Origin of the sequence: Nocardia coffeae (assembly GCF_019890715.1) — a bacterium.
GTDB classification, from domain to species: domain Bacteria; phylum Actinomycetota; class Actinomycetes; order Mycobacteriales; family Mycobacteriaceae; genus Nocardia; species Nocardia jiangxiensis.
In genome coordinates this window covers 1-57,671 of record NZ_JAINZY010000018.1, presented here as the reverse complement: position 1 = coordinate 57,671, position 57,671 = coordinate 1, and the positions used below count along the sequence as shown (strand labels likewise).

The window sequence follows — 57,671 nt, the reverse complement described above, 5'->3', positions numbered from 1 at the left end:
CCCTGTGCCGGGCCCGGGCGAGTTCGGCTGTCTCAGCGACGTCGCGGATGGCCTCGCGCGACGTCTTGATTTGTCCACTACTTCCTGAAGGGAAAAGCGGCATGCTGTCGCCGTTCGACGACTATCCAGTGCACCAGACGCTCGAGCCGCTCCGGCGGCCGGGCACAACCGACCGCAACTACTACGACCGTTACTACTTCAATGTGCACACCCCCAGCAGCTCGGGCCCGTTCCTCGCCATGGGATTCGGCGTGTACCCCAACCGCGGCGTGGTCGACGGATACATCGCCGTGCTCGCAGACGGAACCCACTACGTCACCCGGGCCAGCCGGACCCTCGATGCGGACCGCGCGCGGATGGAGGTCGGACCGCTGCGCATCGAGGTCATCGAAGGCCTGCGCCGACTGCGCGTGGTCTGCGAGCCGAGCAGCGGAGATATTGCTGCCGACCTCGTGTGGAACAGCACGATACCGGCGCATCTGGAGCCCCGGCACACGCTGGAGCGAGGCAGCCGGACGATCATGGATATGTGCCGGTTCACCCAGACCGGCACGTGGGAAGGCACGCTCGTGGTCGACGGGCACACCTACGAGGTAGACCCGCAGACCTATCTGGGCATGCGGGACCACTCCTGGGGCGTTCGCCCGCTCGGCGAGCCCGAGAGCGGCGGCATCGACAGTTCCGTCCCACCATTGGGCGGCTATTGGAGTTCGGCTGCTATTCGGCTCGCCGATCGCACCATCCTGTTCAGCGCACAGGAGGACATCCGCGGCGTGCGGAGCTACGGGGGCACGGTCGCTGTCTATACGGACCCGTCTGTTCCTGACGAGGACCTGGGCCAGGGCGAGCACGCCTGGACCTTCGTGCCCGGGACCCGGCAGCTGTCCGGGGGTACCCTGACCTTTCCGGATTCGGCCGGAAAAGTCAGTCGGATCGTGGTCGAGCCACTGCTACCCTTCGTGCTCAGCCTCGGCACCGGCTACGGCGGCGAGGCGGTGCCGCAGCCCGGGCTGGTGTCGTGGCGACACGGCATGTACCTCGGCGAACTGAGTGTGGAGACACCCAAGTGGGTCATGGCCGAGATTCCTCCGGAGGCGCTGTTCAATTCGACCATCGAAAACGTGTGCCGGTTCACCACCAACACCGGTGAGGTCGGCTACGGCACAGTGAACCTCGTTATCGCCGGGGCCAACGAGCGCTACGGCTTCACCGGGTTTACCGACGGTGCGGTCTGAAGCCGGTATCGCCTCGTCGGGCGGTCTGCTTCCTTGTCTGACCAGGGAACTTTCGAGGGGCGTCACCAACCGGACGGGTCTTCGGCACCACGCTTGGCTCGACGGCTGGGTGGTTGTCAGGGCTGGAGAAGGGTTTTGATGGCGCGTCGTTGGTCCATGGCGGCGTAGCCCTCGGCCGCTTGGTCGAGAGGGAGGGTGAGGTCGAAGACTTTGCCGGGGTCGATCTCGCCGCGGGTGATGCGGTCGATGAGGTCGGGCAGGAATCGGCGTACGGGTGCGGGTCCGCCGTGGAGGTGGGTGTGGCTGTAGAACAGCTCCGAGCCGGGGAGCGAAACCCCGTGTGCGACACCGACGTAGCCGATATGGCCGCCGGCGCGGGTGGAGCGGATGGCTTGCATCATCGATTCCTGGGTGCCGACGGCTTCGATCACCGAGTGCGCGCCGAGCCCGCTGGTTAGTTCCTTGATCTGTTCGACACCGTCGTCGCCACGTTCGGTGACGATATCGGTGGCGCCGAACTCGAGTGCGAGTTTCTGGCGGGCCTCGTGGCGGGAGAAGATGATGATGCGTTCCGCGCCGAGTTGACGGGCGGCCATGACCGCGAGCAGCCCGACCGCGCCGTCACCGACCACCGCGATGGTTTTGCCGGGTGTGACGTCCGCGGCGACCGCGCCGAACCATCCTGTGCCGAGCACGTCGGAGGCCGCCAGCAGGCTGGGCAGCATCGCGGGGTCGGGGGTTTCCGGCGTGGCGACCAGGGTGCCGTCGGCGAGCGGGACACGCAGGTATTGGGCTTGGGCGCCGTTCGCGCCGACGTATTCACGGTGTACGCAGCTGGTTTGGTAGCCCGCCCGGCAGATCTCGCAGGTGTTGTCGGAGGCGAAGAACGATCCGATGACAGTCTGGCCGGGTGTGATGCCGGTAACTTCGGAGCCGACTTCCTCGACGACGCCGACGTACTCATGCCCCATCGGAGTCGGCCGTTCCACAGGGTTGATGCCGCGGTAGTCCCATAGGTCCGACCCACATACGCAGGTGGCGGACATGCGAATGATCGCATCGGTAGGTTGTTCGAGCGCCGGGTCGTCGCGGTCTTCGTACCGGACGTCGCCGGGTGCGTGCAGGACAGCGCCGTACATGATGTTGTGCTCCTTCAGGTGAGGTCGTGAGCTGTGAGGGTTGGGAGAGCGGCTCGGTGCACGCCCGCCGTGAGCTGGTCAGCGGGCGGTGTAGCCGCCGTCCACGGGCAGTGCAACACCGACGACGAAGCTGGCCCCAGGGCTGCACAGCCACAGGACGGCGGCGGCCATCTCTTCGGGACGCCCGAGCCGGGCGATCGGTTGGTCGGCGGTGGCCTGGTCGCGGTCCAGGTCGCCGGATTCGATCATCTGGGTGACCATCGGTGTCTCGATTGTGCCCGGACAGATCGCGTTGATGCGGATACCGCGGGGGGCGTATTCCAATGCGGCGCTGCGAGTCAGTCCGATCACGCCGTGTTTGGACGCGTGATAGGCGGCCCGACCAGGCAGTCCGACCAGTCCGCCCAGTGACGAGCAGTTGACGATAGTGCCCGAACCCTGCACACGCATCTGGGCGAGTTCGTGTTTCATGCTGGCCCAGATGCCGCGCAGGTTGATCGCGTTGACGCGGTCGAAGACCTCTGCAGGCTCGTCGGCGGCATCGGTCGTCGGGGATTGGATGCCTGCGTTGTTGTAGGCCAGGTCGAGACTGCCGAACGTCTGCACGGTTTTCGTGACTGCGTCGGCGATCTGGTCCTCGTCAGCGACGTCGCAGCGCACCGCCAGCACGCGGTGACCGGTGTCGGACAGCTCACGCTCGGCGGCCTGCAATTCCTCTGCATTGATGTCGGCCAAGGTCACCGCGGCGCCGGCCTCGGCGAAGGCACGCGCTGTCGCCAAACCCATGCCTGAACCGGCGCCGGTGACGAATGCGACGCTTCCGGTGAAGTCGTATATCGGATTCACCGTGACTTGCCTCCTTTTGGTCGAAGAATTCTTCGGTGTCAGTCGCCGAAGACTTGCTTGGCGACGGTCATCGCGCTCATACCGTTGGGCCAGCCGGTGTAGAAGGCCAGTTGGGTGATCGCTTCTTTCAGCTCGGTTTCGGTGACGCCGTTGCGGCGGGCGAAGTCGAGGTGGAAGGTGAGCTGATCGGTCTTGCCCATCGCGGTGAGCGCCGCGACGGTGATGAGGCTGCGATCACGCTTGGACAGGCCCTCGCGTTCCCACACCTCGTCGAACAGGACCTTGTCGGTGTAATGGACCAGGCCGGGCGCGAAGTCGCCGAACGCGCGCTGCCCGCCGGTCCAGCCGGTGTTCTGCTCTCGAGTCATTGCTGCTTCCTAATCGGTTGGTAGGGAAAGGGTTTCGGGCTGTGGGTCGAGCTGCAGGGTTGCGGTGACCGCTGCGTCGGCGAGCATCGGGCGCAGGTACCTGTCGCCGTAGCGGGGGTATTTGGTGCGGTAGGCGGTATCGATTGCCGCGCGCACGCTGGGGCTGGGTTGGACGAAATGGACGTCCCGATCGATGCCATCGGTGCGAATGCGGCCGTCGGGTTGCTCGAGGGCGTGTCGGTACCAGGCGCCGTCGGTGCCCCGGTAGGAGCGCACGTACAGGTTGCCACCAGCGGCGACGATCCAGATCGGGACGAACGCTCGCAGCGTCCCGTCGCTACGGCGGGTACTGATCCGGATTTCTTCGGTGCCGCCCCAGTGGTCGAGATCTCCTGTCGTCCATCTGGTTTCGGTCATGCATTCTCCTTGGTCGAGGGCAGGAACAGGGCCAGGACCGTGGTGGCGGCCAAGACCACCGCGGCGATGAGCAGGCTGGTGTGCACGCCGCGGACGAAGCTGTCGGGGTGCGCGAGCAGTCCGCCGAACACGGCTACCGCCAGGGCGCCGCCGACCTGGCGGCTGGTGTTGAACACTCCGGCCGCTACCCCGGCCTGATGCGCGGGCACGGAATCGAGGAGGGCCGCTGTCGCCGGTGGCGCCACGCTCGGCCCGCCGAGCCCAACCAGCATCATCAACCCTGCCAGCACCCACACCGGGATCGATGCCGGAGCCAGGCCGATGGCGGCTAGACCGAGGGCCATCAGTGTCAGACCGGCGATGATGATCGGTTTGCGGGGGAATCTGGCCGAGAACGGAGTCAATACGGCGCCGATGACCATCATGGGAACGAACACCAGTCCGGTTTGCAACGCGGTGAGCCCGCGGTGCTGTTGCAGGAACAGGCTGATCACGAATGGCAGCCCGTAGTAGCCGACCATGAAGGCGAACCCGGTGATCACGGTAATCACGACCGTCCGGGAGGCGAACAACCCCTGCGGCAGCATTGGATTCGCCACCCGGTGGTGGGAGAGGACGAAGCCGACCGCCGCGACGGCGGCCAGCGCGAACGCTACGATTACCGTCGCCGAACCGAATCCGGTGGAACCGGCCTGGATCGTTGCGAAGGTCAGCGCCGCCATTGCCACCACGCCGGTGGCCTGTCCGATCGGATCGAACGAGACAGCCCGTCGCGGGCTGGGCTGGGTGCGGGCGGTGAGCCACAACGCCACCGCACCGACAGGCAGATTCAGGAAAAAGATCAGCCGCCAATCGACCATGGTGAGCACGCCGCCCATCACCGGGCCCGCCGAGGAGGCCACCGCCCCGCCCATCGCCCACAGCGCGACTGCCCGCGATCGCGCCGAAGGATCGGGGAATGCTTGGCGGATGAGCGACATCGAGGCGGGCATGATCGCTGCGGCCGCCGCTCCTTGCGCGAAGCGGGCAGCCACCAGCAGCGGCAAGCTCGGGGCGAGACCACACCCGACCGAGGCCAGGACAAATACCACCAGGCCGGTCCCGAACGAACGCCGTGCACCGGCGCGGTCGCTCCACGATCCTGCCGTCAGCAGCAATGTGGCAAACATTAGCGTGTAGCCGTCGACAACCCACTGCAGCCCGACCAGACCTCCGCCCAGATCAGTGCGGATCGAGGGCAGCGTCACGTTCACCACAACCGCGTCCAGGGTGACGACGAAGAACCCGAGCACTGCGGCTGCCAGCGCCGAACCGGCATGGCGATCAGCGGATCCGGGACCGGCCACGGTGTTCGGCTCCGAGGCTGTCCTCGGGCGGGCACGGAGAGGGGAAACGTTCACGGCTCCAGGAAACCCCGGCTCACGCCTCGGTGACAGGTCGCGTTATGGGGGGTAGTAACTCGACCTCCCATAACGCCGTACTCCCCGTACGGTTGAGGTCGTGGATAACCGAGCTGAGATCAGAGACTTCCTGGCAACCCGCCGGGCCAAGCTCACCCCAGAGCAGGTCGGGTTGCCCGCTGGAGGTCGTCGCCGTGTGCCCGGGCTGCGGCGCGAGGAAGTCGCGGTTCTGGCCGGAGTCAGCACCGACTGGTATATACGCCTGGAAAAGGGCCACATCAGCGGGGTGTCCGACGACGTCCTGGATGCCGTTGCCCGCGCGTTGCAGCTCACCGATGCCGAACGCGAGCACCTGTTCAACCTCGCCCGCACCGCCAAACCCGCCCGCACGCCCCGCCGCCGCGCCAAAGCTCAGATCCCGGCCAGCGTGCAACGTGTCCTCGATTCGATGACCGGCACTGCCGCGTTCGTGCGCAACGGCCGCCTGGACATCCTCGCGAGCAACCAGCTCGGCCGCGCCCTCTACGCCCCCGTGCTCGACAACCCCGACCACCGCGGCAACATCGCGCGCTTCGACTTCCTCGACCCCCGCGCCGGGGACTACTACCCCGACTTCGATGGCGCCCTGGCGGTTGCGGTCGCATTGCTGCGTGCCGAAGCTGGCCGCAACCCTGACGATCCGGATCTCACCGCGCTGGTCGGCGAGTTGGCCACCCACAGCGAATCCTTCCGCACCCGCTGGGCCGCCCACGACGTTCGCATCCACCGCGGCGGGGTCAAGACCTTCCACCATCCAGTCGTTGGCTATATCGAACTGGCCTACGACTCGATGGAACTCGTCGCCGCGCCCGGCCTGGTCCTGACCGCCTACACCGCCGAGCCCGCCACACCATCGGCCGACGCCCTCGCCCTGCTGGCCACCTGGGCCGCCACCGAACACCAAGCCACCGAGAAGACCACCCACGAGCAGCCGAACTGAATCAAACCGTAGTGCTGCGATCGAACTCGACAAGGAGAGTCGTACATGGAACTGACCGCCCCCGCCTCCACCGCCAAGGGCCCCGAGACCCTCTTCACCGGTGATGTCTACATCAACCCCATCAAAAAACTCGCCGAGCCGTCCCGGCTGGTTGCCAGCATCGTGCGCTTCACCCCTGGTGCCCGCACCCACTGGCACTCCCACGCCCTCGGTCAAACCCTGCACTGCACCGACGGTTCCGGGCTCGTGGTCAACCGCGACGGCACCGTCATCCGCCTCACCTCCGGCGACACCGTGTGGACCCCACCCGGCGAAGAACACTGGCACGGCGCCGGCATCGACTGCATGATGAGCCACATCGCCATGCTCGAAGGCACCGACACCGGTGATGGCACCACCTGGCTCGAACCCGTCACCGACGAGCAATACCAGCACGCAAACCGGGCAATAGGGTAACTGCAGTCGAGCCTAGGCCCTTCATGACGGACCCGGCCCGATAGCGTTCGTGCCGGGAATCCGTGTAGCACCGCGGCGGCGGTGTCGGCGGTCGGGCCTGGTCGGGCGTCGCGGGCGAGGAGTTGCCGCAGTAAGGCGTGGGGCTGGTTGATAATGCGAGTCCGGTTGGCGGACGGGTTGTTTCGCCGTTCATCCAGCATCCGCAACGTATCGGTGTAGAAACCGCCCGCGCGTCAACCAGGGGCTTCGTGCTGGGATCAACGGGAAGATCGAACCCGAACTGCTTTTGAGCTGCGGTTTGCCCTGTGACTGGAAAGGATCGGGCCTCACTACATCAGCTGGTTGCCGGCGCCGATCTGCAGGGCCGCACCAGTGATGAACCGCCCCTCGTCGCCGGCAAGGTAGACAACCGTGTCGGCGACGTCCTCAGGTTCTTGCATCCCATCCGGCAGGGCGGTGGCGGTGACCTGGTTGAACAGCCAGATTTCGTGGTCGTCGACACCGCTTGCGCGGAGCCGTTCCGGGTCGGGCGCCCGACCCATGTCGGTGCGGACCCCGTTCGGGTGAATCGTATTGACCCGGATGTTGTGGCGGGCGACCTCGACCGCCAATGTCCGGCACAGGCCGACGACACCGTGCTTGGCCGCGCCGTATCCGCCGGACTGCGGATATCCGCGGTAGCCGGCTGCTGAGCTGGTGATGATGATCGAACCGCCGTTACCACACGAGATCATGTGTGGCACAGATGCTTTCACCGTCTTCCATACGCCATTGAGGTTGACGTCGATGCAAATGTTCCATTGTTCCTCCGTGAGCTCCCACATGCGCCCGCCGGACATCGTGCCCGCGTTGGCAACGACGACGTCGAGTCGTCCAAAGCGTGCGACACCCTCGTCGACCACCTTCTGCACGGCTGGATAATCGCGAACGTCGGCACGTCCGACAACGATCCGGCGCCCCGTTCTCTCGACGAGGTGCCGAGTTTCTTCGAGTTGCTCGGGTGTTGCGGGTCGGGGATGGCCTCCTGGGAGCGGTCCCGCGATATCGAGCGCGATGATGTCGGCGCCTTCTTCGGCCAGCCGGACGCAGTGTGCGCGTCCCTGGCCGCGGGCGGCGCCCGTGATGAATGCGACCCTGCCGTCCAGACGTCCCATTGTCGATATGCCTTCCTGCAGGTGCGCTACAGCACCCGCCATCCAGTGAGTAGCGAATATTGTCCTTACGAGTGGAAGACTGGCGAGCTATCTCGGATTACGCTGCGGCACAGTGCTACTCGGGATACCACTGCTCCGCTCGGATGTTTGCCAGCTGACGGATCATGGATCTCCCGATCCTGGTCGCTGCTATGGCACGTAGTGACGCGTTGGGTTGATAGATATAACTAATTCTAGCCGCTCATCTCTTTGGCACCGTGATGTTCGTCAGCGCCTCATACGGTCAGCGGCGCCTCGCGGCGCAGCACGGCTGCCTGTGCGTTGAAGAAGAAGCCGCCGGGAGTGAGCAGGGCCGAGGCCGCTCCGTCGACTTGCCTGCTTCCAGCGTCGCCACGCAACTGCACGACGGCCTCTCGAACGTGCCCTGAGCCTTGGGAACCGCCCTCGGACAGACTGCCGCCGTGCGGATTCACCGGTACCCGCCCGCGCAGCAAAATTCGACCTTGTTTTCTGTCCCAGTTCTCCCGGAGAAAATCACCCGCCTCGCCGTCCGCGCAGAATCCGTAGGACTCGAAGGCTCGCAGGGTGATGATCGAGAAGCCGTCGTAGGGGAGGAAGACGTCCACATCGTCGATCCACAGATCGCTGCGCGCACGCAGGGCCGCCGCGGTCACCTGCTGTCCGGTCTTCCGCAGGTCGGCTGTCAGATGTTCCTCGGGGTGCGCGGTCATTCCCATTGCCAGCGCGTGCACCAGTACCGGGACGGTCGGCAGGTCCGCCGCCACCTCCGCTGAGGTGAGAACGAAGGCGTCCGCACCGTCGATCGGGACGTCCATGTCGTAGAGGCAGAGCGGCTCCCGGATCATCCGCGCGGACAAATAGTCCTCGCGGCTCATCGGGGTGCGCATAACCGCGCCGGGATTGTCCGCGGCATTGCGGCGGTTGTTGAGCGGGATCAAGGACAGGTCTTCACGGGTGCGGCCGAATTCGGCGAGATACCGGGCCGCCCACGCGGCATAGCCGGTGGACCCGAACATTCCCCATGGTTCGGCATCGGTGTGCCCATCGCCGGTCGCCGCGCGGCCATCGGGGAGTCCCAGCGCTGCGCGCGCACGGAATGGGGCGGGTGAGAGCCGGTACATCGAGTGGTAGACCACCACTGCTCGGCAAGTGCCCGCCGCCACCGCGTGTACGGCGCTCATCAGCCCGTTCACGATCGGCGGTCGACAGGGGGCCCAAAATGTGACCTGCGGCAGCCCTAGGGCCGAGACCACAGTCGCCGGATCGACACCACCCGTGATGACGCCGCCGCCGACGACACCGTCGATCGCCTCCCGAGGCAGCCCGGAGTCCCGGATTGCCTCAACAACGGCATCGGTGACCATCGCCAGTTCGGTCGTATCCCGATCGCGCGCGTACGGTGAGCGGCCGATTCCGCTGATTGCGACCGTGTCCTTGAGCGTGGTCATTGCACCACCGCCCGGAAAGCGGGCCACGGCGCACCGTCGCGTTCGATCCATGCCAGCTCGACCGCTTGACCGATCCGCTGGTGCTCGATCGGTGTGTCCACCAGCGTTGCCGCAACGCGCAGTCCGGGTTGCTCGGCGAGTTCGATCGCGGCCAGTGGCCACGGCGGTGAGTACGGAACGCCCGGCGGTCCCTGATGGAGCAGGGTGAGCACATGAATGTGGCCGTGCCCGCTCACCTCCTTTGGCGCGACGGTGGCTGACCAGCAGGACGGGCAGCGCGAGCGCAGCGGCGTGTGCCAAACTCCGCATTCCTCACAGTGACCTGCGAGCAGTCGGTGTTCGAGCAGCCCGGCATAGTAGGGGGTGTTCACCTGGTCGAGCCGAATCCTCGGGTACGCCTCGAACACAGCACCGGGTTCCGACTCGCCGGCTTCTGCAGCGGTATGCATATTTCAGACCCCCATCCGCTCGAGAAGCCTGTGGTGCGTCGCGGTCGGACCACCGAGAAGGTTCTGCGCGGCACGGGCGCGACGGAAGTATAGATGCGCCGGGTGTTCCCAGGTGAAGCCGATACCGCCGTGGACCTGGATCGTCTCCGCGGCGATATGTCCGAATGCTTCCGAGGCGGTGATATAGGCCGCGACCGCCGCCGATGAGGAATCCTCCCAGTCCGCGGCGACCGCAGCGCACGCCGCCTCGGTGGCCGCGTCCGCCAATTCCGCCCGCACGAGCATGTCGGCGAGTTTGTGTTTGATCGCCTGGAACGAGCCGATCGGCCGGCCGAATTGGATTCGTTCCTTGGCGTAGGTCACCGACATGTCCAGGCATCGGCGCATACCGCCGACCTGCTCGGCGGCCAGCGCAAGCCCGCCGAGATCGACGACGCGCCTGAGGCTTTCGGCGGCCGTGCCCGCAGTTCCGATGAGGACCGCGGGCGTGTCCACCATGAGCACCTCGCCGAGCGGCCGGGTGCCGTCCAGAGTTTCGAGGCCACGAACCGTCAGCCCGGCGGCGCCCCGCTCAACGGCATACAGACTGGGCCCCTCGGGCGCTTGCGCTGCCACCAGGAGAAGATTCGCTGCGCGAGCGTGGGGGACGAACGACTTGGTTCCACTGATTCGCCAGCGTCCTCCGACGTCGGGCATCGCGGTGGTGCCACAAGAGTCGGGATCCCATATACCTGCCTCCTCGGCAAGCGCGAGTGTCGCGATCGTGGTGCCACCTCCGATCCCGGGAAGATAGCGGGCACACGCCTCTTCGTCGCCCGAGAGGAGCAGCGACTGCGCTGCGAACACGACGGAGGAGACGAACGGTGAGCACAGCAAGGCGGCGCCCATCTCCTCCAGGACCACGCGCAGTTCCGGGAAGCCGAAGCCGTCGCCGCCGAAGCGGTCGGGGATGGCAAGTTGCAGCAGACCGAGCTGATCGGCCATCCGGGACCACACCTGAGGGTCGTAACCGAGCCTGTCAGGATCCTCCGCGATCTTACGGACCGCTTCCTCCCCGGAGTTGTCGGCGAGGAAATCGCGCACCATGGCGCGCAGGTCGGCAAGTTCGTCGGCCCCTGCGGTGTTGGCGCCGGCGTAGTCGTTCGTTGCGTCAACAGTCATCGGGCGCCCTCCTTCGGCAGGCCCAGCACTCGCTCGGCCAGGATGTTCTTCATGATTTCTTCGGTGCCGCCGAGGATTCGCAGTGCCGGTGCGCCGAGCAGCAGATCCGTCCACGCGAAGGTGCCCCACTCGCCGGTGTCGGCGATGATCCTGGGCCCGAGGGCATCGGCGGCGAACTGCGATCCGCGGATCAGGTTTCGAGCGAGTGCGAGTTTGGAGATCGATCCCTCGGGGCCCGGCGCGCTACCCGCGCGGAGATTGCGGGCAGCACGTTCGTTGAGCGATTTGGCCGCGTACAAGCTCGCGAGCAGCGATGCGAGATCCCGACGCAGTGCCGTGTCGTCACTCCGTGAGACGCTTTGTAACAGCGCGGTGAGCCGCTCGGCGGTGAGCGCTGCGGCCGCCGCGCCGCCACTTTCTCCGCCGACTGTCGCCCGTTCATTCATCAGTGTGGTGAGGGCAACCTTCCAGCCCTCACCGACGGCGCCGAGTCGCTGCGTGTCGGGAATTCTGACGTCGGTCAGGAAGACCTCGTTGAATTCGGCGCCGCCCGTCATCTGACGGAGCGGGCGGATCTCCACGCCTGGGGTGTCGAGATCCAGTAGGAAGGCAGTGATGCCACGGTGTTTGGGTGCGTCCGGGTCGGTGCGGCACAGCAGTTCACCCACCTGGGCATGCTGGGCAACCGAGGTCCATACCTTCTGCCCGTTGATCACCCAGTCGTCGCCGTCGCGAACTGCGCGAGTGGTGACGCCCGCCAGATCGGATCCAGCGGCCGGTTCGCTGAACAGTTGGCAGGCGATGATCTCCCCGGAATACATCGGCCGCAGGTAGCGCTCACGCTGTTCCACCGTGCCGTGAGCAAGGATGGTGGGCCCGATCATGCCGAGCCCGATGACATCCAGTACACCGGTGTCGGGCACGTCGTACTCGACCTCGAGCGCGTCGTACGCCAGGCTGTGGACCTGGCCCAGGCCGCGCCCGCCGAACGCGACGGGACCGGTGATCCAGCCGAAGCCGTTCTCGTACCGCGTGCGCTGCCAGCCTCGAGCAGTCTCGACCGCCGCTGCCTCTTCCTCGGCCGGAAGGGTGCTGAAATAGTTGACTCGATCGCTGCCCTTCCCCCAGTGGAATTCCTCGGTGCTGCGCCGCCGGGCATGGGCGTCGAGGAATTTCCGTGCCTCGCGAGTGAAGTCGGTAAGGTCGGTCGCCACGGCGATCCTCCGTTCTGTCGGGCCGGGATTGTCACCAGCCGATGGTCTGCATCCGATCCGTGATCGGGTTGATCGGCCGCACCAGGGGGCTCGGTGTGGACAGTGCGGCATCTCGGCTACGCACGTGTGACATCCCCGCCGGGATATCCGCCGCCGCCGTACTTCTGGTCCAGCGCCGCGTAATCCTTGCGATCGCCGTCCCGCGGGATTTCGTTCACGAAAACGACGGATTTGGGCTTCTTGTACGAGGCGATGCGTTGTTTGCAGTGCGTGATCAGTTCGTCCTCGGTCACCGTGGAACCCGACTTCACCGCGACGACGGCCACCACCGATTGCACGAAGCGCTCATCGGGGACGCCGATCAGGGCGGCTTCACGCACGGCCGGATGAGCTTCCAGACAGACCTCGACCTCTTTGGGAAAGATGTTCTCGGCGGCGGATTTGATCATCCGAGTGCTGGTGCCGACGAACTCGATGCTGCCGTCCGCTTCACGCCGTCCCAGATCCGTAGTGCGCCACCAGCCGTCGCGCATACGGCGCGCGTTGGTTTCGGGACGGTTCCAGTAGCCGGCGTGCACGATCTCGCCGCCGATCGCGATCTCGCCGATCTCGCCGACTCCCCGCTCGTTCCAATCTTCATCGACAATCCGGACGCGTGCGAACGGACCGGGCCGACCGGCATTGCCCGCGCCCTGCCCGCCGTGGGCGTTGAGGATCGCCAACCCGGTGACTTCGGTCTGGCCGAAGCCGCCCGGCAGCTTCTCCCAGAGCGCCTGCTCGGTACTGACCAGCCCGTCACCCCAGATGGCGCCGTTGGTGCCGGCCTTCAGGCTTGTCAGATCGTGGCGTGCCGGATCGAAATTTTCCTTCATCTGAAGGATCGTCGGCGGCATGAGGAACGCGGCGGTGACCTTCTCGCGGGACACGATGTCGAGCAGTTCGTTCGCGTCGGCACGGCGGACAAACACATTCGTCGCCCCCTGGACGAATGCCGCCATTGCCTCCCACTGGAAGTTGCCGATGTGAAACAGCGGTCCGGAGTTGAGGAATACCGAGCTGCTCGTGGTGGAGTTGAGGTACGAGGATTCGGCTCCCATACAGACGAGATTGTGTTGGGTGATCATCGAGCCGTTGGGGCGCCCGTCGATCGCGGCGGTGTAGATAACCAGCAACGGCAGGTCGGCGTCGACCGTGCTCCACACATCAGCCACCGGCTGGGCGGCGAGAACAGTGTCGATGCTGTCCGCGCCCGGAACGTCATGCTGCCACCACGTCGCGCCGCCGTCGGTAATCCCCCGTGCCGCGCGAACGGTCGCGCCGATCTCCTCGTCCTGCCATACCACTACGGTCGGTGAGAAGTCATCGATCACGAATGCCATCTCGTGTGGTGACATTCGCCAGTTCACCGGGCACACCATTGCGCCGAGTTTCGCGCAGGCGCCGAGCAGTTCGAACACCCGCGCGGAGGTCTGGCCCAGCCACAGGACGCGGTGGCCGGTCGCCACGCCCCGGTCCGCGAGGGCGTGCGCAAGCCGGTTCACCCGATCGTCGAACTCCGGCCAGGTCAGCCGGAGATCACCATCGACGATCGCCGTCTTGTCCGGGAAGCTGCGACGGTGCTCGCGGATGACATCACCGATTGCGACGCGCTGCATGGGACCTCCTGAGGTTACGCTCAATGTAACAGAAAAATCAGTTCTATAATTATGCGACATGCATGTATGTTGAGCCAAGCGGGGTGTATCAGGGCGAACCGCATGCGGCTGCGTGTGTGGAGAATCGCGGGCTCGGCGACGAGATATCTCAGCCGTGCTTCTCGAGCAATGAGGTGAGCCGCACTTTCTGCACTTTTCCTGACGGCGTCAGTGGAAACTCGTCGACCATGTGCCATGACCGAGGCACCTTGAACCCGGCCAGGCGCTCGTGAGCGAAATTCTCGAGCTCCACAGGATCCGGCGGGCCGGCTACCGGTCGGATGAATGCGACCGGCACCTCTCCCCACTTCTGATCCGGCGCGGCGATGACCGCGGCCTCGGCGACCATCGGGTGCTGCACGAGAACCGCCTCTACTTCGGCGGGATATATGTTCTCTCCACCCCGGATGATCAGGTCGCGGAGTCGGCCGCGCAACGTGACGACGCCGTCGGCGTCCATATCCGCGAGGTCGCCGGTGTGCAGCCAACCTTCCTCGTCCACCGCGGCCGAGCGTTGTGTTTCGTCTTCGTGCCAGTACCTGGTCATGGTGAGTCTGCCCCGCAAGCACAGTTCCCCAGTCTCACCGGGCGCCAGGGGCTTTCGGCTACCGACCTCGGTGATCCGGATGTCGCGGAACGGGTTGACTCGGCCGATGGTTCCGGCCTTGACCCACGCGGGGTCGCCTGCGTTCGTCTGAAGTGCTGAAGGTGCTTCGGACTGTCCGTACCCGTTGAGGATCTCGACCCCGAACGTCTGCTCCGTCTGGGCGATCAGTTCTGGCGCAACGTCTGAACCGCCGAGCATCATCCACTTCAGGCAGGGGAGATCGGGCGAGTCGCCACAGACCTCCAGCATCGATACGAACATCGTTGGTACGCCGCCGAAGTAGGTGACTCCCGCACGGCGAATCAGGGCGAGGGTGGCGTCGGCATCGAAACCCTCCGGCATCACGAAGGCGGACCCGCGTAACAGAGCGGCAGAACTGGTGCAGATCGAACCGCCCACGTGATGAAACGGGAGAGGGGAGCAAACGATGTCATCCTCGTCGAGTCCGAGTGACAGGTGTGACAACGGACCAGCATTGGCACCGATAAGGTGGGTGAGCACTGCCCCCTTCGGGGGTCCCGTCGTCCCGGAGGTGTACTGGATCCGCAGCACGGCCTCGGGCGATACATCGGGTAGCACGGTCGGCGCGATACGGTCCCCCCGCGTGACCGCCTCGATGGGCAACACGGTCGTGCCTGGCGTCATGTCGAGCGCCCTGGCTGACGCGAGTAGGTTGCGTCCGCGCCATGCCGGGCCGACGAGAATCACCCGGGTGCCGGCGTCGGTCACGATGTGTGCCGCTTCAGCCCCGGTAAGTGCCGGATTCATCGGTACCAGCACCATGCCCGCCAAAGCTGCGCCGTACTCGGCCAGGATCCAATCGACGGAGTTGCCTGACCAGAGCGCCACCCGGTCCCCGGTGCCGGCCAATCGTTGCAGACGGGCGGCGGTCGACTCGACGAGATCGAGCATGGTGGCGAAATCCAGACGGTGTAGCTCTCCGTCCCGTTCCCAGAGCAATGCTGTGGCATCGCCGCGTCGGCGTGCGGTTTCGGAGAACCGGGCGCCGACCGAGCATTCGACCAGCTCGGTAACCGCTTCCACTCGATGGTCTCGATTGCGAGGAGTACTGCCAGTCACTTATATTAGTTAACTATATGAGACCAACATCGTCCAGTTCAGCGACAAGTCCGAGCGTATTACGGCCGACACGGCAAATTGAGCTAACTAGTAGCACTCTATGAACGCAGTCGCGGCTGCCGCCGCTTCCCGTTCCCGCGGTGCGGTCCGCCTTGCGGCCGGGGTGGTTTCACTCGTGGTCGTCATCATGCCGAGCTACCTGACCGGAACGTTGGCGATCTCTATGGGCCCCGAACTCGGCTATACACCGTCGGCTCTGGGGTGGCTGATGGGCGCTCGATTCGCCGCTGCGGCGTCCGCTTCTGCCGTGGCCGGCCGATGGGTCGAGCGATTCGGTGCCACCGGCGGGATGCGCGCTGCGGTGCTGACGGTCGCGGCCACCTCGATATCGATCGGTTGGTTTGTTCGGAACCCATTCGTGTTCGGCGCGCTGTTCTGCCTCAACGGTGTCGCACTGGCTGCTGTCCAGCCCGCTGTCGACATCTGGGTCGCGCGGACCGTTTCCGGAAAGCGTCAAGGGCTGGCATTCGGTGTCAAGCAGGCCGCGGTGCCCACCGCAGCCCTTCTCGCAGGCTTCGCGGCACCGGTCGCCGCCGCGGGCACGGGGTGGCGTGCGGTGTGGCTCGTCGTAGGGGCGTCTGCAGTTGCGGTGGGAGTCTGTTTGCCATGGCGCTCGGGCGGCACCGCCATGGCGGCCGCGACTTCGACCGGGCGGAGCCGGGCTCAGGGCTCGACCTCCGTCTTGGTAGTGCTGGCGGTGTGCTTCGGCTTTGGCAGTGTGGCCGTTGTCACCTCGACGACCTTCCTGGTGGTTTCGCTGGTGGCGGCCGGATCCGATGAGGGAGGGGCTGGGGCGGTGTTGGCGGCATCCAGCGCTGTCGCCATCACCGCCCGGCTTGTCTTGGGATACTGGGCCGACAGGATCCGGGGCGACCTACTCGTCATCCTGTGTGGATTTCAGGTGGTCGGCGCCGTCGCATTCCTGATGCTCGGCCTCGTGTCTGGAGCTGGGTACCTTATCGCAGCGCCGGTCGCGTTCGCGCTCGGCCTCGGTTGGCCCGGCCTGTTACTGCTCGTTGTGGTACGGGAGAACGCACGGGCGCCAGGAGCGGCGACGGGCATCGTCAATACCGGGTCCTACATCGGTTCGATTGCCGGACCCGCGATCTTCGGGCTGCTCGCCGCCCGGTTCGGGTATTCCGCGGGATGGTTGTTCACCGCGAGCTGTCTATTGGCTGCCGCGATGACCGCACTCGCAGGGCGGGCGCTGTTGCGGCGGGCAACCGGCCGCATCGTGCCGGTGAGTGCCGTCGAGGTCTCCGAACGGCAGCGAGTCGGATGAAGTCCGCTACGTGCTGAGTCGCGCATGGGCGGGCACCGGTATGGCGTGGACGGTGAGGAGGGGTGCAGGGCAACAACCACACCGCGATCTCCAGGCTGAATCCCTCGGGGCCGCAACGGGTTCGGGCACCGGCAGGGCGACAACGTTTCGTGATGACACCGGAGTCGTCGTGGCCCATACACTGGGTGTGGTATCGCTCGACCCCGCGAGCCGCCGGGCACCGAATGCACCCGGTCGTTGTTGTCGGCTCCTCCCACTGTGCGATTGATACCGCTCGACTCCGACTCCGACTCCGACTCCGTGCGGGTGTAGCTCGGTCCCGCTTATGCTGAACACCCGCCGAACAGTCCAGTGCGATGTTCTCGGCATGGCCCACCGGGCTCAGGAGTCGGTTCAACTACCAGACGGAGCCAGTTTCCGGACGATACGGGTGGGTATCGACTGTCTCCGGCCGGCTCCACCCGACGGGAGTTTGACACTGCGCTCGTCGCTCGTACGGCGTGGACGCCGACTGTGGATCATGCGTACCGCAATTCGGGATCAGAGTGATCGGACCGTCGCGGCCGCCTGCGGAATCCGAGCGGTCATGGACGTTATCGCGATAGCTTCTCTCGAATCGAGAGGTTAGGGTCACAGTGATGGTTGCTTCCGTATCCATCCATGACTGAACCGGCTTCGATGAGGAGGCTTCTGGGTGGTGTCGTCCGCGCGTAAGAGTTCGGTCGGCAATTTGCCGGCGCGAATGGATGAGTTCGTCGGGCGACATCAGGAACTCGCGGATATCCGGCACGCGATGGAGACCTCGCGCCTGGTCACCCTGGTCGGTCCGGGGGGAGTGGGCAAGACGCGACTTGCACTGCAAGTGGCGGCGGATTTCCAGCGCGCCTTTCCGCAAGGCGTGTGGTTCGTCGACGTCGCACTGCTGCAGGACCCCGAGCTGCTCGCGCCCACGGTAGCGTCGGTACTCGAGCTGTCTACGAAATCATCGAGCTGGGGCCCGTGGCAGCTCGGGCAGCAATTGGCGGATCGCTCGATGGTACTCATCCTCGACAACTGCGAGCATTTGATCGAGGCTACTGCGAAACTGGCGGACGCTCTGCTGCGGTCGGGCCCGCGCATGAAGATCCTGGCCACGAGCCGACGACCACTGGAGGTCCGAGGTGAGCATCTGCGTGCCCTCCGACCGCTGCGAGTACCCGTCGAGGGGCGCGACGCGGACCTCGACGAACTGAAGCGCTCGGATGCGGTACGCCTGTTTCTCGATCGCGCCGCTGCAGTCGAGCCCGGATTCGCGCTCACTGCGGAGAATGCCTCGGCTGTGGCCGAGTTGTGCCGTCAGCTCGACGGGTTGCCGCTCGCCCTCGAACTTGCGGCAGCGCGGATCCGGCATTTGTCGCCGCAGCAGATACTGGACCGATTCGATCGGCGGTTCGAGCTATTGCGCACAGGTAGTGCGCTGGCTGCTCCCCGGCAGCGCAGCCTGCATTCGTTGATTGCTTGGAGCTATGACCTGTGTACGCGCGAGGAACGGGAACTGTGGACCCGGCTCACGGTCTTCTCGGGAACCTTCAGTGCTCCGGCAGCCGAGGCGGTGTGCTCGGGAACCATTGTCGCGCAAGAGGACATCCTGGACCTTCTGGCACGGCTCGTGGATCGGTCGATTGTGACCACCGTCCGCCAGTCGTCCGAGGTGCGCTACAGCATGCTCGGCACCATCCGGGCCTTTGGTCGGGAACACCTCGCCGGGGGTGAGGAAGAGGTTCGCCTCCGTCGGCGCCATCGTGACTATTTTCGCAACCGGCTGACCTCACACTATCCGCTCTGGTTCGGACCGGGGCAGCACGAGACGATGGCCTGGGTTCGGAGCGAACGCGACAATCTCCGGGCCGCGATCGACTTCTGCCTCGCAGAACCGATGGATACCCGTTCGACCGCGGCGATAGCCAGTGGTCTCGGTGGGGAGGCCTTGCTCACGGGCCGGCTCGGAGAGGGCAGGCACTGGATCGGCCGCGTTCTCAGCGTCGTCGACGAGGACTGTGTCGAACGTGCGATCCTGCTGTGGCTCGCCGGTGAATGCGCCGAACTCCAAGGTGATTTCGAGATGGCCGAGGGATTCCTTCGCCGAGCACAGCAAACGGCAACGGTCATTGGTGCTCGACATGAGGAGACCATGGCCACCATCTTTCTCGGTGTGCTGCGAATGTCGCTCGGGGCCTTCGGCGAGGCGGTCGAATTGTTCGATCGTGCACTGGGATCGATAGTGGGTGACGACCCGCTTGCGTGCGCGCTGTTATTGATGAACAAGGGGAAGGCGGTCCACCATCTCGGCAATGGGCCGGCCGGTATCCGAATGTGTCGTGAAGCCGTCGCCGTATGTGAACACCATGGAGAGTACTGGCACCGAGCCCAGGCATTGTGGCAACTGGCCAATCTCCGCTGGCACGACCGTGAGACCGACGAGGCAGCTGAGCTGGCGGCCGAAAGTTTGCGACTGCAGCGCGCGTTCCGCAACTCGGTCGGCATCGCCCGATGCGTGGAAACCCTTGCCTGGATTGCAGAAGAACGAAACGAGCACTCGCGAGCCGCGAGGTTGCTCGGTTGCGCTGACGCACTGTGGCGCGCGACCGATGCGCTGCTTGACCCTCAGTCGGTGGACCACCACCAGAGGTGCCGAGACCTGGCGATGCTCGGCCTGGGGGAACGGGCATTCAAGCGAGAATTCGAGACGGGGGTTCGTGCACCGGTCACCGAAGGTATCGCGTTCGCACTGCGCGAAACTGCGCCGCCATCCACTCGAATATCGGGAGTCAAGGATGTGCGGCTGACACCCAGGGAGTGGGAGATTGCCGACCTGCTGTCACGCGGAGCCAGCAATCGCGACATCGCATCGAAGCTCGTGATCTCCCCGCGGACGGTAGAAGGGCATGTAGTCAATCTCCTCAGCAAACTCGGCTTCTCGTCCCGGGTCCAGGTCGCCGTATGGATGGCCGAACACGGCGACGATCGCGATCCCCTCAACCCAGGGATATAGCGCAATAAATTACCAATGGCTCCGGTTATCGCGGAAACCTCGGTAGAGAACGGTCTGCGTAGATTCGAGCTGTAGAGCCGTTCCCTGCCCTTGTATCGTGTGCCCGGCCCCATGTGCGTCCGCCGTCTCCATCTTCATCTTCATCTTCGTTGTTGATACATGAACGAATAGAAACGAGGGCTGACGGTGCGTGACGCCGTGATCCGCGAACCACCGCGCATGCCCGTCGACGGGTTCGGCGGTGCACTTCGTGCCTGCGCACGAGCTGGCGGTGACGGTGATCCAGGCGATCATCGATCGGACCGGCATTGCGCCGGAAGCCGTGGACGACGTGCCGCTCGGCCATTGCTACCCCTCGATGGATGCTCCCGCGTCGGCATAGTGGCGGCTCTGGATGCTGGACCGCCTGTCACTGTCACCGTTTACAGATCGACGGCCGGCCCCGGATCGGGCCCGCAGGGGTGCATTACGTGGCAGGGTAGGCCCGTATCGGTGCTGGCCTGTTGGTGTTCTCGCGGCGGCGCGGAGTCGATGAGCACCGCCCCGCTCTACGCGACCTCGATGCGCTGGGGTGCCAAAGTCGGGCCGGGTGTGATTCTCAGGAGTTCATGAGTAGCTGCTTCAACTCGTGCTTGCGCATCTTGCCGGTGGGGGTGCGCGGCAAATGCGCCGGGAACCTGATATCGCGGGGCACCTTGAATCCGGCCAACTTGGTCCGGGCGAAGGAGATCAGCTCGGCGGCGAGATCCGGTCCGGCGGTCGCCGGAGCTTGCAGCTGAACCGCAGCGATGACGCGCTCGCCCATCTCGGCATCGGGCACGCCGACGACCCCGACATCGGCGACCGCAGGGTGCATGAGCAGGACGTCCTCGATTTCCCGAGGATAGATGTTGACTCCGCCCGAGATGATGAGGTGGGTCCGCCGGTCGGTGAGATAGAGATAGCCGTCTTGATCTAGAAAACCGGTGTCTCCCACCGACACTCCCCCTCGGCTGTCCTGAGCCGCCGCGGTCTTACCCGGGTCGCCGCGATACGTGAACTCGCCGCTGTCGGCGAACCAGACCGTGCCGATTTCGCCGACCGCAAGTTCCGTGCCTTCGTCATCGGTCACATACGGCCGTCCGTGTATCGGCTTGCCGACCGACCCGGGTTTGCGCAGCCATTCTTGTGAGGTGATGGTCGTAGCTCCTACCCCCTCGGTGCTGGAGTAGAACTCGAACAGAATCGGACCCCACCAGTCGATCATCGCTCGCTTGATGTCGACAGGGCATGGGGCGGCGGCGTGAACGGCGTGGCGCAGACTCGACAGGTCGTATTCGTCGCGGACCTGAGCAGGCAACTTCAGCATTCGTACGAACATGGTCGGGACCCACTGACTGTGAGTGACTTGATGACGGGCGATCGCGTCGAGCGCGAGTTCGGGATCGAAGTGGTGGAGGAGCACAACGGTTCCCCCGCTGCGGTGCGCGCTCATGGTCCACGCGAGAGGGGCGGCGTGGTACAGCGGGGCGGGGGAGAGATAGACATCGCCTGGTGCGAAGTCGAGTAGCTCACGCAGCCACCGTCCCGGCACATCGGGATGACTGCCCACCGGTCCGCCTGAGAGCGGACGCTGGATCCCTTTCGGTCGGCCCGTCGTGCCGGACGAATACAGCAAAAAATCTCCCTCGGACTCGTCCGGAATCGGTGTACGCGGCCGAAGTGATCGTTGCTGCTCGTAGCTCTCCCAGCCCGCGCGGGCGGAACCGAGCATCAGGCGCCCACGCGGTGCGAGCGCCGGATCGGCGAGAATCGCATCCGCGAGCGGAGCCAGCGTGTCGGATGCGATGACCAGCTGGGCGCCGCTGTCCCGCAGGATGTAGGCGGCCTCGGCCTCGGTGAGGTGTGTGTTGACACCGACGTAATACAACCCGGCGCGCTGTGCACCCCATACGAGCTCGAAGTATTCCGCACGATTCTCCACCAGGACAGCCACACAGCTTCCCGCCTGCAGTCCGCGATCGCGGAACAGATGCGCGACCTGGTTCGATCGTGTTTCTAGGTCCTCGTAGGTGATGACATCACCACTGGGTTCGACGATGACTGCGGGCTGTGCAGGATCGACGGCTCGGAAGGGAGTTTCAGGCATACCCTCTCCTTGATTGGATCGAGTGAATTAATTCACATCTTGCGATTGGGCGCGTAAGCTGCCCGCTTCCGCGAGCTCGGCCAGTCCTCCGGCACCTGCACCGGGTTTCGCCAGCTTCGCAGCTACATGCATCGGCACCTTCCTCCGCACCTCTCTCGGATAGTACAATGAGTTAACTAAAAAGAAGGGTGTAAGCCAGACTATGCGACGCGCGATTCTCGAACCTGAACACGAGCAGTTTCGGCAAACCGCACGGACCTTCTATGAGAAGGAGTGTGTCCCCCACGTCGACGAATGGGAGAAGGCCGGCCAGACGAGTCGTGAGGTGTGGCGCAAGGCCGGGGATCTGGGGCTGCTCTGCTGGGAGGTGCCTGAGGAATACGGCGGGGCGGGGATCAAGGATTTCAGGTTCAACGCGATCCTCAGTGAGGAGTACTGGCTCACCGGATCGGTGGGTGTCGGGTTCGGAGTGCAAAACGACATCCTGCCGCCGTACTTCATCGAGCTGACCACTGAAGAGCAGCGGAAACGCTGGCTTCCGGGCATGGTGTCGGGCGAGATCATCACCGCCATTGCAATGTCCGAGCCCGGTGCGGGTTCTGATCTTCGTGGTCTGCGAACCACCGCGCGGCGCGACGGTGACCACTACGTCATCAACGGCTCGAAGACATTCATCTCCAACGGGCTGCTGTGCGACCTCGTGGTGGTGGCGTGCAAGACCGATCCCGACGCAGGCCACAAAGGCATGAGTCTGATTGTCGTGGAGGCGGGCACTCCGGGGTTCACCAAGGGCAAGAAACTCGACAAGATCGGTCAGCACTCGGCAGACACCGCAGAGCTGCATTTCGAGGATGTCAGGGTGCCCGTGGAGAACCTGATCGGCGAGGAGAACAAGGGCTTCTACCACTTGATGCGCAACTTGCCGAAGGAGCGGCTCGGCATCGCCGTTCACGCGGTGGCTGGTGCGCAGCGGGCCTACGATCTGACCCTGGCTTATGCGCGCGAGCGCGAGGCATTCGGGCAGCCGATCGGTACTTTCCAGGTGAACCGCCACTCGTTGGCCGAGATGCAGACCAAGCTCGAGGTTATGCACACGTACTTGGACCAGTGCATCATGGCACTGAATGCCGGAGAACTCACTGCTCAGGAAGCAGCCGGAGCGAAGTGGTGGACTACCGAGACGCAGTGGGAGATCGTGGATCGCTGCCTGCAATTGCACGGTGGGTACGGGTACATGAATGAATACGAGATCGCCCGGCTGTGGCGGGACGCGCGGGTTCAACGCGTATACGGCGGGACCAACGAGATCATGAAGGATCTCATCGGTCGATCGATGGGCCTGTAGCGGTGTCGAATATTTGGATCGCGCCATCCCCGTGCCGCTTATGATCGCGGGGGATACGAAGACGCTTCCGACGCTGAGCGCGGTCGAGGTCGGACTTGGACTCACCGTCCGGGACATCGGTCCGGGCAGGGCACAACTTCGTGCACCTCTCGGCCCCGGTTCGCTCGGTGAGGATCGCTGGCTTTCTCCAGCGCTGCTGGGGGTAACGGCCGATGCCGCTGTCGCAACGGGGGTGTTCTCCCATCCAGCGCTGTCGTCAACCGGCGTCACCGTCGAATTGCGTGTGGACCAGCTGAACCCGTTGGCGGAGGATGCGCGGCATCTCGACGTTGCCGCTGTCGCTCTGGGAGGCACACGCGAATTGGGTACGGGCCGAGCTGAATTCAGAGATGACCGGGGCACGCTGATCGCTCATGCGGTGGGCATGATGTTCGGCGACTCGGACGGCCGGGCCCCACTTGGTTCGAATGGGGAGGTATTGCCGCCACCGATGGATCCGAAGATAGTGCGGGTGATACCTCATGCGGACGGTTCGGCGCGGGTGGACCTCGTCCCGGGCCTGCTCAACTCTCGCGGGACATTGCACGGTGGTGTGCTCATGGCGCTTGCTCAGCTCGCACAAGAGCACAGCTGCCGTGTAGCAAGCCTTCAGGTGCGCCCACTGCGACTGAATGTCACCTATCTGCGCCCTGCATCCGGTGGGGGTTCTCTGGAATTCAGGTCCGCGTTCGTGCGCCGGGGGCGTCGGTTGTGGACGTTGCGCACCGAGATTGTGCGGCCGGACGGGGTCACCGCCGCGATCGCGACCGGTACAGGCACCATGTCTGCTGCGGCGGCGGGTGCCTGATTCCACTCGCTCGAACACCCACGCCAGCGACCACGTAGTCCATCCAGGTGTTTCTACCGGGTCACTATGGCGTTACTTCGGGCACGGTGGAGATGTGACCGGGATCATGGTTGGTGAGAGGAATCCCATGCTGACGAATTACATCTCTGCCCAAGAATCGTCCATCCGGAACGCTGAGCACTGCTCGGCGGCGGCGATTGCGATCGTGGACCTGATGCTCGATTGGGACCTTCCGATATTGGAACTCACCCTCGATGAGCTGGCGGAGTGGCTCGGGGTAGTTCCGGACGATGCGGGCCGGGCCTTGGCGGAACTGGGTGTACTGCCCGGTACCGACGTGTCCGCGCCAACGGACTCTGGTGCCCTGGCTCGGGTGGCATTGGATATCGACGTGTGCCCGCTAACCGCTCCGCGCCCTGGCGCGTTGAGGCTGGTGGTCGACCAGGAGCGGTCAGCTCGGCACAGGGCGTTCGTCGGCTCCCGAGCGGTCTGACGGCTGGGCGTGCGGACCACGGCTGCGTGGGCGTGCACCCGGTCTCGTTGCTCAGCCGTGTGGCGGCGCGCGTGTGCGTTGCGAGCAAAGTGCGATCGCGCAGTCGGCCGACATCACCGACGAGGAAGCGGTCCGTGCGGTGGAGGCCCTCTGTTCGCTGTGAACACCGAGGGCACCGCGCTCGTAAGCGGAGGCCCGCATCCTAACTTGGTCGTGTGCGAACGGGTAGCAGACCGCGGACCGCGATGTGCTCAGAGCAGGCTGCCGCCGGCGGCCGAGGCGGTCGTACCATATTTCTCATATGCCGACAGCACATTTTTGCCGACGCGCCATCGGTGAACTTCGTCGGGACCGTCCACGAGGTGCTGCATGCGCGCTTCCGCGTACCAGGCGGCGAGTGGGGTGTCCATGGTGTAGCCCAACGAACCATGGATCTGCAATGCGGTATCCACGACCTTGCTGAGCATGTCGGCCACGAAGTTCTTGGCGATCGAATTCTCGTGGGTGATGTCGAGCCCGTGCTCCATGCGATAGGCGATGTGCAGGACCATCAGCCGCGCAATGTAGAGGTCCCTGGCACAGTCGGCCAGCATCCACTGCACGCCTTGCCGATCGCTCAGCGTCTTCCCGAAAGTCTTGCGGGACGACGCTCGTTCCGCAGCCAGGTCCAGTGCCTGCTGTGCCCGTGCGATGCTCCACATACCGTGGCGGATACGTCCGTAGCCCAGCCGGTGCTGGCCCGATGCGAACCCGCCGCCACGTTCACCGATGATGTTCGCCGCCGGGACTCGGACATCGGTCAATGTGATCTCGGCGTGGCCGGTCACGTACTCGCCGTTCCACTTCGGCTCGATCTGATCGTGCAGGGTGGGGATGTCGCGCACGATCTCGAATCCCGGTGCGGGAAGTTCCACGACGAATGTGGTGAACTGGCGGTGCCGGGGCGCATTCGGGTCGGTCCTCGCCATCAACAGCACCAGGTCCGATCGGCTCGCCCCACTGGTGAACCACTTCTCGCCGTTGATAATCCAGTCGTCACCGTCGCGGACAGCGGTGGTCCGCATGCCAGTGGCGTCCGCGCCGGCTGTTTTTTCGGTCATCGCGAAGCAGATGCGTTTCTCACCTTCGATGAGAGGGCGAAGATACTTCTGCTTCTGCTCGGCGGTGCCGAGTTCCAGCAGGGTGAGCATGGTGGCGTCCTGCGGTCCCATGCAGTTCATCGCCCAGGCCGCGAGGTGGGTCCGGCCGACCTCCAGCTGTACCACTGCATTGGCCAGCGGCCCCAGCCCCATGCCACCCCACTCGACCGGGACGAAAGGGCACCAGAAGCCGGCCGTGCGCGCGGCGGCCTGGAGTTCGCCGACGATCTCGGCGAAAGGGCGGGTGCCGACCTGTTCTTCGTAGGGGAGTATCTCGCGGTCGATGAATTCCGCTATCCGGGTGCGTAGTTCGCGGGTCTCTTCGGGCAGTGAGAAGTCGATCATGGTATTCCGTCCTCGCGAGCTACTAACTGGTCTGGCGGTATCGGCCGCCGTCGATGCGGATCAGTTCCCCGGTGACGAACGACGCGGCGTCGCCCGCGAGCCAGGTTGCGGCGCCGATGAAATCCTCCGGTGTGCCGATCCGCTCTAGCGGTGCGGCGTCGATTGCCTGTTGCATCAATTCGGGTGGCCACTTGTCCGCGATATCGGTGGCGACTCCGCCGGGCAGGATCGCGTTCACGCGCACCGCGGGACCATAGGCCTCGGCGAGGCCGACGGTCAGGGCATTCAATCCGGCTTTCGCGCAGGCGTAGACGAGTTCGTCGGCACCCGGTCGCAACGATCCGATGGTGCTCACATTGATGATGCTGCCGCCACCGTGGCGGGCCATGTGGTCACCGAAGCGAGCGCCGAGCCGGAAGGGACCTTTGAGATTGACCGAGCTGACCTTGTCGTAATACTCCTCGCTGATTTCGGTCAATGACGAATAACGAGGTGACATTCCGGCATTGTTGACAAGGATGTCGCAACGGCCGAATTCGGCGATGACGCGGTCCATCAGAACGTCGCAGTCGGCCCAGTGGCCGACATGGCATGCGACTGCCAGGGTGGAAGCTCCTGTCGTGCAACGGATCTCATCGGCCACACGCTCGCACACCCCGAGCTTTCTGCTGGCTATCACCACGGCTGCGCCAGCCTGTGCGAAACCCTGCGCGATCGCGCGTCCGATACCCCGGCTGCCGCCCGTGACCACGGCGATTTTGCCTGCGAGGCTGAAAATGTCCATCGCCTGCAGCGGGTGGGACGCAGGCGTCGTCCCCTCATTCATCGAGCAGATCCCATCCTGAGGTCAAGTGCGAAAAAGCCTGTGCCAGATGGTCTGCAGGGTCGGAATCCTCGCCGCTGCCGACCCAGCGCGTCCAGGCGTCCGCGGCGACAGCGGACAGCGCGGTGGCTATCACCCGCAGTCGCCATTCGTCGTCGCCGGGTTCCGTACCTGATCGGCGCATGGTGAGAACTGCGCAGGTGTCGTCGACGCCCGCCAGCCGTTCTCCGCCGGCACGCGAACGCAATGTCGGGCTCGCTGCCAGCAGCTGTCCACGACGTCGCATCCGCGCGCGGTAACCGCTTGCGGTGGTGGCTGTTTCGAGATACGCATTCCGCAGCGCCGTCACCGGTCCTTCCTCGGCGGGACGCGCCGCGAGCGCTTCCAGCAGGCGTGCATGCAGGGTCCGTTCGTACTGCAGAATCAGGTCGTCCTTGGACTGGAAGTAGCGGAAGAACGTGCGTTGTGAGACACCGGCGATCGCGACGATGTTGTCGACGCTGACCGCGTCGTATCCTCTGTCGTCGAAGAGGTGTAGCGCCACATCGGTCAGATGTTTGCGGATTTCCTGGGTGCGCAGGTCCCGCAAGTCGGCAGTCATGGCGCTCACCGGCGGATCCCTTGGGCGAACAAGTGTCCGTGCTCGATGAGTCGGTCGACCATGACCGACCACATCGTCGCATCCGCCGCGCGGCCTCCCCACGCGGCCCGCGCAGTCCGTCCCTCGAGGATCGACGCGAGCTTGAACAGGGCCAGTGCCTGGTAGAAGGGCAGATACGTCAGATCCCGCCCCGATCGCTCGACATATCGCTGTGCCATCGCGGCCCTGGTGGGCAGGCCTGCCCGCTCCGCGGCGATGCCATCGCCGATATCCCAGGTCCCGATCGCAGGTTCCTCCCCCGGCTCGGTCCATCGCGCGAGCAGATGTGCGATGTCCATCAGCGGGTCGCCGATGGTGCCGGTGTCCCAATCGACGACCGCCGCCAGGTGCGTGCGGTCGAGTGGCGATGCCATCACGTTGAAGGGGCTGTAGTCACCGTGCATGAGCCCCACGTCGTAGTGCAGCGGACGGTTGTCGTCCAACCAGGTGGCAAGCGCGTCATATCCGGGAATGTCGCGCGTTCGGTAGCTGTCGGCCTGTCGTGACCACCGGCCCACCTGTCGCTCCAAGAAGCCCTGGGGTCTACCCAGATCCTCGATGCCACAGGCGATGTGGTCGATTGTGCCGAGGCTTGCGACCGCATCGACCATGGCGAATGCGAGTTCGGTGCGGGCCGCCGGGCTCGTATACGGCGGCGGCAGGATCCCGACCGGAGTGAAGCCGTTCACGGCGGCCATGACGACGAAAGGTACGCCGAGAGGGCCGTCCTCGGCGGTGCCCAGGAGAAGCGGCTCGGGATGCGGCACCGGGGTACCTTCGAGCGCGGTCAGGATCCGCCACTCACGCGTCATGTCCGATGCGCCGGGGGCGTTGGTTTCGGCCGGCGGGCGGCGGAGCACCCAGGTGTTCCCGCCACGTCGAAGCCAGTAGAGGGCGTTGGCGATACCGGTGCCGGGGGTCATCCGTTCGACTTCCAGTGCGGCGCCGTACCCGGGTAACCGATTCCCGATCCACTCGTCGAGCGCTTCCGAGTCCACTGCCTCGTCGGCCGTCTCCGAACTCTTTGTGTACGCCATCGGCTCACCCTCCGTCAGACCTGGCACCGAAGAACAAGCACCCTTGTTGAGAGGAATAATCTAACTATATGACAGTGTCTGTCAAGAGGGGGTTGATGTGCGCTGCGATGTGATCGCTGTGTACGTGGATGCGGGCCGACGCCCGAAGGGGAACGGTCGGGGTTTGCGCAAGTGGCTAGAGCCACGATGTCTGTTACATCGCCGGAAAGGTCCGCCTGGTAGCTCCATGTCGTCGTCTCAGGCGTCGGGGTGACGCCGGGCTCGCGGGGGTGCTGAGAGGTGCGGGCTTGCCATGGAGGCCCTGTAGAATGTAATTATTTAGTTAATACTCGTTCAGCCTGTGATGCCACCTGGGGATCCAGGCGATGATCGGACACGAGAGGACTTCCAGATGCGTGACGCTGTGATCGTCGAGGCTCTGCGCACACCGGTCGGCAAACGGGGCGGGGGCCTCGCCGAGGTGCACGCCGTCGAGCTGTCCGCACTGATATTGAAGGCGATTGCCGAAAGAACGGGTCTCGATCCCGCCGTGGTCGACGATGTGCACTGGGGCACTGTACAGAGCATCGGTCAGCAGTCGGGCAATGTCGGCCGGATGGCGGTACTCGGCGCGGGCTGGCCGGAATCGGTCCCAGGCTTCACCATGGACCGGCAATGCGGCTCGTCGCAGCAGGCTATCTCGACCGCCGCGGCCGCCGTCATCTCCGGCCAGGCCGACGTTGTGGTCGCGGGCGGTGTCGAGATGATGTCCGCTATTCCCATGGGGGCCACCGCGGTTACGGGCACCGGCGCGATGGGCGGGCCGGCGGTCACCAGATATGCGAGTGAATTGACCGATCCGGGCTTCGGTGGCGCATTCAATCAGGGATACGGTGCCGAGAAAATCGCCGAGGAATGGAAGCTGTCGCGGACGCGGCTGGACGAGTACTCCGTGCGTTCGCACGAACGGGCCGCTGCGGCGCAGGACGCGGGTGATTTCGACGCGGAGATCATCCCTGTGCCCACTGGGGCTACCACTGTGAAATCGGATGAGGGTATCCGTCGCGGATCCACCGTCGACAAGCTCGCCACTCTGAAGACGCCGTTCAAGGAGGGCGGTCGGATCAGCGCCGGCAATGCCTCGCAGATCTCTGACGGTGCGGCCGGCCTGCTTATCACCACCTCGGAGAACGCCGCTCGCCTTGGTCTCACCCCGCTGGCCCGCGTGCACACCGCGGTTGTCGCCGGAGACGATCCGGTCAAGATGCTCACCGGCCCGATTCCGGCGACTGCGTTGGCGCTGCGGAAATCCGGACTGAGCATCAGCGACATCGATGCCTTCGAGGTCAACGAGGCCTTCGCGCCCGTCCCGCTCGCATGGCAGATCGAGACCGGTGCCGACGAGGCGAAGCTGAACCCGGTGGGCGGCGCCATCGCCCTGGGACACCCGCTCGGCTGCTCCGGCGCGCGGCTGGCGACCACGCTCATCCACTACTTGATCCGCACCGGAAAGCGGTATGGGCTGCAGACGATGTGCGAGGGCGGCGGTACCGCGAACGCCACGATCTACGAGCGGATCTGACCGTGGGGGCAAACGCTCGGGCCGACACTTCGGAGAATTCTTCTCTGATCGTCGAACGACGTGATCGCATCCTCATCGTCACCATCAACCGGCCCGCAGCTCGTAATGCCATCAACGCGGAGGTCAGCCACGGTTTGGCGGACGCGATGGACCTCCTCGACAGCAGTGCGGATCTGTCGGTCGGTGTGTTGACCGGCGCCGGCGGAAACTTCTGCGCGGGTATGGATCTCAAGGCATTCATCGCCGGGGAAGATGTCGGGATCGAAGGCCGTGGTCTCGGTTTCACCGAGGCGCCGCCGCGTAAACCCGTCATCGCTGCGGTCGAGGGTTTCGCGCTGGCAGGAGGAAGCGAGCTGGCGCTGGCAACGGATATGATCGTCGCCTCGCGTACCGCGTCATTCGGGCTGCCCGAGGTCAAGCGCGGCCTCGTCGCTGGTGGTGGCGGGCTACTGCGGCTGCCGCAGCGAATCCCCTACCAGATCGCATTGGAACTGGCCCTGACAGGAGAGGCTTTCTCGGCCGAGCTCGCTCACCGATTCGGTTTGGTCAATCACCTCGTCGAGCCTGGCGAGGCACTCGACAGGGCGCTGGAACTCGCGGCGGTGATCTGCCGGAACGGGCCACTCGCCGTCGCCGTCACGAAGCAGATCGTTGTCGGATCCGCCGACTGGACGGGCGCCGAGGCGTTCGATCGGCAACGCACCTTGCTGGAACCCGTCTTCAGCTCCCGGGACGCGCGCGAAGGAGCCGAAGCCTTCGCGCAGAAACGTGAACCGGTATGGACCGGCGAGTGAGTCGGTCCGCCGTACCCATTCGCATCAGATTCACCGAACGGAGAAGATATGACCACCTCTGTGACCAATGTGGCGTTGGTGACCGGTGGCGCCGGCGGGCTCGGTGAGGCCGTCGTCCGTCGCTTGCACAAGTCCGGGATGGCGGTGGTCGTCGCAGATCTCGCCGATGACCGCGCGGGCAGGCTCGTCGACGACCTCGGTGACCGAGTTCGTTATGCCCGCACCGACGTCACCTCCGAGGAATCGGTGCAGGCTGCGCTCGATGTCGCGGCAGCGATGGGCACATTGCGCCATATCGTGATCGCGCACGGTGGCTCCGTGGGAGCCAGCGAGCGGGTGGTCAAGCGCGATGGCACCCCGGCGAGCCTGGAAGTCTTCACCAAGACGCTCGAGCTGTACCTGGTCGGCACGTATAACGTGTTGCGGCTCGGCGCTGCGCGAATGGCGGTCGGCGAGCCGACGGCCGCCGGGGAGCGGGGCTCGGTGGTCGCCACCGCGTCGATCGCGGCATACGAGGGTCAGATCGGACAGAGTGCGTACACGGCGGCCAAGGCAGGGGTTGTCGGCCTCACGCTGGTGGCGGCGCGTGATCTGAGTGCGGTCGGTATTCGCGTCAACACCATCGCGCCGGGCACGATGCTGACCCCGCTGATGGAAACGGTGGGCGAGGAGGCGCTGGCGAAGTTCTCCAGCAGTGTCCCGTTCCCCAAGCGGCTGGGCGCGCCCGAAGAATTTGCTGCCCTGGCGGAGCATCTGTTGACCAACGGCTACATCAACGGCGAAGTAGTCCGTCTGGATGGTGCGCAGCGGTTCGGTCCGCGCTGACTCTCCGGAACCGTCGGCCGCTACAACGGTAATCCAGCCTTCCGGGCGAGCGCACCACACATGGACGGTGTCCGGCACTTGCGTGGCGGGCACCGTCGCGTTGTCTACGCACCTGTTGTATCGAGCGCCCGTCACCGGGCGCTCGATACACAGCCACGGACATTGGAGCGTCCGGCTTCTGCACCATGCGTCGGATGCTAGGCGGTACCGCCGAGGGCGCGTAGAACGAAAGCGTGCACGTGCGTCACGAAATCATCTTCCTCCCAAGCGATTCCGCTGTCGAGTCTGTTGGTCACCAGCCCGCGGACGAGCTGGCACACGAGCATCGCATCGGTTTCGGGGTCGCCGGGCCGGAGTTCTCCGCTGCGAATGCCGCGCCGGACGATCTCACCCAGTCGATCGTCGATGATCCGGTGCAGTGAGTGCAGCTGCTCCGGAAGCATCTCCAGGAGGTCCGGGTCCAGGAACAGTCTCGTCCGCTGGGCGCGAGCCCGGTCGGACACGTTGCCGATGGTGTTACGCAGCCAGGTGAGCAACTGTTCGGCGATCGGGTCGGCGGCGTCGATCTCGTCGTGGAGTCGCTGGTCGGCGAGTCGCACCTCGTCCTCGAGAAGCGCCAGCAGCAAATGAGCTTTGCTGGGGAATCGGCGATAGAAGTTGCTTGCGGACGAACCTGAGGCAACGAGTACCTGACGGATCTTCAGGGAACGGAAAGCCGAGCGTTCGAGCACCAGTCGTGCGGCGTGAAGGATCTTCTGGGCCTCGGCATCATGCGCTGACGATCGATCGTCGATATGACCGTATCTATCGCCTGCACACATGATGACGGACGGTTGCACCTCTGTACCTCGCTCAGCTGATCGCGTCACACGATCCTGTAAAATCGTTTATATTATTCTACTATGTAATCGCATCTATGGTCGGTTTCGGCGGAGCAATGTTCCTTGGGTTGCAGGGCTGGATGCGTCCTACGGTGTGATCCACATCTCTGGCTGGTATTGGACCTACGAAGGAAGACGACGTGGATGTAACCCGGTCCAGAACGCCCGAGTCGGGCGTCGACGATCCGAACCGGCGGTTCTTCGAGCCGGATATCGAAACGATGCCACGGGAGCAACTGCTGGCCACGCAGGAAAAACGAGTGCTCGAACTCGTCCCCGCTGCATATGAGAATTCGCCGTTCTACCGTGAGCTCTGGTCTGCGGCAGGAGTGGACCCGGCCCGGATCCGCTCTCTCGACGACTTTCTCGAAATGATCCCGACCTTTTCGAAGGACGACGTGCGGGCCTACCGGGATCGGACGGGCGACCCGTTCGGGGGTCTGCTGCAGGTGCCGACAGATCGGCTGACGTCGATCATGTCCACCTCGGGTACAACTGGCACCCCGGAACTGTTGCCCGAGATCTGGGATACCGCGCCACCGCTGCCTACCTGTGCGGCCCGCGACATCTGGGAAATCGGCGTCCGGCCCGGCGACCGTGTTCTCGTACCCCCGGGTTCGTTTCGCGGCTTCTTCGACACGTTCTTCCACCAGATGGGTCTGGTCCCCATCTACCTGGATTCCTGGCTTGGCCGGGGTGCGGAGGTCATCGCTGCGATGCGGCGGTACCGGCCGACCTATGTACAGCTGCTCATGCCGACAGTGCTCGAGTTCGAGCGTCTCGCTGGCACTCACGACCTGCGCGAGGCGTTCTCTTCGCTCAAGGGTGCCGCCTTCGCCGGGCAGCCACTAGGGGCGGCGCTGGCCGCGAAGGTCCAGGACGAGTGGGGAATCGAACTGTTCACCTACACCAGCGCCGGCGATACGGGAACGGCGTGGGAATGTCGGGAGCACGACGGGTATCACCTATGGGAGGACCTGGTCCTCGCCGAAACCCTGGAACCCGACAGTCGTCGGTCCGTAGCCTCGGGTGAGCTCGGCGAACTGGTGGCCACCGATCTGGATAATCGGGCCGCTCCGCTGATTCGGTATCGCAGCGGCGACCTGGTACGACTCGACCAGGGAACCTGTGGGTGCGGTCGTACCCATGCGCGGCAATGGATAGCCGGCCGCTTGGGGGACGAAACGATCGTGCGTGGTCGGCCTGTCGTGGTCGGTGAGGTGTGGAAAGCGGTCGAGTCCCTCGAGGAGACCCACGACGGAATGTTCCAGATCATCCGTGAGTCTCGGGTGGTCGACCGATTGCGGCTGCGGGTCGGCTATGTGCCGGCCGACGGCCTGGACCTGGACGGTTTGGGGCTGCGACTACGTGCGGCGGTCGCCGCGCAGGTGGGTATCGAAGCGGATATCGAGCTGGTTCCGGTCGATGATCTGGTGGCCCGTAGTTCGAGCGTGGCCAAATTCCCGAGGGTGGTGAAGGCATGAGCCGCAAATCGATGATCGCGACCATGGTCGGACCGGATCCGGAACTGGTCGGAATCGGGCACTTTCGTCGTGCTGGCGGGGATGTCGGCTTCGAGATCGGGTGGCCCGAATTCGGGCGCGATACCGTGTGGGCACGGCGGTTGCTAGAGGTATGGGCTGTGGGTGCGGCTGAACACGCGGTGCTGACCATCCGCAATTCCGAAGGCCCGTGGCTCACTCCGCTGGTTCACGCGATGCGCGATGTGGGCGTGGTGTTCAGCAATGCCGAACCGTTTGCCTGGGACTCCCGCCGGGTTGCGGCGCTGATGCGCTTGTTGTCTGTCAAAGCTGTTGTCGGGCTACCCGGTGAGACGGCCGAGGTATTACTCGCCGATGACGACACGAGGTCCTTGCTGGCTGCCGTGCCGGTGATCTGGGCGCGGCCCGACGCAGTCGAGCAACTACGCGGCGCGGGTCTGGAGCCCGCAGAGATGGCAATGCTCGGACCGGCGCTGGCTCTGTCTTGTCCGGAACGAACAGGACTGCACCTTGATCCAGGAGAGTGGCACCTCACTGCTGGCGTTGCCGGTCCAGCTCTGACGGTGGTCGGCGACCGACGGTTCAGCGGACGCGATATCGAGCTGAACATCGACGGGACGATCGATGAGAAGCCATGTGCCTGCGGACTGCCAGGGCCGCGAATCCGCACGGAATGAACCGGATCGAGCAGTGCCGGTGCGGCTTGGTTCAATTGCGGCAGGCGGCGTTCCTCCCGAGCAGTGTGGTCATGCATCTCCTGGCCCAGGTTGTCTGTGGAACATCGCAACGGGTCAGGCGCGCTGGCCGTCCTGCTGACGCCGATTCTCGGTGACTCGGGCGCGGAGGCCGTCGAGCAGTACGTCGATGCCGAAATTGAAGTAATCCGCGCGATGCAACTCGTCGAGAAACGGCATCACATGCGTCAGTCCGGGCGGTAGGTTCGGCTCGTCGTCCTGTGGAACGGGGGAGAGGGCAACCTGATACCGACCGAACAGGTAGGTGTGGATCGTCGAATAGGCCAGCAGAACTTCTTTCTCGTGCAGTCCGGCGTCCACCATGATCAACATCAATGCGTGCATCAGACGTCGATCCGAATGCAGCATTCGCTGCAGCAGCACCCCGGCGATGCCGGGGTGCCGGCGCAACTGGGTATCGATGCGGTCGATGATCAGCCGGATCTGGACGTCCCACGGGCCGTCGTCGGGGCCCGGGATCTCAACATCGGCCAAGGTACGGCGGGCCACCAAGTCGAGTAGTTGCTGCTTGTCGGAGACATAGGAGTAGGCGGCCATCTGGGAACGCCCCAATTGCTGGGACAAACGTCGCATGGACAGCGCGTCGAGACCCTCGGTGCGAATGATCTGCAAAGCGGCGTCGACGATCTGATCCTCGGTCAACGACGGCGGACGGCCTCGCGGCCGGGAGGCCGGCTGCACGGAGCTACTGCCGGCCATCGGACGTCCGCTCGTTCCCACAGGCGCAGTGTACTCAGTTGTGTAGGGGCCGAACGGTGGCCGCATTCTGCTCGGCATCGCCTGCGGCTCAGATGCTCAGGCGCTCGAGAAGTCGCTCGTGGGGCGAGCGCCGGTCCGCCGAGCAGCAGGTCGGCGCTGCGGGCTCGCATTTCGATCGTAGCCACGGTCTCGAGATCGAGATCGTCGGCGCCCGCTGTCAAACGCAATGCTATCTGCCGCATCGCATTTGAACCGCGGTGAGCCCGGTGAGCAACTCGCTCAACCGTGGTGCAAGGCGCGATCGTCCCAGGTCCACGTCGACCGCATCAGGGCGGGCAAGCTCTCAGCGTTCAGTGTGGCGAGATAGTGCTCGCGCTGCTCGGCGGTCAGAGCCGCATTGCCGAGTGTCGTTCCATTGCACCCTCTCAAGGCTTCGTTCGAATTCGCTGTACACGATGCCCTCTTTTCGTTACAGTGTAAAGAAACTGTCGGTCCGAGGCCGTTCGGTCCGGGAGTGACTCGATTGAGGAGGGACACATGACAGCGGTGATGCGTGCTGATCAGGGGCGGGTCGGCGAGGGTAAGATTTGGGCGCACTCGGGTGATTCGCATTTGATGGAGCCGGAGGATTTGTGGACTTCGCGGTTGTCGAAGCGGTTCGCGGATCGGGCGCCGCGTTCGGAGCGTGGTGAGAAGTACGAGATTCTCTATATCGATGGTATGCAGATCGATCGTCAGTTGAATGATTTCATGGACTCGATTCGTCCGCCGGGGTTCAGGGATCTTCGGATCCGGTTGCGTGATCTGGATCAGGAAGGTGTGCGTAACCAGTTGGCGTTCCCGTCGATGGGTTTCTGGGTCTGCAACATCCGTGATGCCGAGTTGGAGAATGCGGTGGCTCGGGCGTGGAACGACTGGGCCATGGAGGAGGTGATGGGTGAGCAGGATCGGGTTTTCGCCCCCGCGATTGTGCCGTTGAGGGATGTCGACAACGCGGTGGCTGAGGTGGAGCGTGCTGCGGAGATGGGTTTTCGGGCGCTGTATTTCCCGTGTGGTATTGATGATGATCGGGCTTGGGGGTTGGATCTGTGGGAGCCGTTGTGGGCGGTGGCTGAGGAGTTGAAGCTGCCGCTGTGCTGGCATATCGGCACCGGTGGGGTGAATGTGGTGTATCGCGGTCCGGGTGGTGCGGTGGTGAATTATATGGAGACTACTTATCCGGGTATGCGGGTGGTGTCGCATCTGGTGGCTGGTGGTGCGCTCGATCGGCATCCGGATTTGAAGGTGCTCATCGCGGAGGGTGGTGCGGGTTGGGTGCCTGCGATCGGTGATCGGATGGATGAGGGTTATCGGCAGCACGGGATGTTCGTGCGTCCGAGGTTGTCGCGTCTTCCCAGTGAGATCATCCGTCAGCAGGTGTATGCGTCGTTCCAGCATGATGTCAGTGCGGTGCAGATCATTGAGGACACCGGTTATGACAATGTGTTGTGGGGTGATGATTACCCGCATTTGGAGGGTACGTACGGGCACACTCAGGACACGTTGCGGTCGATCTTCGATGGTGTCGAGGTCGAGATCCGTGATCGGGTGCTGCATGGAACGTTCGAGGAACTCTTCCCCACAACCACAACCGCCTGAGCGGTGGGCCGGACGGGGCGCGTCTGCTCCGATACGTCTTGAAGTTTCAGAGGTCCGCGCCGAAGCCGGCCACCGCACCTCCGAGCGGCTCGGTACATGAGGAGGCCGAGGTTCCGAACCTGGCCGACTTCGATCTATCTCCACGCTGCCGATCCGTTGGGTGTGGGCTTTTTGTGAAGAGAGGTTCTTATGAACGAATCCGGAACAACCGAAATGGCGCACGACATGGGCGTTGCATCAGAGGTGCGTCCCAGAGATCCGTTGTCGCCGCTGTACGCGCCCGAGTCGCCGACCGGGATGCATCTCTGCTTCGGTTGCCATGCGCTCAACCGTTGCCGCTTCGGGATCGAGAGCGAGCATCTCGGTGATGACGGTGTGGTGATCAGCCGCGTGGTGTGTTCACCCGCGAACGAGGGCGGACCGCAGGTTGCGCACGGCGGATGGACCGCGGGCGTCATGGACGAGTTGGTCGGGCACACGCTGGTGCTGAACAACCAATTCGGGGTTACCGGCACTCTCAGTGTCAAGTTCGTGCGTCCGGTGCCGATCGGGTGGCCAATGCTCGGACGCGCGTGGTCCGTGGGGAGCGAGAATCGCAAGGTCTTCGTTCGAGCGACGCTGGAACTTGAAAGCTCCGGCGCCATCGTCGCCGAAGCCGACGCGATCATGATCAGGCGGCCTGCCTCCCATTTCGAAGACCACTATCGGTGGCTCGAAACGCAGTGCGATGGTGCGGGGGAGTAGCTACACACCCTCCCGCCATACGGGTAGATGTTTAACCTGTTAATCTCGTGGCAGGTCACGTCCCGAGTCGCCGATCGTAGTGCGCAACGGGGCGTGGCAAGCGCCCGGTGATGGAGGAGGTCGTGACAACCAACGAACGGGAGAGCTCGCGCAAACCAGTCGATGGTGAGGTTTGCGAGTTCCTGGAGCCGGAGGTGGAAACCTCTTCGAGGGAAGCCGTGAGGGCCGCTCAAGAGGCCGCCGTGCTCGAACTGGTCAGATTCGCATGGGACAACTCGCCGTTGTACCGCGAGTATTGGGCCGCAGCCGGTGTCACGCCCGCCGATATCACCGGCCTCGACGACTTCACCACCAAGATCCCGACCCTGACGAAGGCGGATATCAAGGCGTATCGCGCGCGTACCGGCGATCCTTACGGTGGGCTGCTCTGCGTGGACCGGAAGGATCTGGTCTCGGTGACCACTACATCGGGGACGACATCCGCTCCGGAACCGCTTCCCGAGATCTGGACAGAGGCACCGCCGCTGCCCACGGTGTCGGCTCGCGACCTGTACGCCCACGGCCTCCGCCCCGGCGATCGGGTCATCGTCCCAGCCGGCGCATTCCGCAACTATTACGACGATTTCTACCTGACACTCGGGCTTACGCCGGTGTTCGCCGACAGCTGGACAGGGCAGGGAGAGGCCTTGATACGGGCGATCCGGCAGCACAAGGTGGCGTATATGCATGTCCATCTGCCCTGCATCATGGAGTTCGAGAAGCTCGAGTCGAAATACGACCTGCGTGAGGTCTTTGCTTCGGTGAAATTCGTTTCCTTCGCAGGTCAGCCCATGGGTGCTGCGCTCAAGCGCAAGGTCACCGAGGACTGGGGTGTGAAGGTCGTGACCTACACCAGCGCCGGCGATACCGGAACAGCTTGGGAGGGGCCGGATCTCGACGGATTCCAGCTCTGGGAGGACACGATGTACCCGGAGGTCCTCGACACGCTTACCGGCGAACCTGTCGGCGACATGGAAGTCGGGGAGCTGGTCGCCACCGATCTGGACAACCGCGTCGCCCCGTACATCCGATTCCGTTCCGGTGACCTGGTACGTGTCACCCGCAAGCCTTCGTCGACGGGGCGGACACATGCCCGGATGTGGTTTTCGGGTCGGCGTGGGGATGAGACCGTCGTCGACGGTAAAGCCGTCGTCGTCGGCGACGTCTGGCGCCTGGTGGAAACACTGCCCGAGCTGACCGACGGTATGTTCCAGATCCTCCGGTCGGACAGCCCGATGACCCGGTTGCGGCTGCGCGTCGGATACGCGCCCGAACGCACGGCCGACATCGACGATCTCGAACGACGCTTGACCGGGGTGCTGGAGTCCGGGCTGGGCGTCGGCGTCGACCTCGTCCTGCTGACGGTGGAGGACATCTTGGAATACAGCTCCAGCGTCGCCAAATTCCCGAGGACGGTGAAGGAATGACCAGGAAAACGATGCTGGAAGCGGCCGCACGCCTACCGCGGTCACCGATCTACGGTATCGGTGTTTGGCGATCTGGGAATGATTTCGTGGATTACGAAATCGGCTGGGACGACCTTCGTCGCGACGTCGTCTGGGCGCGTGAACAGCTACTCGCCGCCGGCGTGACCGGCGACGACCACGTCTTGATCACCACGCCGAACCATGAGAGCCCGTGGTTGAGCCCGGTGGTTCGGGCGTTGCGGCAGATTGGCGCAACATATACCCCGGCCGAGATCTACGGCTGGGATTGTGCCCGCACTCTGTCGGTGTTGGAACAGATGCCGATTTCTGTGGTCATCGGACTCAGTGGGGAGACGTTGGCTGGCGTCAGAGCTCAAAAACCCGATCTGGCCGCGGTTTTCGCGAATGTCAAGATCGTATGGGCCAGGCCGGAGGCGCACGCCGAATTAGTGGGTTCGGAGGTGAATTCGGTGCTGATGGCAATCCTCGGCCCGGCGCTCGGTATGGCTTCGCCGAGTGCGCCAGACGTTCTGCGGGTCGACGCTGCCGAATGGGTGATCCGGGAGGCGGGCGGCGAACTGCTGGTTTCGGCCACCGATGCCCGCACAGCGCGGATCACCGACGTACCGGCCGGCGTGCCCGGCCGCGTCACCACGGCAGAAGACGCCCTGCTCATACAGTTGTGACCGCTGGGTCCCGGAGGGGTGCGAGGCGGGCGTGGCCATCCGCGAAGTACGTCGAGTGAGCGAGAGGCGGTGGTGTGGTGCGTCCCGTCCGAAATCCGGATGACGGCCTACCCGGGTTGCTGAAGGATGGGCGTTCGGTACTCATCCGGCGCTTGACCCGCGATGACCTGGAACTCATCGTCGAGTTCAGTCGCCGGTTGTCGCGCCGCACGATCTCGATGCGAATGTTGGGGCCGGTCGTCACCATGGATCGCGCGGGCCTTGCCAGATTCATGAACTTCGACTCGAACGAACAGGTCGGACTGGTCGCTCTCCATGAAGGACGTGCGGTCGGAGTCGCGGATTTCGTGCGCGTCGACGGTCATCCGGACCGTGCGGAGGTGACCTTCACCATCGTCGACGAGTTTCAATCACTTGGTCTGGGTGGCCTGCTGCTGGAACATATTGCGTCGGTCGCGCGTGATTATCGGATCTCGGTGCTGGAAGCGGACGTTCTCGCTGAGAACTTCGCCATGATAAGTACTCTGGAGAGTTCCGGTTACGCGGTCGTATTCGGCCCGCCAGAATCGGTACTACACGCGGATATCGCAATTCAGCCGCGCGCGCAGGTGCTGGCCCGCTCCGACAGCCGGGAACGCCAGGCCGTCCGCTCATCGATGCAGCGCATCTTCGATTCGCGCACGGTCGCGGTCGTCGGTGCGGGCATCGGACCGGACAACCTCGGCCGGTCGGTGGTGAGAAACCTTGTCACGCATGGTTTTCCAGGGCGGGTCTATGCCGTGAACCCGAACACGCCTGCGGTGATGGGACTGCCGACACATCCCACCGTGCACTCGATCGGTGAACCGGTCGACCTGGTCGTGGTGGCGGTCAACGCCGACCTCGTCCCGGAGGTCCTGCGGGACTGCGCAGGCGCTGGGGTGGCGGCGGTCATCGTGCTGTCGGTCGGATTCGGCGAGCTGGGGGAGCAGGGCCGTGCCGCCGAACGCGACATGGTCCGATACGCCCGCGGCGCGGGTATGCGCCTCATCGGCCCCGCCAGCATGGGCATCCTGGCACAGCAGGGCTCACGGCGGCTGGCCGCTACATTTTCGACATCGCTGCCGGTCACCGGGGCGGTGGCCATGGCAAGCCAATCCGGGACGCTGGGACTTGCGATTCTGGAACACGCCAGTCGGATCGGGCTCGGAATCTCCGGGTTCGCATCGCTGGGCCGTTCGGCCGATGTCTCGCCCAACGACCTGCTGCAGTGGTGGGACGAGGATCCGAGCACGTCGGTCATCCTGCTCGACCTCGAACGTTTCGGTAACGCACGCAAATTCGCGCGCCTGGCCCGGCGGGTGAGCGCCCACAAGCCGATCGTGACCGTAACCAGCGCGGTTCAGGTCTCTATGACCGGCTTCAGCATGCCGGAGGCACTTGACCTCGGCGCGGTCACCGACACGCTGTTCTCCCAGACCGGGATCGTAGCGACCCGAACACTGGCGGAGATGTTCGACGTCGCGCGCCTTTTCGCGTGTCAACCGGTCCCGCACGGCAATCGGGTCGTGGTGGTCACGAATGCGACGCAACCCGGTGCGCTGACCGCCGCAGCCTGCCGGGCGGCAGGTCTGCACATTGCTTCCCTCGGCGAACCGACGCGAGGAGTGCTGCGCGATATCGCCTTGGACGGTGAACCGGCAGATTTCATCGATCTGTCACCCCGCGCGGATGCCGGACAGTACGAGACGGCATTGCGTACGTTGTTGGCCGACGACGGAGTCGACGCGGTGATCGCGCTGTTCATCCCGCCTCTGGTACGTGGCCGCGATGCCATCCTCGCGGCTTTGGTGAATGCGGCCGGATCTGTGCCCGGTAAGACCTTCGTGGCCAGTTTCGACGGAATGGAAGGTGAGCTCTCGGTGGACCATGGCGAAGGTGCCAGCGTTCCCAGCTACACGTTCCCCGAGGCAGCCGCCGCGGCGCTCGGCCGTGCTGCCGCGTATGGGGCCTGGCGTCGGCAGCCGGCGGGAATGGTAAGGGAGCCACAGGGGTTCGCGGCCGGCCGGGTGCGCCAATTCGTCGACCGTGCCGGCATCGGCCCGGTGTCCGTCGCCGGCGCCGCCGAACTTCTAGAGGCGGCGGGGATCGACCTCGTGCCCGACTCCGGGATCGCCGGGTCCGCGGTTTCCCTATCGGTTGTTGTCGACCGAGTTTTCGGGCCCCTGCTCGCATTCGGCGTACTCGGTGATTCACTCGCGTTGTACGGGGATGTCGCATTCCACATCACTCCAGTCAGCGACCTGGACGCGATGCGGTTGGTCCGCTCGGTGCGGGCATTCCCGATACTCGCCGAGCGCGACATCGATGCGCTGATCGGCGTGATTCTGCGGGTGGCATGGCTTGTCGAGGAGCTGCCGGAGCTCGTGTCGCTGCAGTTGTCGCCGATCGTTGTCGGTGCGCCCGGAGAGGGAGTGACCGTACAGCGGGCGGCGCTGGAATTGGACGAGCCGGCCGAAGGGCGGCGGCATCGTGAACCGAGGGTCCAGTCTTCGTGACCGGATAGACCGGGGAGCCGGGCAACATGGCGGAAACCTGAAATTATTAGCTAGATTATTGTAATATAAAGGGGCTCGCGTCTTCTTTGGGCGGACATGCCGCTCTGGTGTCCGGCGAAGGCCGATCGAGTCGGCGTGCACCGATACTGTGGTGCCCAATGCAGGAGTTATGCCCTTGTCGAACACACGTACAGAATTGTTGAACTACATCGAGGATCCGGACCGGGCGTTCGCGCTCGGCGGAGACGACCTCGCGGCGCATCGGATCGCAGCGGCCGATGAACTGTTCCAGTGGCAGCGTGGCCGGATCTCCTTGCTGGACAAGCGCGCAAAGGAAGCCGGTATCGATGCCATCCGGTCCTACGCGGACATCGTGCCGCTGCTGTTCACTCACACCGCATACAAATCCTATCCACAGTCGTTCTACGACAAGGGGCGCTGGGACAAGATGCTGCAGTGGCTGTCGACGCTGTCGTCGGCAGACTTCTCCGATGTGGACCTCGAGGGCGTGGTCGACGTCGACGACTGGCTCGAGCGGTTGTGGGCCGCCGGGCATGCTGTCATCGCCACGAGCGGGACGAGCGGGAAAGTATCGTTCCTGAATCACACGATGGCGGACCGCGCGCGCAAGACACGTCACTTCAAATACACCAGCGGCTGGCCGCGCACCCGATCCGACGGCGACCACGTGATGTTCTGGATGGGGCCGTCGTTCGGACGGACCAGTGCTGTCGAGGCATTCCATACGAACGCCGAGATCTGGGCACGCCCTGGTGAGGTGCACGCCCTGTCGGACGAACCGCTGCTGATCTCCGAGGTCAGTAGAGCGGCGGCGTTCCGCACGAAGATGGCCAACGGCACGGCAACTCCGCACGAGATCGCCGAGATGGAATCGGCGGACGCCGCGAAGTCCGCGCGCATGCGCGCGGATCTCGACAGCTTCACCGACGCACTCCTGAAACATCGCGACCAGCCGATCTTCGTCAGTGGACTGTGGGCTCAGCATATGGTGATCCTGCAGCGGGCCCACGAGCAGGGAGTCGGGGACGGCGAGTTCCATCCCGAATCCATCGTTTCCGCCGGGGGTGGCGTGAAGGGGGTGACCCTGCCGGCTGACTACAAGGAACAGGTAGCTCGATTCTGGGGTGATGTCGTACGGAATTCCACATACGGCATGACCGAACTGTCCCAGGCGCTTCCCCTTTGTGACGCCGGCCGTTACCATGCTGCTCCCGGGCTGATCGTGCTGCCGCTCGACGAGAACGGTGAGCGCATCCTCGGCCCCGATGACGCCGTCGAGGGGCTCTTGGAAGCGCGCTTCGCATTTCTCGACCTGGGTGTGGAAGGCCGCTGGGGCGGCATCATCACCGGCGACAAGGTGACGATCGACCTCGCCGACCGATGCCCGTGCGGACGGCCGGGGAAAACGCTGCTGGACAACATTACTCGGTTTGCGCGGGCTGGCCAGGACGATCACATCGGCTGTGCCGGGACCATCGATGCCTACATTCGAGGAGCCGTCGGCGAATGACCACCACACAGAACGCCAGCCCGGTTGCCGTACCCCACGTAGTCAAGGGCCGGGTCAAGACCGGCGAGGCTCTCACATACGGCAGAGGCGCGGGACAATTCTCGACCCCTGCACTCGACCTCGACGAGATCGTCTGGACTCGTGCCGAGCCAGGCCCTGCGTTCGATGTACCCGTCGACGAGATCATCGATGTACTTGTCGAAGTCGGGAACTGGATCAACGAGGACAAGGACGGGGAATTCGCGAAAGCGATGGCTTTCGCTCAGCTGACCAGCCCATTGCCGGCCGAGGTCGTCGAACGATCCTACGAACATCTCCCGAAGACATTCACGCGCCGGTCGATGGAATTCCAGATCGCCAACGAACTCGGCGGTAAAGACGTCATCGACGGTTGGCGGATGATCACCGATGCTCCCAGTGGACGGACCCACCGGGTGCGGGCATTTCCGCCGCGGCTCATTCACGTCATCGCGGGCAACTCGCCCGGTGTCGCAGCACAGACGATCGTCCGCGGTGCACTGATCAAGGGCCTGAACTTGATCAAGATTCCCTCGAACGATTTGTTCACCGCTCCGGCCCTGTTGCGAGCGCTCGGCGCGGTCGCACCGAATCACCCGGTCACGCAGTCGTTCTCGGCCGCCTATTGGCGCGGTGGTGACACGAAGGTCGAGAGCACGCTGTTCCGCCCGCAGTTCTTCGACAAGCTCGTGGCGTGGGGCGGAGGCTCGACGATCATCAACGCACAGAAGTACGTCGGTCCCGGGTTCGAGCTCGTCGCTTTCGATCCGAAGACGTCGATCTCGTTGATCGGACGCGAAGCATTCGAATCGGAGGAGACGCTTCGAGAGGCTGCCGACCTCGCCGCGACGGACGCGACGTTAGTGGAGCAGCAGGCGTGCTCCGCGTCGCGCTTCCAGTTCGTCGAAGGCACCGAAGAAGAAGTCGACCGCTACTGTGCGCTGCTTTGTGAGCGGATGGGTGTGACCCGGCCGCACGCGAGCGCTGGGGGCCGGCCACTCGGTCCCGAGCTGAGAGAGGAGATCGAAGGCCTGCGTGGGCTGGACGATTTCTACCGTGTCTGGGGTGATTACGCCGGATCCGGCGTGGTGATCCGGTCCGCTGATCCGGTCGACTTCCACCCGGACATGCGCACGGTCAATGTCGTTCCGGTGGAACAACTGAGTGATGCCGTGACCTATGCGAACGTCGCCACCCAGACTGTCGGCGTGTATCCCCCGCACCGCAAGGAACATCTGCGCGATGGGCTCGCCGCTATGGGTGTGCAGCGTGTTGTGGCGCTCGGCGGTGCCGGGGGCGTGGAGCAGGGGCTGCCACACGATGGCTTCATGCCCTTGACGAGGTTCGTCCGCTGGGTCAACGACGAAGGGTGATGTCCGCGCAGCGCGGCGGGGCTGTCTCTTCGCGCTGCGGCGAAACTTGTTGCGCGACTGAATATTTCGTAGATACATGAAGCATTGCGGATGCTCTATATCGCGCCGCCACAACAGGTGAGCGGGCTTCTGAACGCGACAGACGGATTCTGGCGCTGTTCCCCCCGGGGGTGCTCTCGGCCAGGACGAGGGCACCCCAGTTTCCGGGTCGAAGGTCTGGTAAGCACATGACAATTCACCGGCCGTCGGACCAGACACGGTTGAAGGTCTTCTGGATTTCTTCGACGTCGTCAGTGTTGTCAGTAGATGGCCCCCGGTTATCGGACGGCGCGGGTCTGGGATCGCGTGGCCCCCCAGCTGTGAAGAACGGCCGCGTGCAATCCGCCCAAGCCACCAGCTGTTACAACGATGACATCAGCCGGTGTGGGCGTGAGGTGGACCTGCCCCTGCTCGTCGACCCGGCCGAGTGCTTCGATCGGACCGCGGTGGGTTTCGGGGAAGTGATCCAACGGGAGCGCGGCGTGGCTCCACAAACGCTCGGCCACCTCGTTCGCGTCGGGGAAATCCAGGCCGATGATTTCCGCCCAAATCGGGTTCACGGCTACCAGCACTTCGGAGAACACGGTCGAGGTGAGGAATCCGTTCGCGCCTGGGTATGCGAGCGACTTGCCGATGATCTCCAGTAGCAACGCTCCGGTGGTGGCGACGATATCGCAGATGTTCACCGTTCCCATCGCACCGTAGACGGTCACAGCGTCCCCCGGGACACTGCGCCGCTGAGCCAATGGAGCCCACGGGGACCGCTCCTCCCATTCGCCGAACACGATCCCGGCCACGCGGCCCGGTGTCCCGTAGACACTCTGGGATGTGACCCCGATGCGCTGGCCGGCGATATTGCGCATGGTCAGACGCAAGGCCCTGCCGAGCGCCGGTGCACCACCTTCGGCGCCCCCCAGGCATCCGGCGCCGAAAGGGATCTCCAGCTCGTGCCGAATCTTCCCGTTGACAACGAGCGCGGGAACCGCCGATCCCGTGGTTGCATTGAGTGCGTGCAGGTCGAACTCGGGTTCGGCCATCGCGGCCAGCGCTGTCCGGAGGAGGGGCAGGGCCGTCGGCGGTGCCCCTGCCATCACAGCGTTTGCCGCCAGCTTGGCGAGCGTGCACGAAGCTCCGGATGGGGGCAGTTCGGCGACGACCTCGTCCGGGTCTGCGTCCACCGCTGCGAGCATCGCGCGGACTCGCTCCTCTGTGGGTGGGATCAGCGGCAGACCGTCGGACCAGCCGGCGTCCCGCGCATACCGGTTGAATTCGATGATGTCGGCCGGAGCTTCGGCGAATGAGCCGAGCATGTACTGCTGCGTCGCGTCGATCGTCGCCATCTCAGATCGCCACAGTGCTGGTCGCCGTGAGCTGCCCGATGAAGTCCGCGTAGTGTTCTCTTGCTACTTCGCGTACTTCGGCTTCTGGTCGGAGGTCCAGGGGATACGGCAGTGGTTGCACACGCAAACCCGAACGGCCGTACTGCCCAGCCAGCGTCTGCGCCAGAGGCGCGAATTGGGCGGTCGCGACCGCGACAGTCGGCAGACCCGCACGCAGCGCGGCCACGGCATCCTTGACCGTCCACGAGGTGCACGAGCCACAATTCGCCAGGCCGGACACCGCAGCGTCCACCGACGCCAAGAATTCCGCGTAGGAGGCGTCCTGGTCGCGTCCGGACACGCCGTCCAGGCCCTGAGCGCGTCGCCAGATCACCGGTTCGGCACCGGCGGCGCGCAGCTCTGTGGCCCATTCGTCGACGACCCAGTCCCAGGACCGCCACAGTACGTCGACTCGGAAACCGATCCGTTTGTGCGCCACGGACTTCAAGGCGGGACCGGGATCGGAATCGCCCAAGCCAGCGACCGCGCAAGGTTCGACAACTCGGATGAACGAGCGAAGACTTCCACCTGTCGAGTTCGTCGAACCGGCGACCGGGCCGGACGTGTCCTCCGTGCTTTCCTCTCCTTCCCGGGGATCGGAGACCAATACGGTGTAGTCGCCGGGATAGCTGCGCTTCAGTGCGGAGTCGGCCATGCGCCGCAGAGCATCCGGAGGCAGAACGCAGTCGGCGCACCCTGCGGACTCCAGGTCCAACTGCAATTCCACTTGGCTCCGACGAAGGTCGACACGAACTAGCTTGAGATCGGCGCCGTCACCGCTCACCGCCCTGCGGAGGCTGTCCGCGGCTTCTACAATTTTGCTGATCTCCATAGTTAAAAGATACATCTAATTGTACGATTAATCCTGGATTTGCTCGGTCAGGCCGTGTGTCCGTGCGGATGTGGTGTTCGAGCAGTGAAGAAGTTGACTGGCGAAGTCCCGCAACGGAATTGGTTGGTCGAACGCGATGCCGGGAACAGCGAAGGAGCAGTGTATGACCGCCACAGTCGTCTGGATCACCGGAGCCACCCGAGGGCTGGGCGCCGGATTGGTCCGGACCTGTCCATATGAGGGAGCCCGCATCATCAACGCGTCCCGATCGGCGCATCCGGACCTCGAGAATATTCGGTTCGACCTCGGCGAACCGTCGACGTGGTCTGCGTTGCGTGAATCGTTCGACAAGGTGCTGGACGGCTTCACCGGGAAACGGGCCATTTTCGTGCACAACGCTCTGTTCGACGGATCCACCGGCTACGCCGGCGAGATGGACGAACGGCTCTACTACCGGGACGTCATCGGAAATTCCGCTGCGCCACTGGTACTCGCGGACTGGTTCTTGCGTGCGGTGGGGCCGAGTTCGGGGTACGAGTCCGGCATTCTGCTGATGTCGTCTGCCGCGGCTCGGATGCCGATCGAGGGCCATAGCGTGTATGGCGCCGCGAAAGCCGGTGTCGAACACTGGGTTCGGGCAGTGCGTCGGGAGAGGGCCCGACGCGGAACCGGTCCCTGGGTCGTTGCCGTCCGCCCCGGGATGGTCGACAGCGCCACAACGAGACGGGAAGCCGAATTGGACCCGGCCGTGTATCCCATGGCTCCGCACCTGGCGGCCGCGTTCGCGGCAGGGGAAGCGCTTACCCCCGATGACGCCGCGCGCGATATCTGGGCGGCTATGCCTCCGCCCCCGGACACCTCGGTGTTGCTGTTCGGTGCACCGCCTTCCGGTGCGATGATCGGCAAGTCTGCGAGCGCTGCGTCGGCAGTGGAGACCGGCAGATGAGCGGGGCGCTGGCGGGCTTGCGGGTCATCGACGCGTCCACCCTGTACGCGGCACCGTACCTCGCGACATTGCTCGCCGATCACGGTGCGGATGTAGTGAAGATCGAGCAGCCGGGTGGGGACACCTACCGTCACCACCCCGGCCGGATGTGGCCGCTGCTGGCTCGTGGAAAGCGTTCCGTAGAGCTCGACTTGCGCAGCGATGAGGGCTGTGCTGTGCTGCGTCGGCTGGTTGCCGATGTGGATGTGCTGGTGGTGAATCTCCCGCCGGCAACTCTCGCAAAGCGTGGTATCGACTTTCCGACGCTCCACGCATTGAATCCGGAGTTGGTGTACGTGTCGGTGACCGGGTACGGCCAGGATGGACCGTACGCCGATCGCCCCGGCAACGGCACCATCGGCGAAGCGTTCACCGGGCTCACTCATGTCACCGGAGACCCGGACGGACCGCCCGTGCTGCCCAGTGTTCCGATGGGAGATGCGGTCACGGCCGTGACGGGCGCCTTCGGGGTACTCGCCGCCTGTTACCACCGTCTGGCACACGGTGGTGGCGGGCAGCTCGTCGATGTCAACCCGATCGACAGCCTGCTGCAAGCGGGGGCGCCGATCCATGCCGAGTACGACGGTGCGGGCGAGGTGCCCGTTCGTCTCGGAAGCAGGCTGCGAGACTCGGTGGTGCGCAACGTGTTTCCCACCGAGGATGATCGCTGGGTGGCCATCAGTGCGTCGACCCCCAGGCACTTGTCCGATCTCGCAACTCTGGCAGGACATGGACTCCGTGACGACGACGGCGTACCGATCGGCGATGTGGAGGCATCGGTGCGGGAATGGACGAGCAAGCGGCACCACACCGCCGTGGTCGAGGAACTCGTGAACCGGCGTCTACCCGTCTCACTGGTTCAGACCGCCCGCGAGATCCGCGACGACGCCCATGTGCGTTCCCGCGGTTGTCTGACCGAGATGACTACGGACGAGCAGGGCGCGATCACCGTGCCTGTGGCCGCCCCGCGCCTGTCGGTCACCCCGGCGGAACCGGCGAGCCGGACCCCGGTCGTCGGCCAGCACACCGACGCCGTGCTCGGTGGGCGGTAGTCCTGTCTGCGGGTGGACTGGTCGAACATTTGACCCTGATGAACGGATGTCTGGCCAAGGTTCCGTTCCGGAGGTTCGTCGGAATGGCGGCTGCGGCCGGCTTCGATGCGGTCAGCTGCTGGCCCAATGTGTGGCGGCACGCCCGTCTCAGGGACGGCCTCGCTCTGGCCGATATGCGGATGATCCTCGAGGACAACGGTCTGGTGCTGACCGACTGCGACGGCTGTCGCGAGTGGGTCGGTAACCGTCTCGGGTCGGGAGCTACGGTGATCGAGGCCGATCGGCACGAACTGTTCGAGGTCTGTAGTGCACTGGGCGGAACCACCATCACGGCGGTCCACGATACGGAGGACGGCGTCGATCTGGACCGCGATGCGGGTGCCTTCGCCCAGCTGTGCGACGACGCGGCCGAATACGGGTTACGGGTTGCCCTCGAGTTCGTTCCGTTCACGACGGTCGGCGACCTGAACACGGCGTGGTCGCTGGTCGAGACGGCCGGCCGTGCGAACGGCGGGCTGGTTTTCGATCTCTGGCACCATGCCCGCAGTGGTGCCGACGATTCGGACGTGCTGCACGTTCCCGCGTCGCGGATATTCACTGTTCAGCTTGCTGATGGGCCCAGATCTGCTCCAGGGCCTGACCTGGCGCTGGAGGCAAGGACCGGTCGCCGTCCGCCGGGTGCGGGGGAGATGGGAAATCCGAGGCTTGTACAGATTTTGTCCGATATGGGGGTGCGGGCCGCGGTGGGGCCGGAGGTCGGTCTGGCTGAGGACTGCGATGTCGAGCGCCGCGTCGCCGACCTCTACCGGGCGACGATGCGAACGCTGGCATCGTCGTGATGCCGGGCGGGCGAGGCTATGTGGCGCCGTAGATGAAGATGATCACGAATCCGGTGTCCCGAAGATCGGGCCCCCGGCGCTCGTTGCGACCGTATCGTTGGCCAGCGCCGACCCGATGAGTGCGGACGCTACCGATGTCGCCAGGGCGAAGACCGAGTTCTGAACGCCTGCGCTGACCAGTGTGGTCCTGCGAAACGGCATCAACCATGAGATTAGGCGTGCCCGCCCAGAACAACCAGAGAGCGGTGCTGATGAACAGTGCCCAGATGACGATGGCTAACAGGCCGGCGTGGAACAGCGCGAAAAGCACCACGGTGACCAGCGGAATGGAAAGGCTAGCGATCATCATGAGGCAGATTTGCAGCAACTGCGGAACGTCATAGCTGTAGGTGATGATCGGAATCATCCTGAGAAACTCGACGGCCAGGGGCAGTGTGATGGCAGGGATCCGAAATGCGGCGTAAGTCGACCATCGGGTCGCTCGTTCGACCTTAGATGCGGATAAACAGAGCCAGGACGATCAGACCGGCGGTCAGTGCACCCAAGGTCCGGACCGAGGTCCGTCCCAGGCACTACCCTCGGTCACGCTCAGCAGGACGAGTCCGACGCGGACGGACAACGAAATCGCGCCCGCGCGGGACGTGCCGACTACGACCGTCGCGTCGCCGCCGAAGCGTCTCCACGCGCGGTGATGCGCTTGCCTGAAATGGCATCTATCCAACGTCATCTGGCGCTCGACGCCATAGACAACACTTCATTGAGTCCCGTTCTGCGACTTGACCAATAGAGATGCACCCCGCCAATCCGGGGGAACATCAGACCGTCGCCGAGCTCGATCATGGGCGGGGCGAGTTGAACGGTGGCGAGGCCGACCGCGATGCATGACATACCTGAAAGCGTCTTGCAGCTCGTGGAGACGAGTGGGAGGGGACTTGGTGAATAGATGTGGCCCGGCTTGTTCACCGAGGGCAATACCCGGGGCGGCGCAGGCGTTGCGGACAGTGAAGAAGAAGTCTCGTTCGGGAATCAGCGCATATCAGTGCAGCCGGTCGCTGACATAGCTGGCAGTCATGAAACGGCGGCCGATCCGGGCGAGACGGACCACCGGCGGTGACGACACATCGATCAGATCCAGTTCCGCGGTCGTAACCGACAAGATCTGCTGATGGGTGCTGCGCAGGACCTGCCGGACGAGACCGCAATTTCACGGCGGTAGCGCGTACTGGTCGGCGTCAGGGTCAGCGGGCGGGTTTGCAGCAGGCGCGCGGCCTCGGTGTGGGAGACCCAGGCACCGCGGCGACGAGCCTCGTGCGGGATTTACGGTAGGCGTTGCGAACCACGACATCCTCCAAGGGCACCTTCCGCCCCGCACCCCGGTAGTCGTGGGACGGGTAGTTCACTTCTCGCGTAATAGTTTTCGGCGGGATCCGCCAGGGACCTTTCACTACACCGGGGCGCCGTGGGTGCTTCCTGGTGCGCCGTGGCTCGCAACTGCCGCGCGAAAGCATACTTTGCGCCGTCCCTCGCTCAGAAGCCGAGGTCCTCGTGTCGCGCGGCCGGATCGGCTGCCTCGTCCAGCGCGTTGCCCTGCATCGGATCGGTCGCGATATCCGGGCGATGGTGTGTGCGAATGATGAGTTCGGTTGCTGCCTGTTCGGGGGTGAGCCGGGCGCGACGGTGCTGCTCCGCGCGCAGGTCGGCGAGTTCGTTTCGCAGCCAGCCAACGTGCACGGTCGGTTCGGTGTGATCGTCGTCGCCGGGTGTGGCGGGACCGAACAGGATGTCCTCGTCGGCGGGCAACGTGAGTCGGTTTTCGGTGTGCGTGATGTGTGCGGTGAGTTCGCGATCGGTGAGCATCTGCGCCGGATCGGACACATCTATGGCATGTGTGTTGGTTGGTGGTGTGCCCGGGAGTGGGTGCTCAGTGACCCAGGTGTGGATGGTGTTGCGGTCGCGGCGGGTGGGTGCGTCACGCCAGTCGCGGCGGAGTTTCGATTGTGCTAAGGCGGGTGGATAGGTGTTGGTGATGTGCGTGCAGCGGGCGGGGATGTGTTCGGCGGGGTTGTGGTCGGGGATGCCAGGGTGGCCGTCGTCGCGGCATTGGCCGCAGAGGCCGTCGTCGCTGTGCTGACCGCGTTGTGGAGTTGTGTCGTTGGCAGCGCGTTCTATTCCGCAGTGGAGGCAGCTGTATCCGTGGGTGCGGGGGACTGCGGCGCGGTCGTAGTCGAGGGTGTAGCCATCTGGTCGTTTTTCAGGGGCGGTTGATTGGTAGCGGTGGTCGACTCCGGGTGGGATCGGCAGGTGATCGGGGTCTTCGTCGATGTGGCCGCGGATGTGCAGGTAGCTGTCGATGAAGTCCTGGTTGGTGTTGGGTGGGTGGTGTGTCCGGTGGGTGGGTTCGGTTCGTTCCGGATGATTTCGGGGTGCGGCGTCGCGCACCGGATTTCGGGAGGCTGGGTAGCGCGCGGAGCTGTCCGCAGGGGCGTAGGTGTGCGGATCGGTGTCCGGGATGCACGCGAGGATGAGTTCGCGATGGTTAGGGTATCTGTCTGCGGCCCATCGCAATCGGGCTCGTGCGACCGGGAAACTGTTCGTGTAGAGGGTGTTCGCGACCTTCTCGAGGATGTCGCGTTCCTCGACGGAGAGTTGCTCGGTGAGAGTGCCGAACCGGGTGGCCGCCTCATCGATGTTGCCGGTGCGGAACAACTCACTGACGGCATCGAGTTGTGTGAGGACCGAGGAATCGGGGTTCGGAGCAGGCGGGCGGGCATGGGAAGGGGTGTCGTGTGTATCCATGTCGTGTGCCGTATCGGTTGAGGGTTCGGGTGTGGGCGGTGTTTCGGGGCGAAGGAGGGCTTCGACGCGCCATGCGAGTGCGGTGGCGAGTCGGTCGGGGCGAGGACCGGTGGTGATGTCTGGTTGGCCGGCACGGAGTAGTTCGTAGGCCGTGGCCAGCAGATCGGCGGGTGTCCAGTCCGTGCTGGTCGCACGGTCCAGGGCCGCAACCAGGCGTGGCCAGGCGGGGTTGGTGGTGATGCGCTCGGTGGCTTCGTCGCCGAGTAACTGCTGCAAGTGATCGGTCCACTCGGGCCGCAGATTCTGTGCTGCGGCAGCGGTGGACAAGGCCGCGGGATCCAGGCCGAGGCGTAGCCACAGTGCGGCGGCGGGCATCTGGTCGGGCAGTGGGCGTTGGGCTGCGGCGTCGGTGAGTAGTGCGTCGATGTCCAGGCCTGCGGTTGCGGCGGTGTCGAGGTGTTCGGCCAGTACTGGCCACCAGGGGTCGGACACGATGCGAGTGTCGACCCGTTTGGCCAGGCCCGACCACGTGGCGACGGCGGTGTGCAGGTCCCCGACAGCGTCGGTGATCCGGACGTCCAGCAATGCCTTGTGGTCTCGTTCGAGGACCGGGTAGCGCGTCGGGCCGGTGGGGCGCGGGTCGGTGTCGGGGACATGGTTGGCCGCGCGCCACACCGCGAGATCGGTGATCAAGCGCGGATCCCCGAGCAGGGGCCGTGCCCAGATCGGTGCGGTCGCCGCGTCCCAGATGTGAGCCTCGCGGGTGATCTGGGCGGCAAGGTCCGCGATGATCCGTGCCCGTGCGTGCAGTTGTTCTGTGACCGTGTTGTCGGGAAGTTCGCGTGGCAGGCCGCGAATCCATGGCAGTGGGCCGGGGCCGGTCGAGTGGGTGCCGGTGGGGTCCAGCCGCCAATCCAGCACGGCGGCCGGGTCGTCGGCGGTGTCGAGTTCACGAGCGTGGATTGCGTTGTGCAGGGCGGTGACCGGGTCCTGGCCGGACAAGGCGATCGTGGCCAGATGGCCCCGCAACACCGGGTACGCGGCCGCGCCGGTGAGCCCCGGCCGCACATGTTCGGCCGCGTCATCGAGCCGAGTTAGCGCGTCGGCGCCGAGTGCGTGTTCGGCGGCCAAGCCGACTGCGTCGAGGTAGATGTCCACCGCGCGCCCGATTCGCCGGTGCGGATCCAGGGCGTCGCGTAGTTCGGTGAGTGCGGACTGTTGGGTCGCGTCGCGGGAAAGGATCCGTTGCAGCACATCCAATTCGGTGCGTGGCATGAGTCCGGGTTCGGTCCAGAAGGATGCTTCGCTGCCGTCGATGGCGGTGGGAACGTACAGGTGGTTGGCGTGCGCGCCACGCGTGAGCGCCACATACAGCTGGTTGCGTGACTCTGATCCAGTCAGTGCGATGTGGCAGGTGTCGACCGTGATGCCTTGGGCGGAGTCGATCGTGACCGCATACCCGAGGCGCACATGCGCTCGCACATAGTCCGCGGGCAGGACCGTGCTGTGCCCGAGCCGGCGCCCGGATTGCAGATGTCTTGCGCTGATACTGCCGTCCGGGTGCACGGCGGTGACGATCCATCGGTAGCCGTTGCGCACCCAATCGTGTTCCCCGAGGCGTAGTCCGGGGTCGTTGTGTCGGGTGCAGATGATGTCGGCGGCTGAGGCGAACAGGTCATCGGACAGCCGTGTCTCTAGGCCGATGGGGGTGGTGTCGCGGGCGAGGCGGTCGGCGCGGGCGCGTTCGTTCAGGTCGGTGACGATCGCGTGGGTGGGGGCGAGCATGAGCGCATCGCGGTCGGTGAGGTGGTCCGCGATCCAGCCCGCGTAGGCGTGGTCGTGTGCGGTGGCTGGGGCGCCGGAGTGCACGCGTTGGTGGTCGAGGTAGTACGCGAATCCGGCCGGATCCCCGTCGCGCAGGAGCAGGTTCGCGGATCCTTCGGCGGTGTCGGTGAACCGCACTACGTGGCTCAGGGTGGAGGCGCGGGCCGCGTCGGCGGTGTCCGCGGCGCTGCCCGCGGCTTCGATCGCGGGGAGTTGCCGGTCATCACCGACGCACCGGATGACCGCGTCGCGAGCGGTGAGGAACTCGAACAGCCGGAGGCGTTTGTCGTCGCCGAGTTTGATGTGCTCGTCCACGATCACCAATGTGTTGTGCCCGATTTGCAGCACCCACTGCGGCACCGACGCGGCAAAACCATTCGTGTGGCGTGGATTCGGTGAGGGTGTGTGGGCGTCGATGATGGTCAGCAGCCGGTCGGCGGTTTCGGTGCGCGCACCGGTTGCCGCGGCGAGTTCCGCTGCCGCCGCCGCGGTCGGCGCCAACCCCAGCACGGTGCCACCCGAGGCGCGCCATGCGTCCACCAGCACACGCATGGCGGTGGTTTTTCCCGCACCGGCGGGGGCGTTGGTGGTCTCGATCCGCCAGGACGAGCGCGCGAAAGTCCGCACGACCGTGATCTGCCCGGCGTTCAACTGGCGATCCTGATGGGCCGGGTCGGAGTTGTAGGCGTCGATCGCGGCGGTGATCAACTGCTCGGGGAGGGTGCGGGTCCCGGTCTGCAGGGACAGGTCGATCAACCGATCGGTGACCTGGAGCCGCCGCGCGGACGTGTACGACTGCGCACCGGACGTGTTGTAGACGCTGGCACCGCTACGTCGTTGGAACACCGCTGGCACGCGGCTCAGCGCGGGTTCCGCGGCGGTGTCGGGGTCTCCGCGTGCGATCGACCGCTCCGGTGCCAGCGCGTGGGCGGTGACCGCTTCGACGGTCTCGGCCCACCGGTCGCGATCCACCAGACCGCGCAGTCGGCGTTCGGCCTCGGCGCGAATGTGATGCCACTGCCACGTCGACCGCTCACCCGACACCGTTTCCAGGACCTGGGCCGCGACCCACGCCACAGCATCGGCGTCGAGAACTCGTGGCGGCGTGAGTGGTTGGCGAAACACTCTGGTGAGTGCGGTCGCGAGTGCTTCGCGCCCACCCAGCACGGCAAGAGCCTGTCCGCGCCAATCTCGGCGCTGCTCGGCCAGGGACCGCAGTATGTGCTTGCGAGGGCGGGTGTCGAGGGTGGCCTGCTCGGCCAATCCGTACATTTCCTTGGGCATCGGCTCACGCCCCACCCGGGCCTGGAACGCGGTAGCCAACTCTCCGAGACGCCGGGTGATCGCGGCGTCGCGGCGGGACCAGTGCTGAATCAACACCCATGGCACGCCGATGATTTCGCTGATCGGGCGCTTGGCCGGATCGGTTCCGGGACGTTCGGCGAACCCGAGTCCGAGGTCTGCGGTGAGGTGGTGTTCGAGGCGGGAGTTGTAGATCTCGCTCACCACGACGGTCAGGCGGTAGATCATCGACGCGTCCAAGGTCCGCCACAGGCCATCGAGAGTGCGGACCCGGTTCGCGATCAGCAGGTGTGTGTGCAGATCCGGATCACCGCAGCGGGATTCGCGGTGCGTGAACCGGGCCGCGACGATGCCTTCGACATCGACTTGCCGGACACCGTTGCGGCCCAGCCGGGTGTAGATGCCGTGGCGTTCGAGCCATTCGATCGCGTCGTCGACCGCGGCTTCGTGCGCCGCGGCGATCCGCTCGGCGCTCGCCTTCGGTGCGATCGCCCACAACGCCGACACGGACTTGACTGGCGAGAAAGTGATATCGAAACCGGCGACCGCGGCAGCTTTCGGCCGCGATACACGTGCCACCCAGGACGATAATTCGCGAGCATCCAACGGGACACGCTCGTACTCCTGGGTGAACATCGCGGTCGCGACTTCGGTGCGGATCCGCGCACGAGCGTCATCGGAAATCGCGGCTTGAGGGTCGTTTCCTTGGCTAATATTGTGTTTACGAAACGCCTCGCCGCACCGTTCCCGGTATTCGTTAACAGTGTCGTAGACT

General features: G+C 64.8%; 49 protein-coding genes (1 of these 49 running past the window's edge). 26 read left to right on the top strand and 23 right to left on the bottom strand.

Annotation, left to right across the window (positions count from 1 at the left end; translation table 11 throughout):
* Together K7711_RS41025 and K7711_RS41020 are read left to right on the top strand one after the other, a co-directional pair.
* A protein-coding gene (locus tag K7711_RS41025; protein ID WP_222977447.1) for a phosphotransferase family protein crosses the window boundary here: on the top strand, positions 1 to 88 show its final stretch. The gene continues 1,097 nt to the left of window position 1, outside the view; 88 of the gene's 1,185 nt are visible here — the last part of the coding sequence; its start codon lies beyond the left edge, outside the window; it ends in the stop codon at positions 86 to 88.
* Between the two features lie 13 nt (positions 89 to 101).
* Positions 102 to 1,235 carry an Rv3169 family protein gene (locus tag K7711_RS41020; RefSeq protein ID WP_222977440.1) on the top strand — a complete coding sequence of 378 codons (1,134 nt, stop codon included), beginning with the start codon at positions 102 to 104 and terminating at the stop codon, positions 1,233 to 1,235.
* A gap of 116 nt (positions 1,236 to 1,351) precedes the next feature.
* Here the strand turns inward: K7711_RS41020 and K7711_RS41015 are convergent, their stop codons facing one another.
* From K7711_RS41015 to K7711_RS40995, 5 genes are all read right to left on the bottom strand, one after another.
* Positions 1,352 to 2,374, bottom strand: coding sequence for a zinc-dependent alcohol dehydrogenase family protein (locus K7711_RS41015; RefSeq protein ID WP_222977439.1), 1,023 nt, complete (start codon positions 2,372 to 2,374; stop codon positions 1,352 to 1,354).
* Positions 2,375 to 2,452: 78 nt separating this feature from the next.
* Positions 2,453 to 3,220, bottom strand: coding sequence for an SDR family NAD(P)-dependent oxidoreductase (locus K7711_RS41010; RefSeq protein ID WP_222977438.1), 768 nt, complete (start codon positions 3,218 to 3,220; stop codon positions 2,453 to 2,455).
* 38 nt (positions 3,221 to 3,258) lie between these two features.
* The gene (locus K7711_RS41005) at positions 3,259 to 3,588 is read right to left on the bottom strand and encodes a carboxymuconolactone decarboxylase family protein (protein ID WP_222977433.1); all 330 of its coding nucleotides are present in this window, start codon (positions 3,586 to 3,588) and stop codon (positions 3,259 to 3,261) included.
* A 9-nt stretch (positions 3,589 to 3,597) separates the two neighbouring features.
* Positions 3,598 to 4,005 (bottom strand): DUF2255 family protein, encoded by a 408-nt coding sequence (locus tag K7711_RS41000; RefSeq protein WP_222977431.1) that lies wholly within the window; start codon positions 4,003 to 4,005, stop codon positions 3,598 to 3,600.
* Positions 4,002 to 5,351, bottom strand: a complete 1,350-nt coding sequence (locus K7711_RS40995; protein ID WP_222977423.1) for an MFS transporter — start codon at positions 5,349 to 5,351, stop codon at positions 4,002 to 4,004. The genes K7711_RS41000 and K7711_RS40995 overlap by 4 nt, the downstream gene beginning before the upstream one ends.
* 154 nt (positions 5,352 to 5,505) lie before the next feature.
* Between K7711_RS40995 and K7711_RS40990 the strand changes: the two genes are divergently transcribed.
* Complete coding sequence (locus K7711_RS40990) at positions 5,506 to 6,384, top strand: helix-turn-helix transcriptional regulator (protein ID WP_222977421.1); 879 nt, start codon at positions 5,506 to 5,508, stop codon at positions 6,382 to 6,384.
* A 45-nt stretch (positions 6,385 to 6,429) separates the two neighbouring features.
* A complete protein-coding gene (locus tag K7711_RS40985; RefSeq protein ID WP_222977419.1) occupies positions 6,430 to 6,840 on the top strand; it encodes a (R)-mandelonitrile lyase in 411 nt (136 codons plus the stop codon).
* Between the two features lie 329 nt (positions 6,841 to 7,169).
* On the opposite strand, the gene K7711_RS40980 is transcribed toward K7711_RS40985, so the two are convergent.
* The 7 genes from K7711_RS40980 to K7711_RS40950 all read right to left on the bottom strand — a co-directional run bounded on the left by K7711_RS40980 (position 7,170) and on the right by K7711_RS40950 (position 15,632).
* The gene (locus tag K7711_RS40980) at positions 7,170 to 7,994 is read right to left on the bottom strand and encodes a mycofactocin-coupled SDR family oxidoreductase (RefSeq protein WP_222977417.1); all 825 of its coding nucleotides are present in this window, start codon (positions 7,992 to 7,994) and stop codon (positions 7,170 to 7,172) included.
* 275 nt (positions 7,995 to 8,269) lie between these two features.
* Positions 8,270 to 9,463, bottom strand: coding sequence for a thiolase family protein (locus K7711_RS40975; RefSeq protein WP_222977415.1), 1,194 nt, complete (start codon positions 9,461 to 9,463; stop codon positions 8,270 to 8,272).
* Positions 9,460 to 9,834 carry a Zn-ribbon domain-containing OB-fold protein gene (locus K7711_RS40970; RefSeq protein ID WP_222977413.1) on the bottom strand — a complete coding sequence of 125 codons (375 nt, stop codon included), beginning with the start codon at positions 9,832 to 9,834 and terminating at the stop codon, positions 9,460 to 9,462. The genes K7711_RS40975 and K7711_RS40970 overlap by 4 nt, the downstream gene beginning before the upstream one ends.
* An 81-nt stretch (positions 9,835 to 9,915) precedes the next feature.
* Positions 9,916 to 11,073 (bottom strand): acyl-CoA dehydrogenase family protein, encoded by a 1,158-nt coding sequence (locus K7711_RS40965; protein ID WP_222977411.1) that lies wholly within the window; start codon positions 11,071 to 11,073, stop codon positions 9,916 to 9,918.
* Positions 11,070 to 12,287, bottom strand: a complete 1,218-nt coding sequence (locus tag K7711_RS40960; RefSeq protein WP_308015180.1) for an acyl-CoA dehydrogenase family protein — start codon at positions 12,285 to 12,287, stop codon at positions 11,070 to 11,072. The genes K7711_RS40965 and K7711_RS40960 overlap by 4 nt, the downstream gene beginning before the upstream one ends.
* A 116-nt stretch (positions 12,288 to 12,403) precedes the next feature.
* Positions 12,404 to 13,942: an AMP-binding protein gene (locus K7711_RS40955; RefSeq protein ID WP_222977406.1), complete on the bottom strand. Its 1,539-nt coding sequence runs from the start codon at positions 13,940 to 13,942 to the stop codon at positions 12,404 to 12,406.
* A 148-nt stretch (positions 13,943 to 14,090) separates the two neighbouring features.
* The gene (locus tag K7711_RS40950) at positions 14,091 to 15,632 is read right to left on the bottom strand and encodes a class I adenylate-forming enzyme family protein (RefSeq protein WP_222977404.1); all 1,542 of its coding nucleotides are present in this window, start codon (positions 15,630 to 15,632) and stop codon (positions 14,091 to 14,093) included.
* Positions 15,633 to 15,843: 211 nt separating this feature from the next.
* Here K7711_RS40950 and K7711_RS40945 point away from each other — a divergent pair, with 211 nt between their 5' ends.
* From K7711_RS40945 to K7711_RS48715, 4 genes are all read left to right on the top strand, one after another.
* Positions 15,844 to 17,010, top strand: coding sequence for an MFS transporter (locus K7711_RS40945; protein WP_222977402.1), 1,167 nt, complete (start codon positions 15,844 to 15,846; stop codon positions 17,008 to 17,010).
* A 325-nt stretch (positions 17,011 to 17,335) separates the two neighbouring features.
* Positions 17,336 to 17,638 (top strand): PaaI family thioesterase, encoded by a 303-nt coding sequence (locus K7711_RS49455; RefSeq protein ID WP_372460242.1) that lies wholly within the window; start codon positions 17,336 to 17,338, stop codon positions 17,636 to 17,638.
* A 66-nt stretch (positions 17,639 to 17,704) separates the two neighbouring features.
* On the top strand, positions 17,705 to 20,041 hold the full coding sequence (locus K7711_RS40935) for an ATP-binding protein (RefSeq protein WP_222977399.1): 2,337 nt from the start codon (positions 17,705 to 17,707) through the stop codon (positions 20,039 to 20,041).
* Positions 20,042 to 20,291: 250 nt separating this feature from the next.
* Complete coding sequence (locus K7711_RS48715; protein ID WP_268929714.1) at positions 20,292 to 20,423, top strand: hypothetical protein; 132 nt, start codon at positions 20,292 to 20,294, stop codon at positions 20,421 to 20,423.
* Between the two features lie 216 nt (positions 20,424 to 20,639).
* Here the strand turns inward: K7711_RS48715 and K7711_RS40930 are convergent, their stop codons facing one another.
* Complete coding sequence (locus tag K7711_RS40930; protein ID WP_222977397.1) at positions 20,640 to 22,169, bottom strand: AMP-binding protein; 1,530 nt, start codon at positions 22,167 to 22,169, stop codon at positions 20,640 to 20,642.
* Between the two features lie 202 nt (positions 22,170 to 22,371).
* Between K7711_RS40930 and K7711_RS40925 the strand changes: the two genes are divergently transcribed.
* The 3 genes from K7711_RS40925 to K7711_RS40915 all read left to right on the top strand — a co-directional run bounded on the left by K7711_RS40925 (position 22,372) and on the right by K7711_RS40915 (position 24,854).
* Positions 22,372 to 23,514: an acyl-CoA dehydrogenase family protein gene (locus tag K7711_RS40925; protein ID WP_222977395.1), complete on the top strand. Its 1,143-nt coding sequence runs from the start codon at positions 22,372 to 22,374 to the stop codon at positions 23,512 to 23,514.
* Positions 23,515 to 24,004: 490 nt separating this feature from the next.
* Positions 24,005 to 24,361 (top strand): PaaI family thioesterase, encoded by a 357-nt coding sequence (locus K7711_RS40920; RefSeq protein ID WP_222977391.1) that lies wholly within the window; start codon positions 24,005 to 24,007, stop codon positions 24,359 to 24,361.
* Between the two features lie 94 nt (positions 24,362 to 24,455).
* Entirely contained in the window at positions 24,456 to 24,854 is a 399-nt protein-coding gene (locus K7711_RS40915; protein ID WP_222977390.1) for a hypothetical protein, read from the top strand.
* A gap of 251 nt (positions 24,855 to 25,105) precedes the next feature.
* On the opposite strand, the gene K7711_RS40910 is transcribed toward K7711_RS40915, so the two are convergent.
* From K7711_RS40910 to K7711_RS40895, 4 genes are read right to left on the bottom strand one after another with little or no spacing between them, the layout of a single operon-like run.
* The gene (locus tag K7711_RS40910) at positions 25,106 to 26,338 is read right to left on the bottom strand and encodes an acyl-CoA dehydrogenase family protein (protein WP_222977388.1); all 1,233 of its coding nucleotides are present in this window, start codon (positions 26,336 to 26,338) and stop codon (positions 25,106 to 25,108) included.
* A gap of 22 nt (positions 26,339 to 26,360) precedes the next feature.
* Positions 26,361 to 27,164, bottom strand: coding sequence for an SDR family NAD(P)-dependent oxidoreductase (locus tag K7711_RS40905; protein WP_235748579.1), 804 nt, complete (start codon positions 27,162 to 27,164; stop codon positions 26,361 to 26,363).
* Positions 27,157 to 27,762: a TetR family transcriptional regulator gene (locus tag K7711_RS40900; protein ID WP_235748587.1), complete on the bottom strand. Its 606-nt coding sequence runs from the start codon at positions 27,760 to 27,762 to the stop codon at positions 27,157 to 27,159. The genes K7711_RS40905 and K7711_RS40900 overlap by 8 nt, the downstream gene beginning before the upstream one ends.
* Positions 27,763 to 27,767: 5 nt before the next feature.
* Entirely contained in the window at positions 27,768 to 28,838 is a 1,071-nt protein-coding gene (locus K7711_RS40895; RefSeq protein ID WP_222977383.1) for a phosphotransferase family protein, read from the bottom strand.
* 391 nt (positions 28,839 to 29,229) lie between these two features.
* Here K7711_RS40895 and K7711_RS40890 point away from each other — a divergent pair, with 391 nt between their 5' ends.
* Genes K7711_RS40890 through K7711_RS40880 form a run of 3 tightly spaced genes read left to right on the top strand, consistent with a single transcriptional unit; the run spans position 29,230 to position 32,018 of the window.
* Complete coding sequence (locus K7711_RS40890) at positions 29,230 to 30,399, top strand: thiolase family protein (RefSeq protein ID WP_222977381.1); 1,170 nt, start codon at positions 29,230 to 29,232, stop codon at positions 30,397 to 30,399.
* 44 nt (positions 30,400 to 30,443) lie between these two features.
* Entirely contained in the window at positions 30,444 to 31,193 is a 750-nt protein-coding gene (locus tag K7711_RS40885) for a crotonase/enoyl-CoA hydratase family protein (protein WP_222977564.1), read from the top strand.
* A 48-nt stretch (positions 31,194 to 31,241) separates the two neighbouring features.
* A complete protein-coding gene (locus tag K7711_RS40880; RefSeq protein WP_222977379.1) occupies positions 31,242 to 32,018 on the top strand; it encodes an SDR family NAD(P)-dependent oxidoreductase in 777 nt (258 codons plus the stop codon).
* A 197-nt stretch (positions 32,019 to 32,215) separates the two neighbouring features.
* Here K7711_RS40880 and K7711_RS40875 read toward each other — a convergent pair whose 3' ends face one another.
* A complete protein-coding gene (locus K7711_RS40875) occupies positions 32,216 to 32,839 on the bottom strand; it encodes a TetR/AcrR family transcriptional regulator (protein ID WP_222977377.1) in 624 nt (207 codons plus the stop codon).
* A 200-nt stretch (positions 32,840 to 33,039) separates the two neighbouring features.
* Between K7711_RS40875 and K7711_RS40870 the strand changes: the two genes are divergently transcribed.
* Both K7711_RS40870 and K7711_RS40865 read left to right on the top strand, forming a co-directional pair.
* Positions 33,040 to 34,383, top strand: coding sequence for a phenylacetate--CoA ligase family protein (locus K7711_RS40870; protein WP_308015179.1), 1,344 nt, complete (start codon positions 33,040 to 33,042; stop codon positions 34,381 to 34,383).
* A gap of 11 nt (positions 34,384 to 34,394) precedes the next feature.
* On the top strand, positions 34,395 to 35,078 hold the full coding sequence (locus K7711_RS40865; protein WP_222977375.1) for a hypothetical protein: 684 nt from the start codon (positions 34,395 to 34,397) through the stop codon (positions 35,076 to 35,078).
* Positions 35,079 to 35,192: 114 nt separating this feature from the next.
* Here the strand turns inward: K7711_RS40865 and K7711_RS40860 are convergent, their stop codons facing one another.
* Positions 35,193 to 35,855 carry a TetR/AcrR family transcriptional regulator C-terminal domain-containing protein gene (locus tag K7711_RS40860; RefSeq protein WP_222977373.1) on the bottom strand — a complete coding sequence of 221 codons (663 nt, stop codon included), beginning with the start codon at positions 35,853 to 35,855 and terminating at the stop codon, positions 35,193 to 35,195.
* A gap of 537 nt (positions 35,856 to 36,392) precedes the next feature.
* Between K7711_RS40860 and K7711_RS40855 the strand changes: the two genes are divergently transcribed.
* The 7 genes from K7711_RS40855 (at position 36,393) to K7711_RS40825 (ending at position 45,848) form a co-directional block, all read left to right on the top strand.
* On the top strand, positions 36,393 to 37,493 hold the full coding sequence (locus tag K7711_RS40855; protein ID WP_222977371.1) for an amidohydrolase family protein: 1,101 nt from the start codon (positions 36,393 to 36,395) through the stop codon (positions 37,491 to 37,493).
* Positions 37,494 to 37,706: 213 nt separating this feature from the next.
* Positions 37,707 to 38,237 (top strand): PaaI family thioesterase, encoded by a 531-nt coding sequence (locus tag K7711_RS40850; RefSeq protein WP_235748577.1) that lies wholly within the window; start codon positions 37,707 to 37,709, stop codon positions 38,235 to 38,237.
* 218 nt (positions 38,238 to 38,455) lie between these two features.
* Positions 38,456 to 39,703 carry a phenylacetate--CoA ligase family protein gene (locus K7711_RS40845; RefSeq protein WP_308015178.1) on the top strand — a complete coding sequence of 416 codons (1,248 nt, stop codon included), beginning with the start codon at positions 38,456 to 38,458 and terminating at the stop codon, positions 39,701 to 39,703.
* Between the two features lie 11 nt (positions 39,704 to 39,714).
* On the top strand, positions 39,715 to 40,389 hold the full coding sequence (locus K7711_RS40840) for a hypothetical protein (protein WP_222977367.1): 675 nt from the start codon (positions 39,715 to 39,717) through the stop codon (positions 40,387 to 40,389).
* 74 nt (positions 40,390 to 40,463) lie between these two features.
* Positions 40,464 to 42,926 carry a bifunctional acetate--CoA ligase family protein/GNAT family N-acetyltransferase gene (locus K7711_RS40835; RefSeq protein WP_222977365.1) on the top strand — a complete coding sequence of 821 codons (2,463 nt, stop codon included), beginning with the start codon at positions 40,464 to 40,466 and terminating at the stop codon, positions 42,924 to 42,926.
* 373 nt (positions 42,927 to 43,299) lie between these two features.
* A complete protein-coding gene (locus K7711_RS40830) occupies positions 43,300 to 44,457 on the top strand; it encodes a hypothetical protein (RefSeq protein WP_222977364.1) in 1,158 nt (385 codons plus the stop codon).
* The gene (locus K7711_RS40825; RefSeq protein ID WP_222977363.1) at positions 44,454 to 45,848 is read left to right on the top strand and encodes an acyl-CoA reductase; all 1,395 of its coding nucleotides are present in this window, start codon (positions 44,454 to 44,456) and stop codon (positions 45,846 to 45,848) included. Before K7711_RS40830 ends, K7711_RS40825 begins: the two co-directional genes overlap by 4 nt.
* Positions 45,849 to 46,165: 317 nt before the next feature.
* On the opposite strand, the gene K7711_RS40820 is transcribed toward K7711_RS40825, so the two are convergent.
* Together K7711_RS40820 and K7711_RS40815 are read right to left on the bottom strand one after the other, a co-directional pair.
* The gene (locus K7711_RS40820; RefSeq protein ID WP_222977362.1) at positions 46,166 to 47,227 is read right to left on the bottom strand and encodes a hypothetical protein; all 1,062 of its coding nucleotides are present in this window, start codon (positions 47,225 to 47,227) and stop codon (positions 46,166 to 46,168) included.
* A gap of 1 nt (position 47,228) precedes the next feature.
* Positions 47,229 to 47,921, bottom strand: a complete 693-nt coding sequence (locus tag K7711_RS40815) for a UGSC family (seleno)protein (protein WP_443678116.1) — start codon at positions 47,919 to 47,921, stop codon at positions 47,229 to 47,231.
* A gap of 340 nt (positions 47,922 to 48,261) precedes the next feature.
* Here K7711_RS40815 and K7711_RS40810 point away from each other — a divergent pair, with 340 nt between their 5' ends.
* The 3 genes from K7711_RS40810 (at position 48,262) to K7711_RS40800 (ending at position 50,974) form a co-directional block, all read left to right on the top strand.
* Complete coding sequence (locus tag K7711_RS40810; protein ID WP_222977360.1) at positions 48,262 to 49,044, top strand: SDR family NAD(P)-dependent oxidoreductase; 783 nt, start codon at positions 48,262 to 48,264, stop codon at positions 49,042 to 49,044.
* The gene (locus K7711_RS40805) at positions 49,041 to 50,135 is read left to right on the top strand and encodes a CaiB/BaiF CoA transferase family protein (RefSeq protein ID WP_222977359.1); all 1,095 of its coding nucleotides are present in this window, start codon (positions 49,041 to 49,043) and stop codon (positions 50,133 to 50,135) included. The genes K7711_RS40810 and K7711_RS40805 overlap by 4 nt, the downstream gene beginning before the upstream one ends.
* Before the next feature lie 83 nt (positions 50,136 to 50,218).
* Positions 50,219 to 50,974 (top strand): sugar phosphate isomerase/epimerase family protein, encoded by a 756-nt coding sequence (locus tag K7711_RS40800; protein ID WP_222977351.1) that lies wholly within the window; start codon positions 50,219 to 50,221, stop codon positions 50,972 to 50,974.
* 16 nt (positions 50,975 to 50,990) lie between these two features.
* On the opposite strand, the gene K7711_RS40795 is transcribed toward K7711_RS40800, so the two are convergent.
* Positions 50,991 to 51,380 (bottom strand): hypothetical protein, encoded by a 390-nt coding sequence (locus tag K7711_RS40795; RefSeq protein WP_222977349.1) that lies wholly within the window; start codon positions 51,378 to 51,380, stop codon positions 50,991 to 50,993.
* Positions 51,381 to 52,501: 1,121 nt separating this feature from the next.
* Complete coding sequence (gene mobF / locus K7711_RS40790; RefSeq protein ID WP_235748576.1) at positions 52,502 to 57,532, bottom strand: MobF family relaxase; 5,031 nt, start codon at positions 57,530 to 57,532, stop codon at positions 52,502 to 52,504.
* Between the last annotated feature and the right edge of the window lie 139 nt (positions 57,533 to 57,671).

What these genes read in the sequence shown, in the direction of transcription:
- K7711_RS40920 (WP_222977391.1), top strand. Translation starts at nt 24,005, where the DNA reads ATGGATCCGAAGATAGTGCGGGTGATACCTCATGCGGACGGTTCGGCG.
- K7711_RS41015 (WP_222977439.1), bottom strand. Translation starts at nt 2,374, where the DNA reads ATGTACGGCGCTGTCCTGCACGCACCCGGCGACGTCCGGTACGAAGAC.
- K7711_RS41020 (WP_222977440.1), top strand. Translation starts at nt 102, where the DNA reads ATGCTGTCGCCGTTCGACGACTATCCAGTGCACCAGACGCTCGAGCCG.
- K7711_RS40975 (WP_222977415.1), bottom strand. Translation starts at nt 9,463, where the DNA reads ATGACCACGCTCAAGGACACGGTCGCAATCAGCGGAATCGGCCGCTCA.
- K7711_RS40805 (WP_222977359.1), top strand. Translation starts at nt 49,041, where the DNA reads ATGAGCGGGGCGCTGGCGGGCTTGCGGGTCATCGACGCGTCCACCCTG.
- K7711_RS40895 (WP_222977383.1), bottom strand. Translation starts at nt 28,838, where the DNA reads ATGGCGTACACAAAGAGTTCGGAGACGGCCGACGAGGCAGTGGACTCG.
- K7711_RS40955 (WP_222977406.1), bottom strand. Translation starts at nt 13,942, where the DNA reads ATGCAGCGCGTCGCAATCGGTGATGTCATCCGCGAGCACCGTCGCAGC.
- K7711_RS40980 (WP_222977417.1), bottom strand. Translation starts at nt 7,994, where the DNA reads ATGGGACGTCTGGACGGCAGGGTCGCATTCATCACGGGCGCCGCCCGC.
- K7711_RS40875 (WP_222977377.1), bottom strand. Translation starts at nt 32,839, where the DNA reads ATGTGTGCAGGCGATAGATACGGTCATATCGACGATCGATCGTCAGCG.
- K7711_RS40880 (WP_222977379.1), top strand. Translation starts at nt 31,242, where the DNA reads ATGACCACCTCTGTGACCAATGTGGCGTTGGTGACCGGTGGCGCCGGC.
- mobF (WP_235748576.1), bottom strand. Translation starts at nt 57,532, where the DNA reads ATGTTCACCCAGGAGTACGAGCGTGTCCCGTTGGATGCTCGCGAATTA.
- K7711_RS40825 (WP_222977363.1), top strand. Translation starts at nt 44,454, where the DNA reads ATGACCACCACACAGAACGCCAGCCCGGTTGCCGTACCCCACGTAGTC.
- K7711_RS41000 (WP_222977431.1), bottom strand. Translation starts at nt 4,005, where the DNA reads ATGACCGAAACCAGATGGACGACAGGAGATCTCGACCACTGGGGCGGC.
- K7711_RS40840 (WP_222977367.1), top strand. Translation starts at nt 39,715, where the DNA reads ATGCTGGAAGCGGCCGCACGCCTACCGCGGTCACCGATCTACGGTATC.
- K7711_RS40965 (WP_222977411.1), bottom strand. Translation starts at nt 11,073, where the DNA reads ATGACTGTTGACGCAACGAACGACTACGCCGGCGCCAACACCGCAGGG.
- K7711_RS40855 (WP_222977371.1), top strand. Translation starts at nt 36,393, where the DNA reads ATGACAGCGGTGATGCGTGCTGATCAGGGGCGGGTCGGCGAGGGTAAG.
- K7711_RS49455 (WP_372460242.1), top strand. Translation starts at nt 17,336, where the DNA reads ATGCTGAACACCCGCCGAACAGTCCAGTGCGATGTTCTCGGCATGGCC.
- K7711_RS40910 (WP_222977388.1), bottom strand. Translation starts at nt 26,338, where the DNA reads ATGATCGACTTCTCACTGCCCGAAGAGACCCGCGAACTACGCACCCGG.
- K7711_RS40890 (WP_222977381.1), top strand. Translation starts at nt 29,230, where the DNA reads ATGCGTGACGCTGTGATCGTCGAGGCTCTGCGCACACCGGTCGGCAAA.
- K7711_RS40820 (WP_222977362.1), bottom strand. Translation starts at nt 47,227, where the DNA reads ATGGCGACGATCGACGCGACGCAGCAGTACATGCTCGGCTCATTCGCC.
- K7711_RS40810 (WP_222977360.1), top strand. Translation starts at nt 48,262, where the DNA reads ATGACCGCCACAGTCGTCTGGATCACCGGAGCCACCCGAGGGCTGGGC.
- K7711_RS40930 (WP_222977397.1), bottom strand. Translation starts at nt 22,169, where the DNA reads ATGCCTGAAACTCCCTTCCGAGCCGTCGATCCTGCACAGCCCGCAGTC.
- K7711_RS40815 (WP_443678116.1), bottom strand. Translation starts at nt 47,921, where the DNA reads ATGGCCGACTCCGCACTGAAGCGCAGCTATCCCGGCGACTACACCGTA.
- K7711_RS40800 (WP_222977351.1), top strand. Translation starts at nt 50,219, where the DNA reads ATGGCGGCTGCGGCCGGCTTCGATGCGGTCAGCTGCTGGCCCAATGTG.
- K7711_RS40860 (WP_222977373.1), bottom strand. Translation starts at nt 35,855, where the DNA reads ATGGCCGGCAGTAGCTCCGTGCAGCCGGCCTCCCGGCCGCGAGGCCGT.
- K7711_RS40985 (WP_222977419.1), top strand. Translation starts at nt 6,430, where the DNA reads ATGGAACTGACCGCCCCCGCCTCCACCGCCAAGGGCCCCGAGACCCTC.
- K7711_RS40905 (WP_235748579.1), bottom strand. Translation starts at nt 27,164, where the DNA reads ATGAATGAGGGGACGACGCCTGCGTCCCACCCGCTGCAGGCGATGGAC.
- K7711_RS40795 (WP_222977349.1), bottom strand. Translation starts at nt 51,380, where the DNA reads ATGATTCCGATCATCACCTACAGCTATGACGTTCCGCAGTTGCTGCAA.
- K7711_RS40850 (WP_235748577.1), top strand. Translation starts at nt 37,707, where the DNA reads ATGGCGCACGACATGGGCGTTGCATCAGAGGTGCGTCCCAGAGATCCG.
- K7711_RS40900 (WP_235748587.1), bottom strand. Translation starts at nt 27,762, where the DNA reads ATGACTGCCGACTTGCGGGACCTGCGCACCCAGGAAATCCGCAAACAT.
- K7711_RS40925 (WP_222977395.1), top strand. Translation starts at nt 22,372, where the DNA reads ATGCGACGCGCGATTCTCGAACCTGAACACGAGCAGTTTCGGCAAACC.
- K7711_RS41005 (WP_222977433.1), bottom strand. Translation starts at nt 3,588, where the DNA reads ATGACTCGAGAGCAGAACACCGGCTGGACCGGCGGGCAGCGCGCGTTC.
- K7711_RS40865 (WP_222977375.1), top strand. Translation starts at nt 34,395, where the DNA reads ATGATCGCGACCATGGTCGGACCGGATCCGGAACTGGTCGGAATCGGG.